This is a genomic window from Flavonifractor sp. An91 (genome assembly GCF_002159225.1).
Taxonomy (GTDB): Bacteria; Bacillota; Clostridia; order Oscillospirales; family Oscillospiraceae; genus Flavonifractor; species Flavonifractor avicola.
Map to the genome: position 1 here is coordinate 1 of NZ_NFHA01000021.1, position 57,671 is coordinate 57,671.

General features: G+C 62.0%; 47 protein-coding genes, 3 tRNA genes and 1 riboswitch (1 of these 51 running past the window's edge). Of the genes, 27 read left to right on the plus strand and 23 right to left on the minus strand.

The features are described 5' to 3' along the window. Positions 1 to 156 precede the first annotated feature (156 nt). From B5G42_RS11895 to B5G42_RS11905, 3 genes are read right to left on the minus strand one after another with little or no spacing between them, the layout of a single operon-like run. Positions 157 to 879: a YjjG family noncanonical pyrimidine nucleotidase gene (locus tag B5G42_RS11895; protein WP_087270688.1), complete on the minus strand. Its 723-nt coding sequence runs from the start codon at positions 877 to 879 to the stop codon at positions 157 to 159. Continuing rightward, a complete protein-coding gene (locus B5G42_RS11900; protein ID WP_087188493.1) occupies positions 876 to 1,352 on the minus strand; it encodes a threonine/serine exporter family protein in 477 nt (158 codons plus the stop codon). Before B5G42_RS11900 ends, B5G42_RS11895 begins: the two co-directional genes overlap by 4 nt. A gap of 1 nt (position 1,353) precedes the next feature. Then, positions 1,354 to 2,127 carry a threonine/serine exporter family protein gene (locus B5G42_RS11905; RefSeq protein WP_206406187.1) on the minus strand — a complete coding sequence of 258 codons (774 nt, stop codon included), beginning with the start codon at positions 2,125 to 2,127 and terminating at the stop codon, positions 1,354 to 1,356. 195 nt (positions 2,128 to 2,322) lie between these two features. On the opposite strand from B5G42_RS11905, the gene B5G42_RS11910 reads away from it, so the two are divergent. From B5G42_RS11910 to B5G42_RS18710, 3 genes are read left to right on the plus strand one after another with little or no spacing between them, the layout of a single operon-like run. Continuing rightward, entirely contained in the window at positions 2,323 to 3,003 is a 681-nt protein-coding gene (locus B5G42_RS11910; RefSeq protein ID WP_087270691.1) for a TetR/AcrR family transcriptional regulator, read from the plus strand. A 3-nt stretch (positions 3,004 to 3,006) separates the two neighbouring features. Further along, positions 3,007 to 3,651 (plus strand): sugar O-acetyltransferase, encoded by a 645-nt coding sequence (locus B5G42_RS11915; protein WP_087270694.1) that lies wholly within the window; start codon positions 3,007 to 3,009, stop codon positions 3,649 to 3,651. Continuing rightward, complete coding sequence (locus B5G42_RS18710; protein ID WP_242961214.1) at positions 3,629 to 4,981, plus strand: DNA cytosine methyltransferase; 1,353 nt, start codon at positions 3,629 to 3,631, stop codon at positions 4,979 to 4,981. Before B5G42_RS11915 ends, B5G42_RS18710 begins: the two co-directional genes overlap by 23 nt. Positions 4,982 to 5,035: 54 nt before the next feature. Here B5G42_RS18710 and B5G42_RS11925 read toward each other — a convergent pair whose 3' ends face one another. The 4 genes from B5G42_RS11925 to B5G42_RS11940 form a co-directional block, all read right to left on the minus strand. Further along, entirely contained in the window at positions 5,036 to 6,850 is a 1,815-nt protein-coding gene (locus B5G42_RS11925) for an LTA synthase family protein (protein ID WP_242961215.1), read from the minus strand. Positions 6,851 to 6,982: 132 nt separating this feature from the next. Beyond that, a complete protein-coding gene (locus B5G42_RS11930; RefSeq protein WP_087270697.1) occupies positions 6,983 to 7,705 on the minus strand; it encodes an amino acid ABC transporter ATP-binding protein in 723 nt (240 codons plus the stop codon). Beyond that, positions 7,692 to 8,414, minus strand: a complete 723-nt coding sequence (locus tag B5G42_RS11935; RefSeq protein ID WP_343212821.1) for an amino acid ABC transporter permease — start codon at positions 8,412 to 8,414, stop codon at positions 7,692 to 7,694. Before B5G42_RS11935 ends, B5G42_RS11930 begins: the two co-directional genes overlap by 14 nt. 146 nt (positions 8,415 to 8,560) lie before the next feature. After that, complete coding sequence (locus tag B5G42_RS11940) at positions 8,561 to 9,454, minus strand: ABC transporter substrate-binding protein (protein WP_087270698.1); 894 nt, start codon at positions 9,452 to 9,454, stop codon at positions 8,561 to 8,563. A 312-nt stretch (positions 9,455 to 9,766) separates the two neighbouring features. Here B5G42_RS11940 and B5G42_RS11945 point away from each other — a divergent pair, with 312 nt between their 5' ends. The 10 genes from B5G42_RS11945 (at position 9,767) to B5G42_RS11990 (ending at position 21,706) form a co-directional block, all read left to right on the plus strand. After that, positions 9,767 to 10,303, plus strand: a complete 537-nt coding sequence (locus B5G42_RS11945) for a DUF1836 domain-containing protein (RefSeq protein ID WP_087188486.1) — start codon at positions 9,767 to 9,769, stop codon at positions 10,301 to 10,303. 41 nt (positions 10,304 to 10,344) lie between these two features. Beyond that, a complete protein-coding gene (locus tag B5G42_RS11950; protein WP_087270701.1) occupies positions 10,345 to 11,217 on the plus strand; it encodes a DegV family protein in 873 nt (290 codons plus the stop codon). Further along, positions 11,217 to 12,161 (plus strand): 50S ribosomal protein L11 methyltransferase, encoded by a 945-nt coding sequence (gene prmA, locus B5G42_RS11955; protein ID WP_087270704.1) that lies wholly within the window; start codon positions 11,217 to 11,219, stop codon positions 12,159 to 12,161. Before B5G42_RS11950 ends, prmA begins: the two co-directional genes overlap by 1 nt. A gap of 303 nt (positions 12,162 to 12,464) precedes the next feature. Then, a complete protein-coding gene (locus tag B5G42_RS11960) occupies positions 12,465 to 13,646 on the plus strand; it encodes a DEAD/DEAH box helicase (RefSeq protein ID WP_087188483.1) in 1,182 nt (393 codons plus the stop codon). Between the two features lie 138 nt (positions 13,647 to 13,784). After that, the gene (locus B5G42_RS11965) at positions 13,785 to 14,663 is read left to right on the plus strand and encodes a GNAT family N-acetyltransferase (RefSeq protein WP_087270707.1); all 879 of its coding nucleotides are present in this window, start codon (positions 13,785 to 13,787) and stop codon (positions 14,661 to 14,663) included. A 450-nt stretch (positions 14,664 to 15,113) separates the two neighbouring features. Continuing rightward, positions 15,114 to 16,055, plus strand: a complete 942-nt coding sequence (locus B5G42_RS11970; RefSeq protein ID WP_087270710.1) for an ABC transporter permease — start codon at positions 15,114 to 15,116, stop codon at positions 16,053 to 16,055. 1 nt (position 16,056) lies between these two features. Then, a complete protein-coding gene (locus B5G42_RS11975; RefSeq protein WP_087270712.1) occupies positions 16,057 to 17,349 on the plus strand; it encodes an ABC transporter permease in 1,293 nt (430 codons plus the stop codon). Between the two features lie 16 nt (positions 17,350 to 17,365). After that, positions 17,366 to 18,439, plus strand: a complete 1,074-nt coding sequence (locus tag B5G42_RS11980; protein WP_087270714.1) for an ABC transporter ATP-binding protein — start codon at positions 17,366 to 17,368, stop codon at positions 18,437 to 18,439. Continuing rightward, positions 18,432 to 19,466 carry an ABC transporter ATP-binding protein gene (locus B5G42_RS11985; protein WP_087270717.1) on the plus strand — a complete coding sequence of 345 codons (1,035 nt, stop codon included), beginning with the start codon at positions 18,432 to 18,434 and terminating at the stop codon, positions 19,464 to 19,466. Before B5G42_RS11980 ends, B5G42_RS11985 begins: the two co-directional genes overlap by 8 nt. Positions 19,467 to 19,972: 506 nt before the next feature. Further along, the gene (locus B5G42_RS11990; protein WP_087270719.1) at positions 19,973 to 21,706 is read left to right on the plus strand and encodes a peptide ABC transporter substrate-binding protein; all 1,734 of its coding nucleotides are present in this window, start codon (positions 19,973 to 19,975) and stop codon (positions 21,704 to 21,706) included. A 350-nt stretch (positions 21,707 to 22,056) separates the two neighbouring features. Here B5G42_RS11990 and B5G42_RS11995 read toward each other — a convergent pair whose 3' ends face one another. From B5G42_RS11995 to B5G42_RS12005, 3 genes are all read right to left on the minus strand, one after another. Then, entirely contained in the window at positions 22,057 to 23,382 is a 1,326-nt protein-coding gene (locus B5G42_RS11995; RefSeq protein ID WP_087270722.1) for a S1C family serine protease, read from the minus strand. Between the two features lie 191 nt (positions 23,383 to 23,573). Further along, positions 23,574 to 24,446, minus strand: coding sequence for a DegV family protein (locus B5G42_RS12000; RefSeq protein ID WP_087270724.1), 873 nt, complete (start codon positions 24,444 to 24,446; stop codon positions 23,574 to 23,576). A 24-nt stretch (positions 24,447 to 24,470) separates the two neighbouring features. Further along, a complete protein-coding gene (locus B5G42_RS12005; RefSeq protein WP_087270727.1) occupies positions 24,471 to 24,938 on the minus strand; it encodes a MarR family winged helix-turn-helix transcriptional regulator in 468 nt (155 codons plus the stop codon). A 195-nt stretch (positions 24,939 to 25,133) separates the two neighbouring features. On the opposite strand from B5G42_RS12005, the gene B5G42_RS12010 reads away from it, so the two are divergent. The 5 genes from B5G42_RS12010 (at position 25,134) to lepB (ending at position 31,415) form a co-directional block, all read left to right on the plus strand. Next, positions 25,134 to 26,294, plus strand: a complete 1,161-nt coding sequence (locus B5G42_RS12010) for a stage II sporulation protein P (RefSeq protein WP_087270730.1) — start codon at positions 25,134 to 25,136, stop codon at positions 26,292 to 26,294. Between the two features lie 120 nt (positions 26,295 to 26,414). Continuing rightward, positions 26,415 to 27,197, plus strand: a complete 783-nt coding sequence (locus tag B5G42_RS12015; RefSeq protein ID WP_087270733.1) for a TIGR00282 family metallophosphoesterase — start codon at positions 26,415 to 26,417, stop codon at positions 27,195 to 27,197. Positions 27,198 to 27,308: 111 nt separating this feature from the next. Beyond that, positions 27,309 to 28,391, plus strand: coding sequence for a metallophosphoesterase family protein (locus B5G42_RS12020; RefSeq protein WP_087270736.1), 1,083 nt, complete (start codon positions 27,309 to 27,311; stop codon positions 28,389 to 28,391). Further along, positions 28,388 to 30,592, plus strand: a complete 2,205-nt coding sequence (locus B5G42_RS18880; RefSeq protein ID WP_087270739.1) for an ATP-binding protein — start codon at positions 28,388 to 28,390, stop codon at positions 30,590 to 30,592. The genes B5G42_RS12020 and B5G42_RS18880 overlap by 4 nt, the downstream gene beginning before the upstream one ends. A gap of 214 nt (positions 30,593 to 30,806) precedes the next feature. Then, on the plus strand, positions 30,807 to 31,415 hold the full coding sequence (lepB, locus tag B5G42_RS12030) for a signal peptidase I (RefSeq protein ID WP_087270741.1): 609 nt from the start codon (positions 30,807 to 30,809) through the stop codon (positions 31,413 to 31,415). Positions 31,416 to 31,621: 206 nt separating this feature from the next. On the opposite strand, the gene B5G42_RS12035 is transcribed toward lepB, so the two are convergent. From B5G42_RS12035 to B5G42_RS12050, 4 genes are read right to left on the minus strand one after another with little or no spacing between them, the layout of a single operon-like run. Further along, entirely contained in the window at positions 31,622 to 32,326 is a 705-nt protein-coding gene (locus B5G42_RS12035; protein WP_087270744.1) for a GNAT family N-acetyltransferase, read from the minus strand. Continuing rightward, positions 32,323 to 33,462, minus strand: a complete 1,140-nt coding sequence (locus B5G42_RS12040; RefSeq protein ID WP_087270747.1) for a sensor histidine kinase — start codon at positions 33,460 to 33,462, stop codon at positions 32,323 to 32,325. Before B5G42_RS12040 ends, B5G42_RS12035 begins: the two co-directional genes overlap by 4 nt. After that, positions 33,459 to 34,523, minus strand: coding sequence for a lysylphosphatidylglycerol synthase transmembrane domain-containing protein (locus B5G42_RS12045; RefSeq protein WP_087270750.1), 1,065 nt, complete (start codon positions 34,521 to 34,523; stop codon positions 33,459 to 33,461). Before B5G42_RS12045 ends, B5G42_RS12040 begins: the two co-directional genes overlap by 4 nt. A 6-nt stretch (positions 34,524 to 34,529) precedes the next feature. Further along, on the minus strand, positions 34,530 to 35,015 hold the full coding sequence (locus B5G42_RS12050) for a SprT-like domain-containing protein (protein WP_087270753.1): 486 nt from the start codon (positions 35,013 to 35,015) through the stop codon (positions 34,530 to 34,532). A 178-nt stretch (positions 35,016 to 35,193) separates the two neighbouring features. Here B5G42_RS12050 and vanR point away from each other — a divergent pair, with 178 nt between their 5' ends. The 6 genes from vanR to pflB all read left to right on the plus strand — a co-directional run bounded on the left by vanR (position 35,194) and on the right by pflB (position 39,624). Continuing rightward, positions 35,194 to 35,886, plus strand: a complete 693-nt coding sequence (gene vanR, locus B5G42_RS12055) for a VanR-ABDEGLN family response regulator transcription factor (protein ID WP_087270755.1) — start codon at positions 35,194 to 35,196, stop codon at positions 35,884 to 35,886. 236 nt (positions 35,887 to 36,122) lie between these two features. Then, positions 36,123 to 36,199, plus strand: a tRNA-Met gene (locus B5G42_RS12060). Positions 36,200 to 36,268: 69 nt separating this feature from the next. Further along, positions 36,269 to 36,343, plus strand: a tRNA-Glu gene (locus B5G42_RS12065). Between the two features lie 4 nt (positions 36,344 to 36,347). Further along, positions 36,348 to 36,423, plus strand: a tRNA-Val gene (locus tag B5G42_RS12070). Positions 36,424 to 36,511: 88 nt separating this feature from the next. Then, a riboswitch (ZMP/ZTP riboswitch) is annotated at positions 36,512 to 36,593 on the plus strand. A gap of 48 nt (positions 36,594 to 36,641) precedes the next feature. Next, a complete protein-coding gene (gene pflA, locus B5G42_RS12075) occupies positions 36,642 to 37,364 on the plus strand; it encodes a pyruvate formate-lyase-activating protein (protein WP_087270758.1) in 723 nt (240 codons plus the stop codon). A 16-nt stretch (positions 37,365 to 37,380) separates the two neighbouring features. Further along, positions 37,381 to 39,624, plus strand: coding sequence for a formate C-acetyltransferase (pflB, locus tag B5G42_RS12080; protein ID WP_087270761.1), 2,244 nt, complete (start codon positions 37,381 to 37,383; stop codon positions 39,622 to 39,624). A gap of 47 nt (positions 39,625 to 39,671) precedes the next feature. On the opposite strand, the gene B5G42_RS12085 is transcribed toward pflB, so the two are convergent. From B5G42_RS12085 to yfbR, 6 genes are all read right to left on the minus strand, one after another. Further along, positions 39,672 to 40,085, minus strand: a complete 414-nt coding sequence (locus B5G42_RS12085) for a hypothetical protein (protein ID WP_087270764.1) — start codon at positions 40,083 to 40,085, stop codon at positions 39,672 to 39,674. A 143-nt stretch (positions 40,086 to 40,228) separates the two neighbouring features. Next, positions 40,229 to 41,563, minus strand: coding sequence for a glucose-6-phosphate isomerase (locus tag B5G42_RS12090; protein WP_087270767.1), 1,335 nt, complete (start codon positions 41,561 to 41,563; stop codon positions 40,229 to 40,231). 110 nt (positions 41,564 to 41,673) lie between these two features. Then, entirely contained in the window at positions 41,674 to 43,635 is a 1,962-nt protein-coding gene (locus B5G42_RS12095; RefSeq protein ID WP_087270770.1) for a molybdopterin-containing oxidoreductase family protein, read from the minus strand. A gap of 101 nt (positions 43,636 to 43,736) precedes the next feature. Continuing rightward, positions 43,737 to 45,095 carry a PFL family protein gene (locus B5G42_RS12100; protein WP_087270773.1) on the minus strand — a complete coding sequence of 453 codons (1,359 nt, stop codon included), beginning with the start codon at positions 45,093 to 45,095 and terminating at the stop codon, positions 43,737 to 43,739. Positions 45,096 to 45,107: 12 nt separating this feature from the next. Continuing rightward, positions 45,108 to 45,377 carry an ACT domain-containing protein gene (locus tag B5G42_RS12105; RefSeq protein ID WP_087188457.1) on the minus strand — a complete coding sequence of 90 codons (270 nt, stop codon included), beginning with the start codon at positions 45,375 to 45,377 and terminating at the stop codon, positions 45,108 to 45,110. A 47-nt stretch (positions 45,378 to 45,424) separates the two neighbouring features. Beyond that, positions 45,425 to 46,012, minus strand: coding sequence for a 5'-deoxynucleotidase (gene yfbR / locus B5G42_RS12110; RefSeq protein WP_087188456.1), 588 nt, complete (start codon positions 46,010 to 46,012; stop codon positions 45,425 to 45,427). 225 nt (positions 46,013 to 46,237) lie between these two features. Between yfbR and B5G42_RS12115 the strand changes: the two genes are divergently transcribed. Next, the gene (locus B5G42_RS12115; protein ID WP_162611098.1) at positions 46,238 to 49,135 is read left to right on the plus strand and encodes a leucine-rich repeat protein; all 2,898 of its coding nucleotides are present in this window, start codon (positions 46,238 to 46,240) and stop codon (positions 49,133 to 49,135) included. 69 nt (positions 49,136 to 49,204) lie between these two features. Here the strand turns inward: B5G42_RS12115 and ppdK are convergent, their stop codons facing one another. Beyond that, complete coding sequence (gene ppdK / locus B5G42_RS12120) at positions 49,205 to 51,844, minus strand: pyruvate, phosphate dikinase (protein WP_087270779.1); 2,640 nt, start codon at positions 51,842 to 51,844, stop codon at positions 49,205 to 49,207. A 264-nt stretch (positions 51,845 to 52,108) separates the two neighbouring features. Between ppdK and B5G42_RS12125 the strand changes: the two genes are divergently transcribed. Together B5G42_RS12125 and B5G42_RS12130 are read left to right on the plus strand one after the other, a co-directional pair. After that, positions 52,109 to 52,489 (plus strand): BlaI/MecI/CopY family transcriptional regulator, encoded by a 381-nt coding sequence (locus B5G42_RS12125; RefSeq protein ID WP_087189520.1) that lies wholly within the window; start codon positions 52,109 to 52,111, stop codon positions 52,487 to 52,489. 1 nt (position 52,490) lies between these two features. Beyond that, positions 52,491 to 55,019: a M56 family metallopeptidase gene (locus B5G42_RS12130; protein ID WP_087270782.1), complete on the plus strand. Its 2,529-nt coding sequence runs from the start codon at positions 52,491 to 52,493 to the stop codon at positions 55,017 to 55,019. A gap of 59 nt (positions 55,020 to 55,078) precedes the next feature. Here the strand turns inward: B5G42_RS12130 and B5G42_RS12135 are convergent, their stop codons facing one another. Both B5G42_RS12135 and rlmB read right to left on the minus strand, forming a co-directional pair. Continuing rightward, the gene (locus B5G42_RS12135; protein WP_087270785.1) at positions 55,079 to 57,277 is read right to left on the minus strand and encodes a hypothetical protein; all 2,199 of its coding nucleotides are present in this window, start codon (positions 57,275 to 57,277) and stop codon (positions 55,079 to 55,081) included. A gap of 35 nt (positions 57,278 to 57,312) precedes the next feature. Then, positions 57,313 to 57,671: the 3' portion of a 23S rRNA (guanosine(2251)-2'-O)-methyltransferase RlmB gene (gene rlmB, locus B5G42_RS12140; protein WP_087270788.1), read on the minus strand. 409 nt of this gene lie beyond the right edge of the window; 359 of the gene's 768 nt are visible here — the last part of the coding sequence; the start codon falls outside the window, past its right edge — the gene reads right to left on this strand; its stop codon occupies positions 57,313 to 57,315.

Below are 57,671 nucleotides of genomic sequence, written 5' to 3' on the forward strand. Positions count from 1 at the left end.
GGGAGGGGATCAGCCCCCTCCGCCGGGGCGCGGCTGAGCACCGGAACGGTCACCAGAACCACCCCCACCGCAATGGCTGCCAGCACCAGGGGCAGACGCCGGCGGGGCGGCGTGGGGGTGTTTTCGGTGAGCTGGGAATAGAGCGAGCGGGACAAATCAAAACACCTCGTTTGAAGTTTCAAAATCAGGGCCCTCCAGCACCAGCGGCAGCAGCTCCTCCAGCCTGGCGATCTCCCAGGTGGGGACGGCGGGGCCGGGATTGGGCAGGCGGCGGGGGTTGTACCAGGCGGTATCCAGCCCCATGGCGGCGGCGCCGCCGATGTCGGAAGTCAGGTTATCCCCCACCATCAGGGCCCGGCTCAGGTGGGTGATGCCCAGGGCGTCCAGCACCGGTCGGAAGAAGGCGGGGCTGGGCTTGGAAGCGCCGATCTCCTCGGAGATAAAGAGATGGGGGATGAGTTCTTTCAGGGGGGAGCGGTCAAACCGGCCCCGCTGGGCCCGGGCCACGCCGTTGGTGAGGATGGCAAGAGTGCAGTGCTCCCCCAGGGCCCGGCAGACCTCCTGGGCGCCGGGGAGGAGAAAGGACTGCTCGCCCAGCCGGTCCAGATAGGTCCGGTTGAGGGCGGCGGGGTCGGCGTCCACCCCCAGGGCGGCGGTGAGCCGGGCAAAGCGCTCCACCACCAGCCACTCCCGGGTGGCCACTCCCCGGTCCAGCATGGCCCACAGGAAACTGTTGATGGACACATAGAGGGCCTCGGTCTCCGGGGGACAGGGGATGGAGAAGGCCTCCAGAGCCAGGCGCAGGGCCTCGTGCTCCGAGCGATCAAAATCGAACAGGGTATTATCTGCGTCCAGCAGGACGAAATCGTAGCGTCTCATGGGTGTTTGCCTCCTGACAGGCCCCGCCGGTGATTCTGGTAGTTGGTGACCAGGCGGGCCAGAGAGGCCACCATCAGCACGCCCACCGCCAGGGCTCCGGCCAGGCCCAGGGTGTGGAGCAGAGACTCCAGGAACAGGGAGGTCTCCCCGCTCATGGCGTGCTCCATGGTATAGTAGATGCCGCCGCCGGGCACCAGGGGAAAGAGGGCCACCAGCAGATAGCTGGTCACCGGGCACCGGCGCAGACGGGCCATGATCTCCGACCAGGCGGAGATGGCCAGGGCGGCGAAAAAGGACTGGATGATGTCGCTGTGAACCAGGGGGGCGGCCAGCAGATAGACCAGCCAGCCCAGGGCCCCGCCGCCGGCGCAGATGAGCATACCGGCGGCTCCGTGGATGTTGAACAGCAGGGAAAAGCCGATGCAGGCCAGGAAGGCGTAGATACAGGGCAGATAGTAGGTAAACTCTTCCATGTCAGCCTCCCATCAGCATTCGGATCAGGCCCAGAGCCAGAGCGGTGCCCAGGGCGATGGCCGCTCCGATGAGCAAGGCCTCGGCGGCCTTGCTGATGCCGGCCACCATGTCGCCGGCCATAATATCCCGCATGGCGTTGGTAAAGGCAATGCCGGGCACCAGGGCCATCAGGGCGCCGATGATGATGCTGTCGGAATTCTGGCCAATGCCGGCGGCAGTAAGGGCCAGGGCCACAAAGGCGGACACCGCCGCGCCGGCGATGGTTTTGAAAAAGAGGTTGGCCCCCAGCTTGGAGGTGAAGGCCATACACAGGCAGATCACCATGCCGCAGAGTCCGCCGCACAGACCGTCCCATACCGAGCCGCCGTAGAACAGGGAGAACATCCCGCAGCCCAGGAAGTGGGCCAGCAGCTGGACGGGCAGGGAGTAGACCTTGTGGGTGCGCTCGATCTCCCGCATACTGTCCAGGGCCTCCTCAAAGGGGGGCGTCTCCCGGCACAGGCGGCGGCACAGATCGTTATACCGCTCCAGCAGGTAGATGTCGGTGCCGTGGTTGGGCATCCGGCGAATCTGGGTCATAGGCTCCCCCTGGGGAGAGGTGAGACTGACAATGATGCAGTTGGGGATGGCAAAGACCTCCCCCCGCTCGGCCCCATAGGCCTGGAGCAGGCGGCTGATGGACTCCTCCACCCGGTAGATCTCCGCTCCGCTGAGCATGAGCCGGAAGCCCATTTCGCTTACGATTTCCAGCAGCTCGTTGTAGTCCGGCTTCAACGGGGAGACCTCCTTTCTGCAATAAAAGCGCGGTGTTCCGGTGGACACCGGTTTACAGCTTATCACATTTCCCCCGGGATATCCATACCTTTCTCAGAAATATTACGCCCCCCTGAAAAAAGGGAAGTATTGAATGTAAAAATAGGATTTGGTACAATAACGGTATCAAGAAAGAGAGGAAAGAGAGGTGGTCTTATGCCGCCCAGGGAAAAGACGCCTGCGGAAAAAGCAGCGGAAAAAGCCCGTATTCTGGACGCCGCCCTGGACATCCTGGCGGCCGACGGCTATAAGGGCCTGACCATGCGCCGCCTGGGGCAGAAAATCGGCGCCTCAGCCACCAAGATCTATCTCTATTTTGTCAACAAGGATGAGGTATATCTGTCGGTGGTGATTGAGGGCTACCGCCAGCTGTGCGACAGTCTGCGGCAGGCCATGGAAACCGTCTCCGGCGGGGAGGCTCAGTTTGACGCCTTCCTGCATACCTATCTGGAGTTTGCGTGGAGCCACCCCACCTTTTACGAGGTGATGGCGCTGAAAAAGGTCCCCATGCAGGCCGATTACGCCGGTACGGAGATGGAGGAGGTGGCCCGGCGGAAGTATGAGACGGGCATGGAGGTTTTTACCCTCACCCGGCAGGTGATGGAGGAATATCTGCGTGAAAAGGGGTACGCCCTCCCGGTATCCCGGGATGCAGCGGCCTTCTCCATCATCGTATTTCTCAACGGGCTGCTCAATACCTACTACAACAAGCTGGCTCACACCGTATTTTCCGACCTGGATCAGCTGCTGGGCGACTGCATCCGGCTGCTGAAAAATTGCTTCCGCAACAGCGCGCTGTCGGAAGGGGACCAATTCCAAGGCAAATCAGGTGAATGAAGCATGACGGAGGAAGAAAAGATCTTTGCGGGGAAGATGTTTGATCCCCGGCGGCAGGAGCTGAAGGACCTGAAGCACAAGGCCCATGAGGCCTGCCGGAAGTACAATTCCATGGACGAGTACGACCCTGACCGGGGGGAAGTGATCCGGGCCATTCTGGGCCGGGCGGGCAAGGCCTGCTACTTCCAGGGCCCTGTCCAGTTTAACTACGGCTGCCATACCTTTATTGGAGAGAACTTTTTCGCCAACTTCAATCTGATGGTGATGGATGATGCCAGGGTATTCATCGGGGACAACGTGTGCTTTGGGCCCAACGTGTCCCTGATGGCCACCAACCACCCCCTGCCCGCCCAGGAGCGCACCGGCCTGGACGGGGAGGGCCGCACCACCATGGCGGAGTTTGCCCGGGAGATCCACATCGGCAGCGGGGTGTGGCTGGCCTGCAACGTGGTGGTGCTGGACGGCGTCACCATCGGAGACGGAGCGGTGATCGGCGCGGGCAGTGTGGTCACCAAGGACATCCCCGCCGGCTGGCTGGCTTACGGCAATCCCTGCCGCCCCATCCGCCCCATTACGGCCGCCGACAGCAAACGGGAGCTGATCCTGGAGGAGGATCTGGACCACTTTGCCTGGAATCTTACAACATAAAAAAGTGCGCCGCATCTGCGGCGCGCTTTTTTCAGAAATTGCACCCTTTCCGTCCAGAGTCCTTGCTGAGAAATATCCCACAATCCCCAATTTCGGCGACATGAACGACATCCCGGATCAGATTGCGCAAGGGAAGATGAGCGCGCCTGATTTGATTTGCGGGGGGACGCCGTGCCAGGCATTTTCCCTGGCTGGATGGCAAAATGGATTGAACGATGATCGTGGGAACCTTACGCTGAAATTTGTGGATATTATTGAGGCCAATGATGCCGTTCGTATGTCGAGAGGACAGGGACGCTGCAAGGTCTTTTGGGAAAATGTCGAAGGAGTATTGGCCGACAAGACCAATGCCTTTGGCTGCTTGGTATCATCCCTTGCCGGTCTGGACCAAGTCCTGTCTGTAAAGGGCGGGAAATGGCCCAATTCAGGCCTGATTCAAGGGAATACCCGTAATGTTGCCTGGCGTGTTTTGGATGCAAAGTTTTTTGGACTTCCCCAGCAAAGACGCCGCCTTTATGTCATAGCCGGCGGCAAGGACTTCCATCCCGAAGATGTTTTGTTTGAGCTCCACGAAAACGAACTGCCGGAATATCCGCAGTTTCCCTTGACATTTGAAAAAGAAGGGCACCATTTTGAAGTGTTTAGGGCATACACAGATTGCTTGTATTCTGCGTATGGAACAAAATGGAATGGCAATGCTGCCGCATATAACGGCTCGTTATTTGTGGTTCAGGATCACCGCATCCGTCGGTTATCTCCCCTTGAAACAGAACGCCTGATGGGATTCCCTGATCATTACACCGATCTTCCGAAAGCAAAAAAGACCAACCGATACCAGAGCACAGGAAATTCTTGGGCTGTACCGGTTGTCCGCTGGATCGGCAATCGCTTGATTCACGAAAACAGGCTTGGAATTAATCTCGATTCCTTCCAATTTGCGTTATGTGCCCGTTCTGTCCGCATTTCCGATACCCAGGTTTTTTATGATTTTGGAAAAGATATTGTTCCTTTGGAGAACGGTATCTCCTTGAATTGTTCTGCAACACCTGAGCACTGCACGTTTGCGGGAATGGACAGCATCGTATCTCCCGATGCGCCCGAAGATATTTATATTTCTCCCGTTGGCTGTTTTGGGATCGTACGCAGAAAAAGAGAACGGAATCTGAAAATCAACGCCCGGCTTGAGGAAGTGCTGCTTTCTATCTCATCTGAGATGTCCCCTGAAGAGATTGAAAAAAGATCCCGTGTGCAGCGCCGGGGACGTTTCAGCACACCAAATGAAGCAAAAGGGGCAGAGGTACAAAAATGTGCTGTCTGTGCAGGGGAATAGGAAACTCATAAAAATAGGGCTGGCACCCAAGGTGCCAGCCCTATTTTTTGACGTTTATGGATCAAAAACGGCGCTTCGCCGTCCGCCCCCTCCAAACAGGTTGTTGTACTGTACCTGCTGGTAGTCCTCAATGAGGGCGGCGTAGTCGTTGGTCTCCAGATGGCTGTGGGCCTGCCCGGCTGTGTCCATGTAGCCCACAAAGGTGAGGGCGGGCAGCTGCTGCTGGAGCTGCCACAGATAGCCGTCGTACACCGTGCCCCCGATACCGGCGTACTGCAGCAGATAGAGGCTCAAAAAGTTCAGGCTGGTAATCTCCGGGCCCTCCTCCGGCAGGGGATAGTTGGCCCAGATCACAAAGGGCGTCTCATATTTGCCCATGTACTGATTCATGTTCATCTGGTCCTGGGTGACGCCGTAGGCCTTGTCCAGGAAGCCCTGCTCCACCGAGGGCTGGTGGTCGCCGAACATGAGGATGATGGTGGGTTCCTCCTGGTTCTGGAAATACTCCACCAGAGTGCGGAAGGCCTGGTCGGTCTTGTTGGCCAGGGTGAGGTACTGCTCGGCCTGGGGATACTTGCCCGGCTGGTCGGTGAGGGTGACCTGGGCGGGATAGTCCTCGGCGGTGTAGCTGCCGTGGTTCTGGATGGTGACGTTGAACAGGAAGAGGGGCTGCCCCTCCTCCTTGTGCTCAAACTCCCAGATGATCTGCTCAAAGTCGGACTGGTCGCTGACATAGCCGTGTTCCATGGTCTGGGCCACGTCCATGTCGTCCACGCACTTGAACTGGTCAAAGCCCAGCTGGGGATAGGCCAGATTGCGCTGCCAGGAGGTGCGCTCACCGGGGTGGAAGGCCAGGGTGTCATACCCCTGGGCCTTCAGCAGGGAGGCCAGAGAGGCGGTGGGCCCCAGCACATACTGCTGGTAGGGAATGCTGCCCGAGGGCAGGAAGGCCATGGTGTTGCCGGTGAGGAACTCAAACTCGCTGGCGCTGGTACCCGCCCCGAATACCGAGGTATAGGTGTGGCCGAAGATGGAATTGTCCAGGGAGCGGATGTAGTCGGTGACGCTCTCGCTGAGCTGCAGGTTGCCGTAGGACTCAAAATCGGCCCAGGACTCGTTCATGATGGCGATGATGTTGGGCTTTTGGACCGACACCGCCGCCGGCTCCAGGGCCTCCACCCCCTCCAGCAGGGTATCCACGTTCTCCGGAGAGTAGCCCTCCGGCTCCTCCACCTCCAGAAACTCGGTGTTGCGGTAAAACACGGCCAGGCAGCCGCCGGTGCGGTAGGCCCCCGCCTGGTCCCACACGTCGGTCTTGACCCCCAGCTTCTCCAGCTTTTCCGAGGGTAGCAGGAACATGAGGCAGGCCAGCCCCGCCGCCAGACAGGCCAGCCGCAGGGGCAGGCGCTTCCGGGTGGTGAGCCGCAGCCGGGCCTTGCGCCGCTCCGGGTGGAGGAATACCACCAGGGCGGCCGCCAGAAAGATGGCGACTCCCATCTGCCAGGTGAGGAACAGGTGGTAGTTGCCCGCCACGCTGGCGGCGGTGCCCAGGGCAGAGAAATCCCAGGGCAGGATGGGGGTGCCCCGGAAGGTATTGACGAAGCAGTTGGCGGCGCCCCAGGACCCGGCGGCGATGTGGATGCCGATGGTGCAGGGGGCGATGCGCCCCACCAGAGCGCACAGCAGCCAGAACAACAGAGCCACGCACAGGGCGTTGGCCACCAGTACGGGGAAGGTCAGAGCAAAAGGATTGGCTCCGTATGTAAACTGCATGAGCCACACGGCGGTAAAGGGGGTCAAAAGCAGAAAGACCGCCTGCCACAGCCGGTCCTTGCGCAGCAGGGAAAGGATTTGTTCACGGTTCATCATAGTATGGTACTCCGGTCATTTGGGAAGATAGTGTGCCATTATAGCGCAAAAAGCCCAGCTTGTCAAAGCCGACCGGTGAAAAAGAAACGGAAAACGTCCCCCGGTACAGTTTGTACCGGGGGACGTGGCAGATTACAGCACCTTGGACAAAAATTCGATGGTACGCTGTTCCTTGGGGTTGGCGAAGAAGGCGTGGGGCTCGTTCTGCTCCAGCACATGGCCGCCGTCCATAAAGAGGACCCGGCTGCCCACTTCCCGGGCAAAGCCCATCTCGTGGGTGACCACCACCATGGTCATGCCCTCGTCGGCCAGCTGCTTCATGACTTCCAGCACCTCGCCCACCATTTCGGGGTCCAGGGCGGAGGTGGGCTCGTCGAACAGCATCACCTTGGGCTTCATGGCCAGAGCCCGGACAATGGCGATACGCTGCTTCTGGCCGCCGGAGAGCTGGGCGGGATAGGCGTCCGCCTTCTCCTCCAGACCCACCCGCTTCAGCAGGGCGGTGGCGGTGTCATCGGCCTCGGCCTGGCTCATCAGCTTGGTGCGGACGGGAGCCAGGGTAATGTTCTTCCGGATGGTCATGTTGGGGAAGAGGTTGAAGTGCTGGAACACCATGCCCATCTGCCGCCGAATCAGGTCGATGTTGGTCTTGGGATCGGTGATGGCGGTGCCCTCAAAGGTGATGGTGCCCTTGGTGGGGGCCTCCAGCAGGTTGAGGCAGCGCAGGAAGGTGGACTTACCCGAGCCGGAGGGCCCGATGATGACCACTTTCTCCCCGGGATAGATGTGCTCGGAGATGTCGTCCAGCACCAGATGGTCCCCGAAGGACTTGGACAGATGTTTAACGTCTATCACTTTGACGCAGCCTCCTTTCCAGAATACCCAGCAGCCAGGTGAAGAGCATGACCATCAGAAGATAGATGATGGCGATGCCCAGATAGGGATACATCACATCGTAGGTCTTGCTGCCGATGGACTTGGCGGCATAGACCAGCTCCTTGCCGCCGATGGCGGAGATCAGAGCAGTATCCTTAAACAGGGTGATAAACTCGTTGCCCAGAGCAGGCAGGATGTTCTTAAAGGCCTGGGGAATGACAATAAAGCGCATGGTGTCCAGATAGTTCAGGCCCAGGGACCGTCCGGCTTCGCTTTGGCCGATATCCACGCTCATCAGGCCGCCGCGGACGATCTCGGCCACATAGGCGCCCGAGTTGATGCCCAGGGTGAGGGTGCCCACCAGGGTGTACTCACGGCTGCTTTTAAAGATGATAAAGCCCATAATCAGCAGCTGGACCATCATGGGGGTGCCGCGGATAATGGTAACATAGATCTTGCAGATCACGTTCAGTACGCCAAGGACGGGGTTGTGCCGTCCCAGACGCTGCTGATCGTGGGTGGTGCGGATCACAGCCACCACCACGCCCAGCACAATACCCAGGATCAGTGCCAAGGCGGTGATCCAGAGGGTGGTCAGCACGCCGTCCAGGTAGAACTGCCAACGGTCCTCCTCAAAGAAGGCCTTGTAAATGCCCACGAAGGCGTCTTGCCACCAGGGCAAGTCCACGCCGTCTTTCAGCTGCTGTCCCAGGGACTCATAGAGTTGCGCCCAGTTCACAGAGATTCTCCTTTCTTACCTTCTGCCAAATACGACCCAAAAAAGGACGGCCCGAAGGCCGCCCTTTTCAGTTGAATACGGATTTGTCGTTTGTCTTAGCCCTCAGCGGGGATATACTTGTCGATGATGGACTGCACGGTGCCGTCCTCAACCAGTTCGATCAGAGCGGCGTTGACGGCGTCCTTCAGAGCGGTGTTGCCCTTGGCAAAGCCGATGGCGTAGTTCTCGTTGGCGAACTCAGTGTCCAGAATCTTCAGACCGGGGTTGGCCTTCACATACTCCTGGGCGGGAGCGTTGTCGATGACTACGCAGTCCACCTGACCATTCATCAGAGCCTGCACGGCAGCGGCGCCGTCGTCATAGGGGATCACGGCGTCCTCACCGTAACCGCCGTTCTCGGGGGTGTCGGAGCAGTAGATGTAGCCGGTGGTGCCCATCTGGCAGCCGATCAGCTTGCCCTCCAGATCATCGATGGTGGCGATGTCGGAGTTCTCGGGAACAATGACGACCTGAATGCCGTTGGCGTAGGTGTCGGAGAAGTCCATGACCTCCAGACGGTCATCGGTCACAGTGACGCCGGCCATGACGATGTCGCTCTTGCCGGTCTGTACAGCCTGCAGAGCGGCGTCAAAGCCCATGTTGTCCACGACCAGCTCCAGGCCCAGCTTCTGGGCGATGGCGTAGGCGATCTCCACGTCGATGCCCTCATAGCCGGTGCCCTCGTAGCCTTCGCCGTCGCCCACCATCTCATAGGGAGGGAACTGAGCGTTGGTGCTCATGATCAGCTTACCGGCCTCCACAGTGGTGAACTCGCCGGTGGTGGAGGTCTCCTCGCCGCCGGCGGGGGTGGTGCTCTCCACGGGGGTGGTCTCGGTGTTGCCGGAGGGGGTCTCGGCGCTGCCGCTGTTGCCGCCGCCGCAGGCGGCCAGCAGAGACAGAGACATGACTGCGGTCAGGCCCATGAGGGCCAGCTTCTTGAAGTTCTTCATGATGTATTCTCTCCTATTCATTGCGTTTCACGCGATCCTCATTGCGTTCCTTGTATTAGGTGTCTCTTATTATACACCGTATGCAAATAAATACAATATTTATTCATTCGTCAAACCCCACAAAAAACCTGGAAGTTTTCAGCCGGTCTCTCTCCGTGCCCGCAGGTGGGTGAAAAGGGTCACATAATGCTGTTATGTGAGAAAACAGGCCTGTTTTCAGCACCTGAAAGGGTTTACTTCCGGGAAAGTGATGTGGTATAATGACAGCGATATGTTTAGATATGGTTTTAAAAACCAGAAAGGAGGCCCACCTTGGAAGAGATCCGCGCATTAAAGGAGCGGCTGGAGGGGGAACGACCGGTAGATTGGGAGGGTTTCCCCGATATCGGGCTGTATATGGACCAGCTCATCAACTATATGCCCCGCCAACTGATCCACTATGGAGAGGGGGAGGCCCTGACCTCCGCCATGGTGAATAATTATATTAAAGATGGGGCCATGCCCCGGGCGGAGGGCAAGCGGTACTCCCGCACCCACCTGGCCTACCTCACAGCCCTGTGCGCCCTCAAGCAGGTGCTGTCGGTGAAGGATGCCGGTCTGCTGTTGGCCGCGGCAGCTCAGGGGCGTGAGCCCAAGGAGCTGTACGAGCAGTTCCGCATGGAACTGGACCGGGCCCTGGACGTGACCGCCGGGTCCCTGGACCCCACCGCCGGGGAGGAGGACCTGCCCGGCCTGGCCCTGGCGCTGGCCCTGCGCAGCTACGCCGACAAGCTGGCCTGTCAGCGTATCCTGGAACTGCTGCGGGCCAAACAGCCCCCCAATGAAAAGGAAAAGAAGAAAAAAGACTGAATACCGCTCAGATTTTAACAACGATGGAGGTTCTCTGAACAATGGGAGAATATGTGATCTTGACCGACTCCTCCGCCGACCTGACCGCCGAGCTGGCGGCCGAGCTGGGGGTGGAAGTGATTCCCCTGTCCTTCACTATGGAGGATAAGACCTACTTCAACTATCCCGACAACCGGGACATCGACCCGGCGGATTTTTATGCCCGCCTGCGGGGGGGCGCCATGGCTACCACCGCCGCCGTCAATGTGGCCGACTATACCGAGGCCATGGAGCCCATTCTGAAGGAGGGCAAGGACGTGCTGGTGCTGGCCTTCTCCTCCGGCCTGTCCGCCACCTGCCATTCTGCCCAGATCGCCGCCGGGGAGCTGATGGAGCAGTATCCCGACCGGAAGGTGTATGTGGTGGATACCCTGTGCGCCTCCCTGGGCCAGGGCCTGCTGGTGTGGTATGCCGCCAACCTGAAAAAGCAGGGCAAGACCATGGAGGAGGTGCGGGACTGGACCGAGGAGCACAAGCTCAACCTGTGCCACTGGTTCACCGTGGACGACCTCCACTTCCTCAAGCGGGGCGGCCGCATCTCCGCCGCCACCGCTGTGCTGGGCACCATGCTGTCCATCAAGCCGGTGATGCACGTGGACAATGAGGGCCACCTCATTAAGGTAGGCACCGCCCGGGGCCGCAATGCCTCTCTCAAGGCCCTGGTGGACCACATGGAGCAGACCGTGCTGGATCTGAAGGGTCAGTCCATCTTCATCAGCCACGGCGATTGCCTGGCCGACGCCCAGAAGGTGGCCGATGATATCCGGGCCCGCTTTGGGGTGGAGGATATCGTCATCAACTATGTGGGTCCCGTCATCGGCGCCCACTCCGGCCCGGGCACCGTGGCCCTCTTCTTTATGGGGAGCGAGCGCTGATGGAGGATATCAAGTGGCTGGAAGTGGTGCTGGACACCACCGAGGAGGAACTGGACGGCCTGTGTGCCCGGCTCACCGCCAACGGCGTCACCGGCTTCGCCATTGAGGATGAAGAGGACTTCAAGACCTTCCTGGAGCAGAACCGTCAGTACTGGGACTATGTGGACGAGGACCTGATGGAGCGGATGAAGGGCGTGTGCCGGGTCAAGTTCTACGTCACCGACGATGCAGACGGCAAGGCCCAGCTGGCGCGCTGGCTGGAGGGCATCGACAAGCCCTACACCACCGCATCCCTGGGGGACAACGACTGGGCTCACTCCTGGCAGAAGTATTATAAGCCCATGACCGTGGGCGGGAAGCTGTGGATCGTTCCCGAGTGGGAGCGGGACCAGACCCCGCCGGAGGGGCGCACCCCGGTGTACCTCAACCCCGGGCTCACCTTTGGAACCGGCAACCACGCCTCCACCCAGCTGTGCCTGATGGGGCTGGAGGAGTATGTGGTACCCGGCCAGCCGGTGCTGGATCTGGGCTGCGGCAGCGGCATCCTGTCCATCGCCGCCATGGCCCTGGGGGCCAGCTCCGCCGTGGCGGTGGATATCGACCCCAAGGCAGTGGACGTGGCCTATGAGAATGCCGGCCTCAACGGCATCGGCAGGGACCGGTACACCGTCCGGGCGGGAGATGTGCTCACCGATCAGGCTCTGGTGAAGGAGCTGGGCGGGCAGCGCTATCCCCTGGTGCTGGCCAACATCGTGGCCGACGTCATTATGCCCCTGTCCGCCAAGGCGGGGGAGTGGATGACCGAGGACGGGGTGTTCCTGTGCTCCGGCATTATCGACACCCGCTCCGCCGAGGTGGAGGCCGCCCTGGAGCGCAACGGCCTGCACATCATCCGCCGCCGGGAGCAGAACGGCTGGGTATCCCTGGCCGCCAAACGGGCGTAATAAGAGGAAAAGGACGCACCGCAGCGCGGTGCGTCCTTTTGTTTTAGGGGTTTTATTGTAGAGAGCCATGATAGTTATAGTAGGCGGGTAAGGGCGGCCTTTATGGCCGCCCGCCGGTTTTCTGCCGGCATGAGTTCCCTCCAGAGTGAAAGGATTGCATTTTTTCCCGGGATATGATACACTTTTTCGGTACGATTTGAGGTCGCGCCCCGGGGAAAGAGGGCGTTGGGTACGAAAGGGAGTTTCGATGCCTGTGGGGACCTTGAATCAGGCAGACTGAAACGGAAAGGAAGTTTTGTACCCATGGAAATCAACGGCGAGCAGGTCAACGAGATCGTCAACTACGCCGACCTGGGCCTGTCCCCTGAGGTCATGAAGGCCATCGACAAGAAGGGCTACGTCCAGGCCACGCCGGTCCAGGCGGGCGCCATTCCCTATTTTATGGAGTGGAAGGACGTGATCGCCAAGGCCCCTACCGGTACCGGCAAGACCTTTGCCTTCGGCATCCCCATGGTGGAGCACATTGATCCGGACAACCAGGATGTGCAGGCCCTGGTGCTGGCACCCACCCGGGAGCTGGCGGTACAGATCCAGGAGGAGCTGCGGGACCTGTGCGAATTTAAGGAAGGGGTACGCACCGTGTGCCTCTACGGCGGCGCCCCCATCGACAAGCAGATCAACACCCTGAAGAAGCGCCCCCAGATCGTGGTGGCCACCCCCGGCCGTCTCATGGACCACATGAAGCGGCGCACCGTCAAGCTGGACAAGGTGGAGACGGTGGTGCTGGACGAGGCCGACCGGATGCTGGATATGGGCTTTGTCCGGGACGTGACCCGTATCCTGGACCAGCTGAAGCACCGGAAGAACCTGGGAATGTTCTCGGCCACCATCAGCCGGGAGGTGATGGACATCTCCTGGGTGTACCAGCGGGACCCCATTGAGATCACCGTCCGCCCGGTGGAGGAGTCCAAGCCCGACATCACCCAGTACCGCATCGACCTGGACGGCCGGGAGAAGAAACTGGACACCATCGTGGCCCTCATCACCCACGGGGAGTACGAGCGGGCCATTGCCTTCTGCAACACCAAGAACATGACCGACCGGCTGGCCGGGCTGCTCCAGATGCGGGGCATTTCCTGCCAGGCCATCCACGGCGATATCCAGCAGCGGGTGCGGGAAAAGACCCTGGACAAGTTTAAAAAGGGCGAGATCAAGGTGCTGGTGGCCACCGACGTGGCCGCCCGTGGCCTGGACATCGACGACGTGGACGCGGTGTTCAACTACGACGTGCCTGACGAGATGGAGAACTACACCCACCGCATCGGCCGTACCGGCCGTGCCAAGCGCCACGGCGTGGCCTACACCTTTGTGGCCACCGTCACCGAGAGCGTCCGCATGGACGACATCATCCGCAACACCAAGGCGGAGGTCCAGCGGCTCAAGTACGATCAGGACGGCTGCCTCATGCTGGTGGAGCAGCAATAAATCGTTGAATGGGCGGCCTTTGGCCGCCCATTTTCCTGCTTCCGGGCCGGTTCGCCGGATTTCCCTTGCCAATTTCCGGAGGCCATGATATCATGTCGGCATACTGGGGCAGAATGATTTGCAGAGAGGAGAGTTCCCATGGTAGAGATCCGTCCCTCCCGGCCCGACGAGGCCCAGGCCCAGAAGGACCTGTGGCGGGCCGCCTTTGGGGAGGACCCCCGCTATATTGACTGGTTCTATGAATGCTGCTGGCGGCCGGAGGACACCCTCCTGCTGCTGGAGGACGGGAAGCTGGCCTCCATGCTGGCCCTGCTGCCTCAGACCATCCACCTGCCCGGCGGCGGCACCGCCTCCGCCTGGTATGTCTATGCCCTGGCCACCGACCCCAACGTGCGCAGCAAGGGGTACGGCAGGCAGCTGCTGCTCTATGTGGATGACTTTTTGAAGGCCCGGGGGGCGGACTGCGTTACCGTGGTGCCCGCCGAGGCCAGCCTGTTCAAATTTTTCGGCATGGTGGGCTATCTCCCCGGCTTTTTTACCCGCAAGGTGGAGCTGCTGCGGAGCATGACCACCCCCCACTTCCAGGAGGATGGGGTGGAGCCCATCGGCCCGGAGGCGTACAACGCCATCCGGGAGGCGGCGCTGGCAGGCCTGCCTTTTGTCTCCTACAGTCAGGAGCTGATCCGCTATCAGGAGGGAATGGGCAAGATCACCGGCGGCGGTCTGTACCGCGTCACCGTGGGAGCGTTCCGAGGCTGTGCCGCCGCCGAATACCTGAACCAGGAGAGCGTCCTTTTTAAGGAATTGCTGCTGCCGCCGGAGCATATGCCCCGTGGTCTGGCGGCCCTGGCCGCCCAGATGCCCGGTCAGCGGTGCTTCGTCCGCACCCCGGCCCAGTGGGACGGGATGCAGGGCAGCTATCTCCAGCCCTTCGGCATGGTCAAGTGGTATGACCGGGAGAAGGGCGCCCTGTGGGGGGAGGAGACCCATGGCTATATGGGCCTGGGCTTTGATTGACCGGCTCCAAAACAGAATACAGCGTTCAAAGATGGGCGCGGACAGACGGGGGATGGTCCCTCATCTGTCCGCGTTTCTTTATCCTGGCATGGGTTTTGCAACCAGACGGTGGGGCAAGATTCAAAGCCGGGGTTTTGCAAGAATTCCGTTAAAATGAATATGCGGGGCAAAATCGTGAATATATATAAGCAAATTTCATCACATTAGCGAGAAAAAGTGTCGAAAAGCAGGCGATACAAGGAAAGAAAGCATCCGATGTCGAAGAATGAAATGGACAATTATGCAGAAAAGTGTCTTTCTGACAAGGACAGCTGCAAGATTTGACGGCGATTCCATCAAATTCAGGCGGCAGAACTCTTGACGGAAGGTGTTAATTACGATAAAATAAACAGACGTTTATTGTGGGGCATTCACGGAAAACGAACAGAGACTGGTATAGGAAGTGAAGAAATGGCAAAATACATTTTGAAAAGAGTGCTGATGGCAGTGATTACCCTGTTCATCGTCATCTGCCTCACTTTTTTCCTCATGAACGCCATTCCGGGCAACCCCTGGCTGTCTGAGAAGACCCCATCTCAGGCCACCATCGATGCTCTGAATGAGAAGTACGGCCTGGATCAGCCGGTCATCGTGCAGCTGGGTAAGTACCTGGGCAACATTCTGCAGGGTGAGTTCGGCGACTCCATCAAGATGCAGAAGGACCGGCCGGTGCTGGACATCATCACCACCATGTTCCCCATCTCGGCCAGGATCGGTATCATCGCCATTGTGTGGGCTATTTTGGTGGGCGTCCCATTGGGCTGTCTGGCCGCATACAAACGAGGTACCTGGGTGGACAGCCTATTGCGCGTAATATGTACCATAGGTATCTCCATGCCGGGCTTCGTGGTGGCTACCATTCTGCTGCAGATCTTTACCGGCGGTATTGAGGGCTTTAAGATATTACCAACGGTATTTGACGGCAGCTGGCAGAGCTATGTGCTGCCCTGCGCCGCCCTGGGCTTCTACCCCATGTGTTATCTGTCCCGGCAGACCCGTACCGCCATGCTGGACTCCATCAACCAGGAGTACATCAAGACTGCCCGGGCCAAGGGCCTGCGCAACAAGAAGATCATCTTCAAGCACGCCCTGCGCAACGCCCTGATCCCCGTCATCACCTATCTGGGCCCCCAGATCGCCTTTACCCTGTGCGGCGGCTTCGTGGTGGAGCAGGTGTTCTCCATCCCCGGTCTGGGCCGCTACTTCGTCCAGTCCATCCAGTCCCGTGACTATCCTATCATCATGGGCACCACCATCTTCCTGGCGGCCTTCATCATTGTGATGAACCTGGTCGTGGACCTGCTGTACAAGCTGGTGGACCCGCGGATCAATCTGAGCAAGGGAGGGAACTGAGTTGGCAGAGAAACGGAAAAAAGTGCTCGGCTCTCTTCAGCCGGATATTGAAGATATCCTGGATTGGAACAAGCTGCCGGAAGATGCCTTTCAGCCGGCCAGTGCAGAAGAGAAAGAGAGTTTTATTCAGGACCGCAAGAGCGTGTCCTATTGGAAGGATGCATGGCGCCGCCTGCGCCGCAACAAGGTAGCCATGGTGGCCATGGTCATCGTGATCCTGCTGGGTCTGTTTGCCTTTGTGGGTCCCCTGGTCGTGCCCTACAGCTACGATGAAGTGATCCCCGGCGCCAACAACCTGCACCCCTGGCACTACTCTCTGGAGGACCAGGAGGAACTGGCGGCGGCGCAGGACCCGGAGAAAGCCATTGAGCTGGCCCGGGCCGAGGCCGAGGCTGAGGGCCGCGAACTCAGCCGCATTGAGGAAGCTCAGATCCGCGCCAAAGTGAAGAGCGGCGGCGACGTGGATGAGCTGCGGGCCGAGCTGGGCATCAAGCCTAAGCTGTTCGGCTACACCAATGACGAGCTGCAGCGCATCGCCAACGGCGAGTCGGTTTTCCCCCATGTGTTCGGCTGCGATATGCAGGGCCGTGACATCATGGTCCGTACCATGATCGGTACCCGTGTGTCCATGATTGTCGGTATCTGCTGTGCCCTCATCGTGCTGGTCATCGGTGCCATCTACGGCTCCATCTCTGGCTACTGCGGCGGCAAGGTGGACGCCGTCATGCAGCGTATCGTGGAGATCATCTACACCATCCCCGAGGTGCTCATCATTCTGCTGCTGGGCGCCACGCTCAAACCCATTTTGGAGGACTTCCAAAACTCGGGCGACGGGTTCTTCCAGAACATGGTCACCATTCTGGGCCCCAACCTGATCGCCATCTTCATCGCCTTCGGTCTGCTGTACTGGGTGACCATGAGCCGCATCATCCGCGGCCAGATCCTCCAGCTCAAGCAGCAGGAGTACGTCACCGCCGCCCGTGCTCTGGGCGCCAAGGGCGGGCGCATCATCAAGCGCCATCTGCTGCCCAACTGCGTGGGCCAGATCGTGACCACCACCTTCCTGCAGATCCCCTCCGCCATCTTCACCGAGTCCTTCCTGTCCTTCCTGGGTATGGGCGTTTCCGCCCCCATGACCAGCCTGGGCTCCATGTGCTCCGATGGTCTGAGCGGCCTGCAGAGCTATCCCTATCGTTTGTTCATCCCCGCCATCATCCTGAGCATCCTGATCCTCTGCCTGAACCTGTTCGGCGACGGCCTGCGTGACGCTCTGGATCCCCGTCTGAAGAAGTAAGAAAGGAGGAGACACCATGGAAGAAAAACAGAAAACCGGCAAGCTGCTGGAAGTGAAGGATCTCCACGTCTCCTTCTTTACCCCCGCCGGCGAAGTCAAGGCTGTGGGCGGCATCAGCTATGACCTGAACTATGACGAAGTCATGGGCATCGTGGGCGAGTCCGGCTCCGGCAAGAGCGTGGAGGCCTACTCCATCATCGGCCTGCTCCAGTCCCCCGGCAAGGTGGTGGGCGGTTCCATCACCCTGGAGGGCGAGGACGTGCTGGCCAAGAGCAAGGAAGAGATGATCGACCTGCGCGGCAACAAGGTGGCCATGATTTTCCAGAACCCCATGACCTGCCTGAACCCCGTGTACACCATCGGCAACCAGCTCATCGAGGCCCTCAAGGCCCACGACAAGAAGGTCTCCAAGGAGGAGGCCGCCAAGCGGGCCATGGAGATGCTGGAGATGGTGGGCATCAACAACGTGGAAAAGCGGATGAAGCAGTATCCCCATGAGCTGTCCGGCGGTATGCGTCAGCGCGTCATGATCGCCATGGGTCTGATCTGCCATCCCCAGCTGCTCATCGCCGATGAGCCCACCACCGCTCTGGACGTGACCATCCAGGCTCAGATCCTGGAGCTCATGAAGGAGCTGCAGAAGAAGACCCACATGGGCATCATCTTCATCACCCATAACCTGGGCGTGGTGGCTGAGATCTGCGACAAGGTCAGCGTCATGTACGCCGGCAAGATGGTGGAGCAGGGCCCCGTGGACGACATCTTCTACAAGCCCGGCCACCCCTACACCATGGGCCTGCTGCGGTCCATGCCCCGTGTGGACGCCGAGAGCTACGAGCGCCTCATCCCCATCGAGGGTACCCCCGTGGATATGCTCAATCCTCCCGAGGGCTGCCCCTTCGCTCCCCGGTGTGAATACGCCATGAAGATCTGCCTGCAGAAGATGCCCCCCTATGTGGAGCTGGGCGACAACCACCGCTCCGCCTGCTGGCTGCGGGTGCAGGAGCAGATGGCCAAGGAGAAGGCCGGCCAGGCGGACGCCAAGCCCGCGCAGGAGACCGAGAACAAGGAGGCGGGCGACCATGAGTGAGAAGAATGATATCCTCGTTCAGGTAGACCACCTGAAGAAATACTTTGGCGTCAAGGGCCTGAAGGGCCCCGGCGTCCAGGCCGTGGAGGATGTGTCCCTGTTCATCAAGCGGGGCGAGACCCTGGGCCTGGTGGGCGAGTCCGGCTGCGGCAAGACCACCCTGGGCCGTACCATCCTCCAGCTCCATCCCCCCACGTCCGGCAAGATCGTCTATGACGGCGAGACCATCTTTGAGGGTGAGGACCCCTGGCAGAAGGACGAGAACGGCCAGCTGATCCACGTCAAGACTCCCAAGCCCAAGGCAGTCAATATGCTGCCCTACCGGCGGAAGATGCAGATCATCTTCCAGGACCCCTCCGCCTCTCTGGACCCCCGTATGACGGTGGGCGAGATCATTGGTGAGGCCCTGGATATCCACAAGCTGTGCCCCAACAAGAAGGACCGCACCGACCGCATCAAGGAGCTGCTTGCCCGGGTGGGTCTGAACACCGAGCACGCCAACCGCTATCCCCATGAGTTCTCCGGCGGCCAGCAGCAGCGCGTGGGCATCGCCCGCGCCCTGGCGGTGCGCCCCGAATTCATCGTGTGTGACGAGCCTATCTCCGCCCTGGACGTGTCCATCCAGTCCCAGGTGGTGAATATGCTGGAGGATATGCAGCAGGATCTGGGCCTGACCTATCTGTTCATCGCCCATGACCTGTCCGTGGTGCGTCACATCTCCAACCGCATCGGCGTGATGTATCTGGGTACCATGGTGGAGCTGGCTGAGAGCTACGAGCTGAACAAGCATCCCATCCACCCCTACACCAAGACCCTGCTGTCCGCGGTGCCGGTGCCCGATCCCGAGGTGAGCCGGACCCGTCAGCGTATCGTGCTCCAGGGCGATATCCCCTCCCCCATGAATCCGCCTACGGGCTGCCGGTTCCATACCCGCTGCCCCTACGCCACCGAGAAGTGCAAGGAGTGCGTGCCTCAGTTCAAGGAGCATTCGCCCGGCCACTACGCCGCCTGTCACCTGCTGGGCTAAGACGGGCGAATGGGCCTGCCGCCGCATTGCGGCGTCCAAGCGTTTTGGGCTGTGCCCAAAACCTTGATGCCGGGCGAATTCACTTCGCCCGAGCAGATGAAAGGAAATGGGGTACCCGCCCGGCCTGGGCCGGGTGGGCAACATTCTCCCGGCCACTACGCCGCCTGTCACCTGCTGGGCTGATTGGGCGAATGGGCCTGCCACCTGCTGGGGTAAGCGAAAGCCGGGCCCGCGCAGTAAGGGCGCTCAAGCGAAAATTGGAAAAAGGCGGCAGATTGCCGCCTTTTTTCGGAACCAGATAGAAATAAACTGGAGAGTTCGTAACAATTTCGAAACATTTTCTTTACACCTGTACCTGACCTGTGGTATAATGTCTTTGCGTTACTTTAACGTGCGAAAGGCCATGGCCTTTCGGCGCCCGCACTGCGGGCGCCGATGACCATCCCCATGTGTATCGCGCCCCAAGGCGTTATTGATACAAAAATGAGAAAGATGGAGGTCCAACCATGAAAAAGAGAAAGCTTGTCTCTCTGCTTCTGTCCGGGGCCCTCGTGTTCGGTCTGCTGGCCGGCTGCGGCGGCGGCACCAGCAACAGCAACGAGACTCCTGACGCTCAGAACAGCGGCACTCCCAGCAGCGAAGCTCCTTCCGGCGACGCTTTTGAGATGACTGTCAACATCGCTTCTGAGCCCCAGTCCATTGATCCCGCTCTGAACAGCGCGGTCGACGGCGCCATCATGATCAGCCATATGTTTGAGGGCCTGATGCGCTGGGAGGATTCCGGCAGCGAGACCGCCGGTTCCGACGGTACCTGCACCAACGCTCAGCTGGGCTACGGCCAGGCTGAGTCCTATGAGAAGACTCCCAACGAGGACGGCACCGTCACCTATACCTTCCACCTGCGCGACGGCATCAAGTGGTCCGACGGTAAGGACGTTACCGCTCAGGACTTCGTGTTCTCCTGGCAGCGCCTGGTCAACCCCGAGACCGCTGCTGACTACAGCTACATGATCGACTGCGTGGTCAACGCCAACGCCATCATGAACGGCGAGAAGGAGCCCAGCGAGCTGGGCGTCAAGGCTGTGGATGACAAGACCTTCGAGGTCACCATCACCTCCGACCTGCCCTACTTCACTGAGATCTGCGCCTTCCCCGCCACCTTCCCCGTGCGTGAGGACATCGTGAGCAACGCTCAGTGGACCTACGATCCCGCTACCTATGTGTCCAACGGCGCTTACAAGATGACCAACCGTGTGACCAACTCCGAGATCGTCATGGAGCCCAACGAGTACTACTACAATGTGGATACCCTGGGTCCCAAGAAGATCACCTTTAAGCTGATGGAAGACAACAACGCCATGCTGAACGGCTTCAAGACCGGCGAGCTGGACTTCATCGAGTCCATGCCCACCGACGAGATCGCCGGCCTGATGGCTTCCGGCGACCTGAAGATCGTGGACTACATCGGCACCTACTATGTTTGCTACCAGACCCAGAAGGCCCCCTTCGACGATCCTCGCGTCCGCAAGGCCTTCACTCTGGCCATTGACCGTACCTACATCGTGAACGAGATCACCCAGACCGGTCAGGTCGAGGCCGGCGGCTTCGTGCCCGCTGGTGTTTACGACGCTGCCGGCGCTACCGGCGACGACTTCCGCACCGTGGGCGGCGACTACTACAAGCCCACCGACGCTGACTACGAGGCCAACTGCGAGGAGGCCCGTGCTCTGCTGGCCGAGGCTGGCTACCCCAACGGCGAGGGCTTCCCTGTTGTTGAGTACCTGTACAACACCGACGACTCCCACAAGGCTGTTGCCGAGGCTCTGCAGAATATGTGGCAGACCCAGCTGGGCGTGACCGTCACCCTGAACAACCAGGAGTGGGCCACCTTCCTGCAGACCCGTAAGGACGGCGATTACTCCATCGCCCGTAACGGCTGGATCGCCGACTACAACGATCCTATGTCCTTCCTGGATATGTGGCTCACCGGCGGCGGCAACAACGACGCTCAGTACTCCAACGAGGAGTATGACGCCAAGATCCAGGCTGCCAAGGCTTCTACCGATCCTGCTGAGCGTATGCAGCTGATGCACGAGGCCGAGGACATCATCATGGGTCAGGATTATGCTCTGTGCCCCCTGTACTTCTACACTCAGAAGTATATGCTGGCCGACGGCATCCAGGGTATGTACTATACTCCTCTGGGCTACTTCTTCTTCGACCACTGCACCCAGGGCTGATTTTCAGCCAAACAAACCGGGCGGAGCCATTTGGCTCCGCCCGGTTTTTGCTGGACTTTACAGCTCTAGCGTAGGGCTTGTGGACGTCCAATGTTTCGCGCTGAGTAGGACGGCGGTTTACCCCCGCCGGCGATCCACGGCAAGGAACGGCGGGCCGGTGAGGACATGGTCCCTGCGGATGAAAAGCGCCGCTCTGTAGGGGCGATGTCCGCACCCGCCCGTTTGCCAGGGGATATCATTACCGCTGCGCTGCAAAACACACGCCCTCACTCCGGTGCGGCCTTACCGATGGAACGAAAACCCCCGGCGCACTGGGATGCCCAGTGCGCCGGGGGTCTTTGCTCAGATGCTTACCAGTTGCCGAAGGGGAAGTTGTAGTAGTAATTGCCGCCCTGCTGGGGTTGGGATTGCTGCTGCTGGCTGTTGTACTCCTCGCTCAGCTGATTCATGGCGTCCTGCCGCTCCTGGTTGTCCTCATCCAGGGTTACATTGACGGTGGAGGTGTTGCCGTCCCGGTAGATGGTGAAGGTGACGGACGCTCCCGCCTTGTAATCCTTCACAGCGCTCTGGAGCTGGGTCTCGGTAGATACCTGGGTGTCACCCACAGCGGTGATGATGTCGCCTACCTGGAGGCCGGCTTTCTGGGCGCAGGAGCCGTCCAGGATGGCCATGATCTCCACGCCGGCAGGCACGCCGTAGCGCTGAACGCTTTCATCCACGGCGTTGATGAGCACGCCCACGTTGGGCTTGCCGGTGACGTAGCCGTTCTCCATAATGGAGGTGACCATGTCCTTCACATCGTTGATGGGAATGGCGAAGCCCAGACCCTCTACAGAGGCCTCGGAGCTGGAGCTGGAGGACAGCTTGGCGGACACAATGCCCACCACCTGGCCGTACTTGTCAAAGAGGGGGCCGCCGGAGTTGCCGGAGTTGATGGCGGTGTCGGTCTGGATCATGTTCATGACGGTGCCGTCGCTCATGGTGACCGAGCGGTCCTTGGCGGAGACGTAGCCGCCGGTGAAGGTGAAGGTCAATTCACCCAGAGGGTTGCCGATGGCGTACACATCCTCGCCCACATTGATGGCGTCCGAGTCGCCCAGTACCACGGGCCGCAGGTTGCCCTGGTCAATCTTCAGCACGGCGATGTCGTTCTCTTCCTCGCCGCCCACCAGGGTGGCGTCATAGCTCTTTCCGTCGGAGAAGAATACGGTGATGTCGCTGACGCCGTTGATGACATGGTAGTTGGTAAGGATGTAGCTGGCGGTGTCATTGGAGCTGATGACGAAACCGGAACCGGACACGGCGTTTTTAACGGTCTGGCCCCACACGTTGGTGGTCACGTTGCCGTTGACGCCCACCACCGACTCCAGGTTGGAGGCGTACACCTCTTCGGCGGAGAGGACGGTCTTGCCGTCCACGTTGGCCAGGGACACGGCGGTGGGACGGGTGCCCTCGTAAATGGTGGTAGAGTTGCTGCCGAAGCGGTTGACAGCCCACACGCCGCCGCCGCCCACCGCGCCGCCGATGATGGCGCAGCACAGGCCGACGGCAATGAACTTACCAAAGCCGCCCTTCTTCTTTTCCTTGGGGGGTACGGCGTCATACACATGAAACTGATTGGTCTCTATGACGGGGTCGCGGTCCTCGGGGGGCCGGTTATAATCACTGTAATACATAAACGGGTCTCTCCTTTACCAGCGGATTTTGCGGTTTCCTTTGAACGAGTCTTAGAATACCCTGTAATTGTGGCGGAACTGTGAAGAAAATGTGCATGATTTTTAAATTGTTCCCATCGATGGCAGGTTTGTGTCAGAAAAGGGCAAATAACAGGAAAAAGGGACGCATTTGCGTCCCTTTTTAAGCGATATCATCCTTTTTCCAGCGCTTTTGTTACGGTAACAGCCCGGGCGCCGGGGCCGATATGGCAGGCCACCGACAGGGACAGCGGGTCCATATGGATGGGATAACCGGGGAAAATGGCCTCCAGCTCTTCCAGCCACTCCTGGGCGTCGGCCCGGTCGCCGGTGTAGGCGGCAGCGATGTGGAGCTGCTCTGGCCCGGAGAGACCGGCGAACTCGGTCTCCATGGTGTTGTGGATGGCATCGATCATGGCCTTTTTGGCGGCCTTCCAGCCCCGGACCTTGGCGAAGGAGTCCAGCTTCTCCCCCTTGATCCGCAGCACCGGCTTGATGCCCAGCACCGCGCCCAGGGCGGCGGCGGCGGGGGTGCAGCGGCCGCCCTTTTTCAGGTACTTCAGGGTGTCCACGGTGATGTAGATATCGGAGTCAAACTTAGTGCGCTCCAGATAGTCGTGGATCTCCTGGGCGGACTTGCCGGCCTGGGCCATTTCCAGGGCGTCCAGCACTGACTGGCGCTGGGTCACCGAGATGCGCTGGTTGTTGACCACAAATACCTTGCCCTCGTAGTCCTGGGCCAGCATCATGGCGGTCTCGCAGGAGCTGCTCAGGCCGCTGGACATGGGGATGTACACGATCTGGTCATAGTCCTGCAGGATCTTATCCCACAGATCGGTGACGTCGCCGGGGGAGGGCTGGGTGGTCTTGACATCGGCGTCCTGGGCCAGACGCTCATAGAACTGCTCCTGAGAAAGGGTGATATCCTCCAGGAAGAGCTCGTCGTTGATATAAAAAGGCATGGGCAGAACAAAAATACCCAGTTCCTTGCCCTGAGCCTGGGTGATGCCGCTGTTGCTGTCGGTGGCAATGGCGATCTTACTCATAACGTACCTCACTTCATCAGATCTTTATGGTTGTGGTTCCGCCGGAGCCTGAGCTCCGCCGCGGAAGAAAGCGGTCAGTTTTTCCATACCCCGCGCCAGGGCGGAGGCCTCCTGATCGGTCAGGGCGGACAGCATCCGGTCGGTCAGACGGCGGTGAAAGGCCCGGTGCCGCTCACTGGCGGCCCGGCCCAGCTGGGTGGGCAGCAGGCGCACCGCCCGCCGGTCCTTCTCGTCCCGGCGGCGGACCAGATAGCCCTTCTTCTCCAGCATACCAACGGCGCAGGTCAGGGTACCCGCCGGCATCTGCCGGGCGGAGGCAATGGCGGTGGAGCGGTTGTCGCCCCCCTCGTCCACGGTGCGGCAGATGGCGTCAATGAGCTGTACCTCCCGCAGGGACAGGTCCCCTGCCGCCAGGGTGGCTTCCTCCCGCTTCAGGATGTCGCCAAAGACGTCGGAAAGAAAATGGTTGATGATTTCGCTGGAATACTCCACTGAGGGCCTCCCTTCTGCGTGGCTTGTTTCGCAACTGAATTATACCGGATTGTAGAAAAATGTCAAGGGAATCCTTTGACAGTCAAAATAATTTCCACCGCCGGTGAGATTTGGGACAAGGCATACCCGGAGGAATGGGCGCATAGGGTAGAAGGGACCGAAAGGATCCCATATTACAGATGAGGATGGTGCGATATGAAAGGGCCGATCTTATGGAAACGACTGTTCCGCCGGAGTGCCGCTTTGTTCCTGGCCACCCTGGCGGTGTGGCTGCTGCTGTTATGCGGCGGCGGGGCGGGGGCGCTCCAAAGCCTGGGGGAGAGCGGGGCCTTTGTGTCCACTGCTCTGGCGGCGGAACTGGGCAAGACAGGGGGCGACACCCTGGACAAACTGGACGGCTGGGACCGGCTGGCGGTGGGCCAGTCCCTGTTGCTGGCAGGCAATCAGGAGGCGGTGGCCCAGCATCTGGGACAAGAGGTGCCGGAGGAAATACAACTGCCGGCGGGACAGCCTGCTCAGGATCACGACGACCTGGTGGAGGAGCCTCAGACTACTACCGCGCCTTCGGATATCATCGCCCGCACCCTGATCCCCACCAGCCCGGAGGGCTATGACGTGGCGGGTGGCCTGTATCTCTATAACCGCACCGGGGAGAGCGTGGATCTGGCGGCGGCGGCCCAGGCGTCTGTGAACATCACCCTGCCCGCCGAGGGACCCCAGATCCTTATCATCCATACCCACACCACCGAGGCATACACCCCAGACGGCACCGACGTGTATACCCCCGACGGCGGGGTGGCCCGCACCCTGGAGGAGGAGGACAATATGCTGCGGGTGGGAGACGAGATGGAGCGGGTGTTCACCGAGATGGGTCTGTCGGTCATTCACGACCGCACCGTCCACGACTATCCCCAGTACAACGGGGCCTATACCCGCTCCGCCCAGACGGTGCAGAAGTATCTGGAGCAGTATCCCTCCATCAAGATTGTGCTGGACGTCCACCGGGACGCCCTGGCGGGGGAGGACGGCACGGTGTACAAGGCGGTGACGGTCATCGACGGGGTGGATACCGCCCAGGTGATGCTGGTCATCGGCCATGGTCAGGACGGCAGCAACCCCCACTGGATGGAGAATCTGGCCCTGGCCTGCAAGCTCCAGAGCAGCATGAACATCCTCTATCCCACCCTGGCCCGGCCCATGACCTTCCGCTCCTCCAGCTATAACCAGGAGCTGTCCACCGGCTCCCTGCTGGTGGAGGTGGGCACCCACGGCAACACCCTCCAGGAGGCCTTGTCCGCCGCCCGGCTCTTCGCCCGCTCCGCCGGTCAGGTGCTGCTGGGCCTGAAGGAGCAATGACAAAAAAGCACGCTCTCGGGCGTGCTTTTTTGCGTCTCCAGCCGGCAAAGAAGAATTGCCCTTTTCCGAAAAATCACATATAATAGAACCACTGCGTAAAAACACAGAGGGAGGCAGACTATGATCTTAAACGTGCTGGCGGTAGGCGATGTGGTGGGGGAGAGCGGCGTGGAGTACCTGAACCGTCACCTCCGCAGCCTGAAGAAGCTCCATGAGGTCCACTTCACTGTGGTCAACGGGGAGAACGCCTCCGGCGTGGGCATTCTGCCCCGGCAGGCCCGGGACATCTTCGACGCCGGGGCCGACGTGATCACTTTGGGCAACCACACCTGGAACCGCATCCAGATCGCCGACTTTCTGGAGGACGACCGCTATACCCTGCGGCCCGCCAACTACACCAACCGGGTGCCCGGCCGGGGCTGGGGGGTGTACGACGGCCCCAAGGGCCTGCGGATCGGCGTGATGAACCTCATCGGCCGGTGCGAGATGGACAGCAACTTTGAAAACCCCTTCACCACCGCCGACAAGGTTTTGAAGCGGATGGAGGGAGTGGACGTGGTGCTGGTGGACTTCCACGCCGAGGCCACCAGCGAGAAGGGCGCCATGGGCTACTACCTGGACGGACGAGTCCAGGCCCTGTGGGGTACCCACACCCATGTGCCCACAGCCGACACCCAGGTGCTTCCCAAGGGGCTGGGCTTCGTCACCGACCTGGGCATGACCGGCCCCGCCCGCAGCGTGCTGGGCATCCGGCCCGACCAGGCCATCAACCGCTTCCTGGGGGGACTGCCCCGGCGGTTTGAGCAGGCGGACGGGCCCTGCAAGCTGGAGAGCGTCCTCTTCTCCATCGACACCGACGCACGCAAGTGCGTGGGTGTGGAGCGACTGGATGTTCGTGACTGATCGCCCCTGTGACCTTCCCCCCTCAGGGGGGAAGGTGGCCGGCCTCAGGCCGGACGGATGAGGGGGTGTCTGTACACCCTTTGGAATCCTGTTGGAAAGGAACACAAAACCATGTTAACCATCATTCACGGGGCGGACTTTCATCTGGACGCCCCCTTTGCCGCCCTGCCCCCCGACAAGGCCAGGCAGCGGCGGGAGGAGCAGCGGCAGCTGCTGGACCGGCTGGCCGATCTGGCCCAGGAGGTGAGGGCCGACCTGGTGCTCCTCTCCGGCGATCTGCTGGACTCCAGCCAGACCTACCAGGAGACGGTGGAGGCCCTCTCCCGCACCCTGGGCCAGATCCAGGCCCCGGTGTTCATCGCCCCGGGCAACCACGACTGCTACGGTCCCCGGTCGGTGTACGCCAACACCGCCTGGCCTGACAACGTACATATCTTCTCCACCGTGTCGGTGGAGTCGGTGGCCCTGCCGGAGCTGGGCTGCACCGTCCACGGGGCGGCCTTCACCACCCCCCAGGCCGACCGCTCTCCCCTCATGGGCTTTACCGCCCCCAGAGACGGGGGCATCCACCTGATGGCCCTCCACGGCGACGTGGACGGCAAGGGCCGCTATGGCCCCATCGACCCCGCCGACATCGCCGCCAGCGGCCTGACCTACCTGGCCCTGGGCCATATCCACGCCTGCTCCGGCTTGCAGAAGGCGGGGGATACCTGGTGGGCCTACCCCGGCTGCCCCGAGGGCCGGGGCTTTGACGAGACGGGGGACAAGGGCGTGCTGGTGGTCACCGTGGGGGACGACCCCAGCGATGTCACCGCCCGGTTCGTACCCCTGGCCGGCCGGCGGTATGAGATCGTGGAGGCCGACGTCACCGGGGCGGATACCGCCGCTCAGGTGCTGGAGGAGGTGCTGCCGGCGGAGCCCTGCGGCGACTGTTGCCGTATCCTGCTCACCGGCCAGCGGTCCTTTGGGCCGCCCGACCTGGCGGCTCTCACCGCCCAGGCCCAACCATACTACTACAGCGTCACCATCCGGGACCACACCAGACAGATGCGGGACCTGTGGGAGCGGGCGGGGGAGGACTCCCTCACCGGCCTGGTCCTGCGCCAGCTGAAGGCCCAGGGCGGGCCGGAGGCTGAACTGGCCGCCAGGTTTGCGTTGGCGGCGCTGGAAAACGGGGAGGACCCCTGCCCATGAAAATCATTCGTATGAAAGCCACCTTCGGCGGCCTGGACCACCGGGAGCTGGAGCTGAAGGAGGGGCTGAATATCATCGAGGCCCCCAACGAGGGGGGCAAGTCCACCTGGTCGGCCTTCCTGCGGGCCATGCTCTACGGCATCAATACTAAGGAGCGGGACAAGCAGGGCTACATCGCCGAAAAGAACCGCTACCAGCCCTGGAACGGCGGAGCCATGGAGGGCGTGGTGGAGCTGGAGTGGAAGGGAGAGCAGATCACCCTTCGCCGTGGCCCCAAGGGCAACACCCCCTTCGGCAAGTTTGAGGCGGTGTATACCGACACCGGAGAGCCGGTGGGCTTCCTTACCGCCGACAATGTGGGAGAGACCCTCATCGGCGCGCCCAGAGAGGTCTTTGAGCGCTCCGCCTTTGTGGGCCAGGGCGGGGCGGCTATTGACGGCGCACCCGCCCTGGAGGCCCGTATCGCCGCCCTGGCCTCCAGTGGGGAGGAGGACGTGTCCTACTCCCAGGTGGAACGCCGCCTGCGGGACTGGCTCAACCGCCGCAAGCACAACAAGACCGGACTCATCCCCAAGCTGGAGGAGGAGCTGGCCGGCAACGACGAGATCGCGGGCCGTCAGGCCAAGGCCTTCCGGCTGGCCCAGGAGGCCCGCCGGGAGATGGACAAGCTCCAGACCGAGCACAAGCGCCTCCAGGCCGAGCGGGACGCCCACCTGGCCCGGGCTATGGCTGCCCGCCGTCAGCGGTGGGAGGAGGCCCAGAGCGCTCTGGAGACGGCCAGGGGACAGGTGGACACCATCGAAGCGGAACTTAACCGCTATGGCACGCCTCCCGACAAGGCCACTCTGCAAAAGGCCCAGGGGGAGCTGAACCAGCTCAACGCCCTCCACACCAGCCGCAAGCAGGCGGAGGAGCGGTTGGAGCAGGCCAAGGCCCAGGAGGCGGAAGCTGCCGCCGCCGCGGTGGACCCCCTGTTCCCCGACATGACCCCCGACCAGGCCTGGGAGCAGGCCAGCGAGGACGCCCAGGCGGCGGGGGAGGTGCCCCGCTGCGGCGGACTGTATGCCGGGGGCGCCGTTGCCCTGGCGCTGGCCGCCGGGTCGCTGGTGCTGGCCTTTACCGGCGTGCTGCCTGCCCTGTGGATGGGCGGCGCTGCCTGCGGCGTGCTGGCCGTGGCGGGCGTGAGCCTGTTTGTGTCCGCCGCCCTGCGGAAAAAGCGGGCCGGGACTCTGGCGGCGGAGCTGCTGGAGCGCTATGAGGCGGAGGACCCCCAGGATATCCTCACCCGGGCCAGCGCCTACCGGGAGGCCTGTGTGGTGGCCGGACAGGCCGCCAAACAGCGGGAGGAGGCCCAGCAGGCTCTGGACGCCCTGCTGGCCCAGGACGAGAGCACCCGCAAGGCCCTGCTGGAGCTGGTCCACCCCTTTGCCCCCACGGTGAAGGATACCTTTGGCGTGTCGGCGGCCATTTCCCGTGCCCTCCAGCTGGAGGAGCGGCTGGCCACCGCCCAGGTGAAGCTGGAGGGGGCGGAAAAGCTGGCCGCCAGCCTGCCCCGGCCCGAGCCGGTGGCGGCCGACCCCGGGGTGGAGCCCCGGTTTGACCCAGCCGGGACGGCGGCCCGGCTCAACGCGGCGGAGGGGGAGCTGTCCCGGCTCCGCAGCGGCCTGGCCATGGCCCAGGGCGAGCTGAACACCCTGGGCGATCCGGCGGAGCTGGAGCTGCGTCAGGAGGAGGCCCGGGAGGAGCTGGAGCGGCGGCAGACCGAGTACGCCGCGCTGGAGATTGCCCTCAAGGCCCTGGACGCCGCCCACGCCGGCCTTCAGGCCCGGTTCTCCCCCGCCCTCAACCATCTGGCGGGGGACTATCTGGCCAAGCTCACCGGCGGCAAGTACGACAAGGTGTCCCTCACCCGGCAGTTTGAGGCTCTGGCCGAGGAGGCCGGCGGCCTCCAGCCCCGGCGGGCCCTGGCCCTGTCCCAGGGAACGGCGGACCAGCTCTATCTGGCGGTGCGGTTGGCGGCCTGCAAGCTGGTGCTGCCTCAGGAGGAACCCTGTCCCCTGGTGCTGGACGATGCCCTGGCCAACTTCGACGACAGCCGCATGGCCCTGGCGCTGGAGTGCCTGGAGGAGCTGGGGGAGGAGCGGCAGATCCTGCTCTTCACCTGCCACAGCCGGGAAAGAGCCTGGCAGGAGGGCCGCTGACGCGAATTTCCCTTGCAATCGGGGGAAATTGCTACTATAATCAATCTATCAAAAATCGCTCCGGCTAAAGGATTCGGAGGGAAAGATAGTGTGAAAGAAAACCGTCAGGGTTGTCTTTCGCGTCCAGTCAAACACTTTTTGAACCTTCAAAAAGTGCTGAGCTTGCCGAAAAGACCTTTTCGGCAAGCTCTATAATGTGGCATATTCCAAGCATATGGAGCTGATGGCATTGGCAAAAGAAAAGACCCAGGAGCAGGAGCTGGAGGGGAAGGACGCCCTGAAGGTGGACCTCTACTTCTGGTTACAGGCCCTGGTGATGGTGCTGGTGGCCCTGATTCTCATCTTCACCTTTGTGGGGCGCATCATCGGCGTGGTGGGCTCCTCCATGTATCCCACCCTCCACGACGGGGACCTGCTGCTGTTACAGAGCATCGGTTATACCCCCAAGCAGGGAGACGTAGTGGTGCTCACCAAGGAATTTGACGCCTCCGAGGGCCCCATCGTCAAGCGGGTCATCGCCACCGGCGGTCAGCACGTGGTCATCGACTACGACGCGGGCACCGTTACCGTGGACGGCGAGGTGCTGGACGAGCCCTATATCAATCCGGAGGAGGTCATGCGCCAGCCCGGCGGGGAGACCCTCACCGACGTGGTGGTGCCCGAGGGTTCCATCTTCGTCATGGGCGACAACCGCAACCACTCCTCCGACAGCCGGGATGTGACCCTGGGCACGGTGGACGAGCGGTATGTGCTGGGCCGGGCCCTGTGGGTGATCCTGCCCTTCCAGGATTTCGGGCCCATCGCCCACGGCACGGAGGCATAAATGCAGAAAAAGGGCCTGTTGCAAAATAGCTGTTTTGCACAAACCTGTCATTGCGAGCCAGTGCGCACACTGGCGTGGCAATCCGTTTCCCCGGCAAAAGGGGCGGATTCCCACGAAAAACGGCCGCCCACCGGGCGGCCGTTTTTCTCGGAATGACGGGTCTTTGTACGAGCTGCGCATTTTGCAACAGGCTCTTTTTGCATCTGTCAGAACAGCCAGAACAGCAGCTCCTCCGACAGGGTCATGCCCACCTTGCGCTGGAGGGCCAGGGAGGGGGCGTTGTCCGCCCACACCTGCCCGTAGGGGTATATCCCTCGCTCCAGACAGGAGGCGGTCATGGCCAGCAGCAGGGCCTCTCCAATGCCCCGGCGGCGATACTCCGGCAGCACCTCCAGCATCCCCATGGAGCCCTCGATGTGGGTGGCGATAAACCCGGCGGGCTGCCCGTCCACAAAGGCCCCCAGCATCCCCCGGTCGATGGCGTCCTCCATGTAGGAAACTCCGCCGAAGGAGTGGCTGTAGTGCTCCTCCGTCCACACCGCCCAGCTGCGGTCCAGCCACCGGAGCTCTCCATCAAAAGAGGGGACTACCGGCGGCTGGGGGGCCAGCCAGGCCGACTGGCGGCAGATCTGTTCGGTCTGAAAGCCGAAGTGGGCGGCCAGTTTATCCTTGTACCACATCTGATGGCCGGTGAGGATGACACACCCATCCAGCATGGGGAGCATCTCATCCAGGGCGGCGGGGGTTTCCGCGTCCAGGAACCACACCTCGCTGGGGGGATCGTAGAGCAGCACCCCGTCGGGTCCTGCCCGGCGGATCTGGGCGGTTCCCCGGCGGAGCACCTCCAGCATATCGATGTACAAAAGCCGGTTGCCCGACAGCCGGGCCAGGGCGGTCTCTTTCTGTGTCATGTCTTTCCTCCTCGGTACAGCGGCAGGGAGATGATGAAGCTGGTCAGCTTGCCGTTGCTTTCGCAGCGGATGGAGCCGCCGTGGAGCTCCACGATCTCCTTGGCGATGGCCAGACCCAGCCCCGCCCCGCCGGTGCGGGTGGAGCGGGCGGCGTCCAGCCGGTAGAATTTCTCAAAGATGTTGGCCAGCTCCCCCTCGGGGATCTCCAGCCCTTCGTCCTGAATGGTGATCTCTGTGTAGGAGCCCATGGCCCTGGCCACCACATCCACCGTGCCCCCGGGGATGGAGTAGCTCACCGCGTTGCGCAGCACGTTGTCGAATACCCGGGCCAGCTTGTCCGGGTCCCCCCGCACCACCAGGTGGGGCTGGATGTCGGCCACGCAGGTCAGGTTCTTTTCGGCAAAGAGGGGGTAGAATTCGTCGGCCAGCTGCTCCAGCAGCATGGACAGCTGGATGGGCACCTTCTCCCCCGCTCCGCTGTCCAGATCCATTTTGGTGATGTCGAAAAATTCCCCCAGCAGCTCCTCCAGCCGCAGGGCCTTGTCCAGAGCGATGCCGGTAAATTTGGCCCGCTGCTCCGGAGCCAGGCCGGGGTCATCGTGGAGCAGGGTCAGATAGCCTACCACGGATGTAAGGGGAGTCTTGAGGTCGTGGGCCAGAAAGGCCACCAGATCTCCCCGGCGCTGCTCCGCCTCCTGGGCGGCCCGCTCCCGGGCGGCCAGCTGGCGGCGGATGGCGTTCAGGTCGTCCTGGATGGGGGAGAGCTCCCGGGGAAGGACCACCGGGTCCTCCCGCTCCTCCACCAGGCGGCGGGTGGCCGCCCGGATGTCCTCCAGCCAGTGGGTGAACCGGCCCATGGCCAGGTAGAAGGCGACAAGCATCAGCACCATAATACAGATGGTGAGGATCTCCTGCTTGTTGTCCCGGATCAGGATCTGATAGAGGTGGGCGGCATCCTCCGGGCTCTGGCCGAAGAGGGTCTGGGCCGCCCACAGGAAGAACCGGGCGAAGGGGTCCTGAAGCACCCCGTCCACCACCACCTCCAGCAGGAAGATGCCGGCGGCTCCGGCGATGAGGGTGCCCACAATGACCACCAGCAGCATTTTCAGTTTGAGGCGGGTGTATTTTCCCTTCATGCGGGCCCCTCCTTTTCCTGGGCGTGGCGGCGGGCGGCGGAGCGCTTGGCGAACCGGCCCACCGACCAGGCGCCGCCCAGCAGCAGCACCTCCAGGAAGGAGGCGAACCGCCACAGCACCATACCTACTGCCAGATGTTCCCCGAAGATGGGGCCCATGAACAGATAGAAGCTGCCCTCCGCGCCGCCGGCGTTGCCGGGCAGCATGATGATGCGGGAGAGCACCATCACCAGACACTGTACCATCACCAGCTCCCAAAAGGAGAAGCCGGTGAGTCCCAGCCCCCGATAGAGGAAGAAGGGGATGGAGAACAGGGCGGTAAGCTCCACGAACATCCCGGCGTACAGCCAGACCAGCAGCCGTTTGTTGCCCTGGAAAGCCCTCAGCTGCCGGCAGAACTCATCCACCTTGTTCATGCCCTTGTCCACCATGCCCTCCTTGGCCATCACCTTCCAGTGCCGGGACAGGAAGGTGAGGATGCGGCGGATGAGCCGCTGGATGGGGGCGGGACGGATGGCGGTAAAGACCGCCAGGCCGCACAGGAAGAGGTAGAGGGCAATGAGCACTCCGGCGCCGGCCACGGCGGCTCCCAGGCTGGCCTTTCGCCAGATCAGCTCATAGGCCAGGGCGGCCACGGCATAGCCGGTGTACACCATGGTGTTGGCCACCGCCTTCCAGGTGTAGATGGAGGCGGTGTAGGTGGCGGACATCCCGGCGTCGTACATCAGCTTGAGCTGGATGGGAGCACCGGCGGGGCCCAGCTTGTAGTAAAATTCCCCGATATAGGCCGCGTCAAAGCAGCCGGTCAGCTTCATGGGGCAGCCGGCGGCCTTGCCCATGCCGTAGAACAGGATGGCGTCCACGCTCTCGCTGAAGGGGATGCACAGGGCGGCCAGCAGCAGCCAGCCGGGCTGTACCTGGGCCACCAGAGTTTGCAGGTCCATGGTGTGCTTTACATGGATGATGAGAGCAATGAGAATGATACCGCCGATGCTCAGGCCCGCGATGGAAAAGATGCGGTTGAACAGGGCGGCCTTACTGTGCTTTTTCGTAGTTTTCACTCCATTCTAATACGCCCGGCGCAGAGTGCCGCCGCAGGCGCAGCGGTAGCGCTCCGGGTGGGCCACCAGGGGGGAGCGGCGGGCGCGGGGGAACTGCCGGCCGCACTTGGTACACACCACCAGATGGCGGATGGGACGGATATCCTCCACCCCCAGCTGGTCACAGGTGCCGGTGCGGGAGATGGTATAGCCGTAGGCGGCGTTCATCTGCCCGGCGTAGGCCTTCCACCGGACGCCGTGGTCCCGGCAGCCGGGGCAGGTGTGGAGCACCTCGTGGGCCAGGGTCTGGAGGCAGGCCTCCTCCGGGGCCTCCAGCAGCCGCTGGGCCAGCTCAATGCGGTAAGTGCCGTCGGCCTGCCGGATGCAGCAGCCGAACCGGGTCACCGCCCGGCGGTTGAGGCGTACCTGGGGGAGGATATGGGGAGAGACCGGGATGCCCAGGGCCTTGGCCTGGGCGACCACCCGGGCCAGCAATGTATCTGCGTCGTGCATGGAACAGCCCTCTCTCTGGAAGAATCAGAATTGTAGGCTTATATTGTACCACCAATGGAGGCAAAAGTCACCACCGGCGCTCCGGCCAGGCCCATCTTATGATTTTATTACATTTTTTCCGCCGGCTTGACGAAAATACGGCCGGACCGGTATAATCGTGACAGAAGGAGGGATGGCTATGGAGGCCAACATTCTGGTGGTGGACGACGAGCCCGAGATCGCCGATCTGGTGGAGGTATATTTGCAGAGTGAGGGCTGCACCGTCTACAAGTGCAACACCGGTACCCAGGCCCTGGCGGTGGTGAACAGCCGGTCGGTGGACCTGGCCATCCTGGACGTGATGCTCCCCGATATCAGCGGCTTTACCCTGTGCGGAGAGATCCGCAAGGACCACCATTTCCCGGTGCTTATGCTCACCGCCAAAGCGGAGGACATGGACAAGATCACCGGGCTGACCATTGGGGCGGACGACTATATCACCAAGCCCTTCAACCCCCTGGAGCTGATGGCCCGGGTAAAGGCCCAGCTGCGCCGGTATACCCGCTACAACGAGGCGGACAAGGGGGACAGCCGGGATATTCTGGATTTCAACGGCCTGGTCATCAACCGGGCCACCCATGAGTGCACCTTGTACGACAAGGAGCTTAACCTCACCCCCATCGAGTTTGACATCCTGTGGATGCTGGCGGAGAACCGGGGGCAGGTCATCTCGGCCGAGCGGCTCTTTGAGAGCGTGTGGGGGGAGAAGTACCTGGACCGGAACAACACCGTCATGGTCCATATCCGCCGCCTGCGGGAGAAAATGGGCGAGCCATCCCGGAATCCCAGATTCATTAAAACGGTATGGGGCGTGGGATACAAGATTGACTGAATCCTCCGTCCCCTCGGAGAGCGGAGGGGGGCCCGCGGGGGGAACTGGTTCCCGCCCGCGAGCGCGGCTTGGCGCTCTGCGCCGGACTTCCCGCAGGAAGTCCCCGCGCTTGTGTAGGCTACAAGATCGACTAAAAACCCCCGTCTGAAATTTTTTGAAAAAATTGCGAAAAAGCTGTTGACAAAATGGGACACTTCGGATATACTATCTCTTGCCCTGTTCGTCCGGGTGCAAATGGCGGCATAGCTCAGGTGGCTAGAGCATACGGTTCATACCCGTAGTGTCCCCGGTTCAAATCCAGGTGCCGCTACCAGACCCAAAAGACGGCACGTGCCGTCTTTTGGGGTCCCTTTTCCGAGCGTTCGGCCCGCTTGGGCAACATGGCCCGTTGGTCAAGTGGTTAAGACACCGCCCTTTCACGGCGGTAACACGAGTTCGAGTCTCGTACGGGTCACCAATATGGAGGCGTAGCTCAGCCGGTAGAGCACTTGCTTCACACGCAAGGGGTCACAGATTCGAGTTCTGTCGTCTCCACCACCAAAAAAGACATCCGTTTGGATGTCTTTTTTGTTTTGTTTGCAGAAGTCCGTCCGCTTGACAAAGCGGGGATGCTCATGCTATAAAAATAATATCATATGACTGACGGATAATGTGGAGCCTACCACATGGAGTATGATAGTAAAAAGCCGACCGTCTGGGCGAGAGAAGCCCGGACTGTCGGCTTTTCTTCATGCAAAAAGGAGGTATGGTTCCCTATGACACAGGGGAGGGTCCACTCCCTGGAATCCATGGGGCTGGTGGACGGCCCCGGCATCCGCACGGTGGTCTTTCTGCAGGGCTGCGCCCTGCGCTGCCGCTACTGCCACAACCCGGACACCTGGGCGGCGGAAGGAGCGGCAGAGACCGTCACACCCCGGCAGCTGGTGGAGCGGCTGGTCCGCTTCAAGCCCTACTACGGCAGCACCGGCGGGGTCACCTTCTCCGGCGGGGAGCCCCTGCTCCAGCCGGAGTTTCTGGCCCAGTGCCTGGCGCTGTGCCACGAGGCGGGCATCCACACCTGCCTGGACACGGCGGGGAGCGGCCTGGGGGAATACGGGGCCATCCTGGCCCACACCGACCTGATCCTGCTGGACGTGAAGCACTATGACCCGGAGGGCTGGCGGCAGGTCACCGGCAGTTCCATGGCGGCCTTTGACCGCTTCCTGGAGCAGGCCCAGCAGGCTGCCGTCCCCCTCTGGGTCCGCCATGTGGTGGTGCCCGGCCTCACCGACGGGGAGCCCCACCTTGCCGGGCTGGAGGCCTATCTGAAGGGGCTGAAGCACATCCAGCGGGTGGAGCTGCTGCCCTACCACACCCTGGGCGTCCACAAATACGCGTCCCTGGGTCTGCCCTATCCTTTGGAGGGGGTGCCCCCCATGGACGGGGCGGCCCTGGAGCAATGGAACAAACGCCTGAACCGCACCTGCGTTCAGGCCTGAGAAAAGGAGTCGTCATATGAGCATTGATGTAAATTGCACCGCCTGGCAGGGGTTTCGCACCGGCGAGTGGCGGCATTTGGTGAACGTCCGTAATTTTATTCAGAAGAATTACACTCCGTATTTGGGAAATGGGGATTTTCTGGCCCCTGTTTCCACAAAAACGGCGGCAGTGTGGAAAAAAGCCGAGGCCCTCATCATCGAGGAGGTGAAGAAGGGGATCATTGATGTGGAGACAAACGCCGTCTCCGGCATCGACAACTTCGCCCCCGGCTACATTGATCAGGAGAACGAGGTCATCGTGGGCCTCCAGACCGACGCCCCCCTCAAGCGCATCGTCAACCCCTTCGGCGGCATCCGCAACGCCACCTCCGCCCTGGAGCAGTACGGCTACCAGCTCAACCCGGAGATCGAGCGCCACTTCCGCCTCTACCGCAAGACCCACAACGAAGGCGTGTTTGACGCCTACCCCAAGCGCACCCGCCTGGCCCGAACGGCGGGCCTGCTCACCGGCCTGCCCGACGCCTACGGCCGGGGCCGCATCGTGGGCGACTACCGCCGGGTGCCCCTGTACGGCACCGACTTCCTCATCGAGGAGAAGCAGGCCGACCTGGACCGCATCGACGGCCCCATGACCGACGAGCGCATCCGCCTGCGGGAGGAGGTCCAGATGCAGATCCGTGCCCTGGAGCAAATGGCCTCCATGGCCGCCAAGTACGGCTGCGACATCACCCGCCCGGCGGAGAACGCCCACGAGGCGGTGCAGAACCTGTATCTGGCCTATCTGGCGGGCATCAAGGAGAACAACGGCGCCGCCACCTCTCTGGGCCGGGTGTCCACCTTCCTGGACATCTACATCCAGCGGGACCTGGACAACGGCGTGCTGGACGAGCAGGGGGCCCAGGAGCTTATCGACCAGTTCGTCATCAAGCTGCGGCTGGTGCGCCACCTGCGTACCCCGGAGTACAACGAGCTCTTCGGCGGCGACCCCACCTGGGTCACCGAGTCCATCGGCGGCATGGGGGTGGACGGCCGCACCCTGGTGACCAAGAACTCCTTCCGGATGCTCCATACCCTCACCAACCTGGGCACCGCCCCCGAGCCCAACCTGACGGTGCTGTGGAGCCCCCATCTGCCCCAGGGCTTCAAGGACTACTGCGCCAAAATGAGCATCGACACCGACTCCATCCAGTATGAGAGCGACGAGCTTATGCGGCCCATGTACGGCGACGACTACTGCATCGCCTGCTGTGTCTCCGCCATGGCGGTGGGCAAGCAGATGCAGTTCTTCGGGGCCCGGGCCAACCTGGCCAAGAGCCTGCTGTACGCCATCAACGGCGGCGTGGACGAGAAGAAGGGCATCAAAGTGGTGCCCGATATCCAGCTGGACACCGACGAGGTGCTGGACTATCCCAAGGTGCTGGGCAACTATAAAAAGGTGCTGTCTTATGTGGCGGAGCTCTATGTGGATACCATCAACATCATCCACTATATGCACGACAAGTACGCCTACGAAAGCAGCCAGATGGCCCTCCACGACACCCTGGTGGAGCGGCTGGCCGCCTTCGGCGTGGCGGGGCTGTCCATTGCCGCCGACTCCCTGTCCGCCATCAAGTTCGCCAAGGTGCGCCCCATCCGCAATGAGAACGGCATCGCCGTGGACTTTGCGGTGGAGGGGGACTTTCCCAAGTACGGCAACGACGACGACCGGGTGGACGACATCGCCGTGGAGCTGGTGTCCTATTTCTCCGCCGAACTGAAAAAGCACCCCCTGTACCGGAACGCCATCCATACCCTGTCCGCGCTCACCATCACCTCCAACGTGATGTACGGCAAAAAGACGGGTGCCACCCCCGACGGCCGGAAGGCGGGGGAGCCCTTTGCCCCCGGCGCCAACCCTATGCACGGCCGGGACAAGAGCGGCGCTCTGGCCTCCCTCAACTCGGTGGCCAAGATCCCCTACCGGGCGGTGTGCCAGGACGGCGTGTCCAACACCTTCTCCATCGTGCCCTCCGCCCTGGGCAAGAGCCAGGGGGAGCGGGTGGACAACCTGGTGCATATTCTGGACGGCTATTTCCTCCAGGGAGCCCACCACCTGAACGTCAACGTCATGAACCGGCAGCTGCTGGTGGACGCCATGGAGCATCCCGAACAGTACCCCACCCTTACCATCCGGGTGTCGGGCTACGCGGTGAACTTCTCCCGACTGAGCCGGGAGCAGCAGCTGGAGGTCATCAAGCGCACCTTCCACGAGCAGATGTAACAGGATATAAAAAAACCGCCCTGCCGAAGCAGGGCGGTTTTTGTTGCTTAGAAGTACTTCTTGATGCCTTCGGTAGCCAGAGACTCGTCGGCGCTGATGGTGACGGTGAACTTGATGTTGTTCTTCTCGGAGAAGCTGTTCAGCCAGTCCAGGAACTCCTCCACCGCGTGATCGGTGGCGTCGGCGGACACGATCTTGGTCAGGCTGTCGATGAACACATGGGTAATATCGTAGTTGCCGGCATAGAGGCCGCTGATGAAGCCCTTCATAAAATCGAAGTTGCAGACATCAAAGTGGCTGGCCTCAACCAGGCGAATCTTATAGTGAATGTCATAGGTCAGCTTGGGGCCGCGCTCAATGCAAACGACGTTGCCATTCTCGCTGTGAACAGCGGAGTTAATGAGCTCGATCATCTGCTTGGTCTTACCGGTGCCCTTGACCCCCATGATCACTCTCACCATAGTTATCACTCCTTCTTAGTCCGCCGGGACCACCCCGGCCTGGTGCATTTATGTTACCATTTTTACCGTGGGATTGCAACTGATTTGCTCAAGTTCACAAAAAATTCCCACAGGCCACCCCTGGGTGACCGTCAGGTTTACTGTTAGCCCAGCCGGGCCTCCAGCTCCGCCTTTTTATCTTCGTAACCAGGCTTACCCAGCAGGGCGTACATATTGTTTTTATACGCCTCCACGCCGGGCTGGTTGAAGGGGTTGATGTCCATCAGGTAGCCGGTAAGGCCGCAGACGTACTCAAAGAAGTAGATCAGCGCGCCCACGCTCTTGGCGCAGCGGCCGGGAGCGGTGACCATCAGGTTGGGCACGCCGCCGTCCACATGGGCCAGCAGGGTGCCCCGCATGGCCTGCTCAGCCACGAAGGACAGGTCCTTGCCCGCCAGGAAGTTGAGTCCGTCCACGTTGTCGGGATCGTGGGGGATGGTGATGGCGGGGCCGTTACTATTCTCAAAACGCACCACGGTCTCCAGCATGAGGCGCTCGCCCTGCTGGATGTACTGGCCCATGGAGTGCAGGTCGGCGGTGAACTCCACGCTGGCGGGGAACAGGCCCTTGCCGTCCTTGCCCTCGCTCTCGCCGAAGAGCTGCTTCCACCACTCGCCGAAGAACCGGAAGGAGGGCTCGTAGCCCACCAGGATCTCCACCTTTTTGCCGGCAGTATACAGGGCGTGGCGGGCGGCAGCGTGCTGCCAGGCGGGGTTGGCCTCGCCGGGCACAGCCAGGGTCTCCATCTCCTCCCGGGCGCCCTCCATCAGGGCAGCAATGTCCACACCGGCGCAGGCGATGGGCAGCAGGCCCACGGCGGTGAGCACGCTGTAGCGGCCGCCGATGGCGTCGGGCACCACGAACTCCTCGTAGCCCTCGGCGTCGGCCAGGCCCTTCAGAGCGCCCTTGTGGGCGTCGGTGGTGGCATAAATGCGCTTGCGGGCCTCCTCCTTGCCGTACTTCTCCTCCAGCAGATTCTTGAAGATACGGAAGGCCACGGCGGGCTCGGTGGTGGTGCCGGACTTGGAGATCACGTTGATGGACCAGTCCTTATCCTTGATGAGGTCCATCACCTCCAGCATGGCGTCGGTGGACAGGCCGTTGCCGGCGAAGTAGATGGCGGGGCCGTCCTTGTGGGTCAGGTTGAAATTGGGAGAGTTGACCAGTTCCACCACGGCCCGGGCGCCCAGATAGGAGCCGCCGATGCCGATGACCACCAGGGCCTGGGAGGTAGCGCGGATGCGCTCCGCCGCCGCCTGGATGCGGGCAAACTCTTCTTTATCATAGTCCCGGGGCAGGTGGACCCAGCCGGTAAAGCCGCCGCCGGCGCCGCTGCCGGTCTCCAGCTTCTGCCGGGCGCTCTCCAGCGCCTCCAGACGGCTGGTGAGCCAAGTGTCGGGCAGGAAAGAACGGGCGTTGGAGGTGTCGATTTGAATCATGGTGACGTCACTCCTTTTATGTTTCACAAAGCCAGAATCGGCTGATGCCTTTATCATACACCCGGGGACCGGCTTTGACCAGAGGAAAAAGCCAATTCCCGGAAAAACCTTTAGGCCTTACGGACCCAGATGGTGTTGTCGTTCATGGTGGTGGCCTCGCCCCAGTCGGACAGGCGGTCGTGGGTCAGGCAGTTGACGGTGTTCTCGCCGGGATAGACGCCCTCGGCCACCACCGTCATGGGAGCCACCGCCCGGTCCAGAGCCAGGGTGCAGGTCATCTCGCCCAGCTTGTTATAGCACACCACCTGCTCCCCCTGGACCAGGCCCAGACGGGCGGCGTCCTCGCTGTTCATACGCACCGTCATTTCCCCCCGCAGGTCCCGCAGGGTGGAGGACTCATTGAAGGAGGAGTTGAGGGTGTGGACCGCCGGGGCGCAGATCAGGTGGAAGGGGTCGGAGCCGCCGTGGGGCGGGAACCAGCCGATGATAGGATCGTCCAGATGGACCTTGCCATCCTCGGTCTGAATGGGCAGGGGGAAGGGGGATTCCAGCACCACCGGCTCCCCGGCAAGTACCTTGTCCTTCTCCTCCTGGGAGAGGGCCCAGCTGTCCTCCACCATCTGGCGGCACAGCTCCTCCGCGGTGCGGCCCTGGAAGGGATCGTCCAGACCCATGGCGGCGGAGAGCAGGGTAAACACCTCAAGGTTGCTCTTGACCTCACCGGGGGCGGGAACCACCGCCGGGGCGTACTGGATCTGCCGGTACCCGTAGGGGGTGTACAGGTCGGTCTGTTCCACCATGTAGGGGGCGGGCAGGATGATGTCGGCGTATTTGGCGGTGTCGGTCATGTACCGCTCATGGACCACGGTAAACAGGTCCTCCCGGGCCAGGCCCCGGCGGACGGCGTTCTGGTCGGAGGTCACTGTGGCCGGGTTGGCGTGGTAGACGTACAGGCTGTGGATGGGGGTGGAGAGTCCCTTGCCCTCCAGGGCCCGGCCCAGCTGGTTGATGTTGATCATCTGGGTGTTCGGCCCGGCCAGGTCGGGACGCTTGACGGTGGACTTATCCACCAGATCGGGGGAGGAGCACACGCCATAGGTGCCGCCGCCCTTCTTGGCCCAGGCGCCCACAGCGGCGGGCAGAGCGGTGATGGCCCGGGTGGCCTCGCCGCCGTTGCCCGAGCGGGAGAAGCCGCTGCCCAGCACGATGCAGGGGGCCTTGGCTCTGCCGTAGGCCCGGGCCAGATCCCGGATCACATCGGGGGCCTGACCGATGAGACACTGGGTCTCCTCCGGGTCCCACACATCCAGAGTAGCCCGAAACTCCTCCCAACCAGCGGCGTGCTCAGCCAGCCATGCCTCGTCGGTGAGGCCCTCCTGGTCCAGCACCTGGAGCATGGACAGGGCCAGGGCGCCGTCGCTGCCCGGCTGGATCAGGATGGTCTGGTCGGCCAGCTCGGCGGAAGCGTTTTCGTATACATCAATAAGGATGATTTTGGCCCCGTTGGCCTTGGCCTTCCGCAGGATGGGGGCCAGGTGGGCCCGGGTAGCGGGGATATTGGTGGACCACAGCAGGATCAGGTCACTGTGCTCCACATCCCAGGGGGCCAGGTCGCAGGAGCCCCCCATCACCTTCTGCCAGCCGGTGGACTTGGCGGTGCTGCACAGGGTGCGCTTGAGGCGGCTGGCGCCCAGGGCGTGGAAGAAGCCCTCTCCGCAGTTGCGGTGGACCACGCCCATGGTGCCGGCGTAGGAGTAGGGCAGAATGGTCTCCGCTCCGTACTGGGCGATCAGGTCCTTCCAGCGGGATGTGATTTCTCCGATGGCCTGGTCCCAGGAGATGGGCTCAAACTCCCCGGCCCCCTTGGCGCCGGTGCGGCGGAGGGGAGTGAGGATACGCTCAGGGCTGTTGATGGCCTCCGGCAGATTGCGCATTTTGGCGCACACCCAGCCGTCGGTGAAGGGGTTGGCCGGATCACCGGTGATGGAGGTGACGGTATTGCCCTCGGTCTCTACCAGCAGAGAGCAGCCCTCAGGGCAATCATAGGGACAGGCAGAACGACAAGTGGACATGATGATAACCTCCTTTTGAAAAAGGCCGCCCGTGGGCGGCCTTTTGCGAGCAAAACAGGAATCATTTGCGTAGGGGCCGACGCCCACATCGGCCCGGTACCTTAGTTTTTGAGGCTCTGCATGGGAGCGGGGATACGGCCGCCCCGGGCCACAAAGGCCTCAGCGCTCTCGGAGTGGACGGGCATAACGGGGGCGGAGCCCAGCAGGCCGCCAAACTCCACGGTGTCGCCCACCACCTTGCCGGGGGCGGGGATAATGCGGACGGCGGTGGTCTTGGAGTTGACCATGCCGATGGCGGCCTCGTCGGCGATGATGGCGGAGATGGTGGCGGCGGAGGTGTCGCCGGGGACCGCGATCATGTCCAGACCCACGGAGCACACGCAGGTCATGGCCTCCAGCTTGTCCAGGTGGAGGGTGCCGGCACGGGCGGCGGCGATCATGCCCTCGTCCTCACTGACGGGGATAAAGGCGCCGGACAGGCCGCCCACATGGGAGGAGGCCATGACGCCGCCCTTCTTCACCGCGTCGTTCAGGAGGGCCAGGGCGGCGGTGGTGCCGTGGGTGCCGCAGGTCTCCAGGCCCATCTCCTCCAGGATGCGGGCCACCGAGTCGCCGATGGCGGGGGTGGGGGCCAGGGACAGGTCCACAATGCCGAAGGGCACCCCCAGACGGCGGCTGGCCTCCTGGGCCACCAGCTGACCCATACGGGTCACCCGGAAGGCGGTCTTTTTGATGGTCTCGGCCACCACGTCAAAGGGCTGGCCCTTCACGTCCTTCAGGGCGTGGTGCACCACGCCGGGGCCGGACACGCCCACGTTGATGATGCAGTCGGGCTCGCCCACACCGTGGAAGGCGCCGGCCATGAAGGGGTTGTCCTCCACGGCGTTGCAGAACACCACCAGCTTGGCGCAGCCGAAGCCCCCCTTGTCGGCGGTGAGCTCGGCGCACTCCTTGATGGTGCGGCCCATGACGCCCACGGCGTTCATGTTAATGCCTGCCTTGGTGGAGCCCACATTGACGCTGGCGCACACCAGGTCGGTGCGGGCCAGGGCCTCAGGGATGGCGGCGATGAGCTTCCGGTCGGCCTTGGTGGCACCCTTCTGCACCAGGGCGGAGAAGCCGCCGATGAAGTTGACGCCCACCGCTTTGGCGGCGCTGTCCAGGGCCACGGCAAAGGGCACGTAGCTGTTGGTCTCGGAGGCGCCGGCCACCAGGGCCATGGGAGTCACCGAAATGCGCTTGTTGACGATGGGAATACCGAACTCCCGCTCAATGGCCTCGCCGGTGGCCACCAGATGCTCGGCCTGGCGGGTGATCTTGTCGTAGATCTTGCGGCAGGCGGCGTTGGGGTCGGAGTCGGCGCAGTCCAGCAGAGAGATGCCCATGGTAATGGTACGCACATCCAGATGCTGCTGGTCAATCATGTGGATGGTGTCAAAAATTTCGTTGGTATTGATCATGTCGGCTCACCCTCAAATGCGATGCATGGCGTTGAAGATGTCCTCCCGCTGGGCGCGGATGGACAGGTCACGGTCCTTGCCCTCCTGCTCCATCAGGGCGGCCAGATCGGCAAAGGGCATATCGCAGTTGCCGGCGTCCACCAGCATGACCATGGTGAAGTAGTCCTGGAGGATGGTCTGGCTGATATCCAGAATATTGACGTTGTGCTGGGCCAGCAGGGCGCAAACGGCGGACATGATGCCCACACGGTCCTTGCCCAGAACGGTGACAATGGCTCTCATACTTGATAACTCCTTTATTTCTTCTGTCTCTATGAAAACGGCGCCGGTCATTCCCGGCCCATCTCATCCAAAGTCATGCCGAAGGCGGGGAGGAAATGCTCCAGAAAGTAGTCCACCTCGGGCAGGTTATAGCCTTTCAGCGCATCCAGCGTCTGACGGGCGGCCTGCTGGAACTCGCTGTTGCCCGCCTTCAGCTCCTCCAGGCACTTGATGTGGGCGGACAGCTTGTCCGCGGCCTTCACCAGGGCCTTGGTATCCGGGTCATAGTCCTCCCGCAGCAGGGGGGAGAAGGCGGGGCGCAGCTGCTCCGGCAGCATGGCCAGCAGCTTGCCGGCGGAAAACTCCTCCACCTTTTTGTAGGCATCCCGGATCTCCGGGTCGTAGTACTTGATGGGGGTGGGCAGGTCGCCGGTGAGGATCTCAGGGGCGTCGTGGTACAGGGCGGCCATGGCGGCCAGCCCGGGATCGGCCTCTCTCCCGAACACATCCCGCCGGATCACCGCCAGGGCGTGGGCGAGCACCGCCACCATGTGGGAGTGCTCCTGAATATTCTCCTGGAAGGTATTGCGCATGAGCCCCCAGCGGTTGATATACCGCATCCGGGACAAATAGGCAAAAAAAGGATGTTGATCCACAAAAAATGCCTCCCATCCGTCGAAACAAGTTATTTTACCATAAAAGTAGGGCGGTGTAAACGGCAGGCGGTTAAACTTCCTGTCCCAAAACAGGAACAAGGGCCGGAAAAAATGAACAGGAAAAATGATGCAAAATTTCCCGTTACAGGGCGAGTTGTGCTATACTGGTATCACATAGAGCCGCACTGCCGACTTGGTGCGGATGCAGGAGAAGGAGGAACACACATGGCTAGCAGGAAACGACGGTTTGTGAGCATTTTGGCAGCCCTGGCGCTGTTGCTGGGCTTGCTGCCCGCTGCCTCTGCCTCAGCGGAGGACGGCGGCTCCTACAGTTCTTCGATTCAGTGGAGTTTCAGCGGGGATACGCTGAAGCTCACCGGTACCGGGCCCATGCTGTACGGTACCACCACACCGTGGGACAAGTATAAGTCGGACATCCGCCGGGTGGAGGTGGGCTATGGCATCACCACCCTGTGCAACAATGCCTTTGCCGGCTGTACCAGACTGACGGATGTGGACCTGCCCGGCTCTCTCCAGAACATCGGCGACAACGCCTTTGCCGACTGTACAGCCCTGACCTCCATCGAATTTCCCAAATCCCTGGAGTTGATCGGCAACGGGGCCTTCCGCAGCAGCGGCCTGACCTCGGTGGAGTTCCCCGGCTCGGTGGACTTCCTCTATAGCGAGGCCTTTGCCTACTGCGACGGACTGACGGAGGTGGAGCTGCCCGACACCATCCATACCATCAATGGCCAGGTGTTTTACGGCTGCGCCAACCTGACCACCGTTGATCTGCCCGCCATCTCGGTGATGGGAGAGTATGTCTTTGGGGAATGCCCCAAGCTGAAAACCGTGTACTGGCCGGAGTATATGAGCGCCAGCTACAACTATTTTAACGGCTGCAACCCTCTGACGGTCTATTATGAGGGCAGCCGTGAGGAGTGGGAAGGCATCGCCCAATGGAAGGGACAGCTGGTGCCCGCGGGGTCCACCATCTACTACGGCAGCGGAGGCTCGGGCACCGAGACCCCCACTCCGGCGCCCACGGTGACGCCCAAGCCCACGGCGACGCCTGCTCCGACACCGGCTCCGACGCCTACCCCCACGCCCACACCGGCGCAGACGGGCCAGGCCATGGAGGACGGGAAGTATCCCATCCGTTTCCGCTCTGAGGTGGTGTATGGGTCTCTGACCTATGAGTTCTATTACAGCGAGGACTTTTTCAGCCATCCGGCCACAGAGTACGACCATGACCTGGCCAAGATGACCCTGGGAATGGTGATGGCGGGCTTCTCCACCTCCTCCAGCGACAGGGAATATAATACCGACGGGGACGTGGGCCGGGAGGACCATATCCGCCGGGCCTACGAGACGCTGGGCTTTGACGGGGCGGCCTTTTACAACTACGACGTGGCCCTGGACTGCACCGACAACAAGGTTGCCTTCTCCTTTGCCCGCAAGACACTGGAGGAAAACGGGCGGACCTATACCATCATCCCGGTGATCGTCCGTGGCGGCGGCTACGGCGCCGAGTGGGCCAGCAACTTCTATGTCAACGACGACTCGGCCCACGCCGGTTTCCGCCGTGCGGCCGAGGGGGTGTACGATGCCCTGGAGGAGTATGTGGAGGAAGCAGAGGCCGGCGGCGCCCAGCTGGGTACCATCAAGCTGTGGATCGGCGGCTTCAGCCGGGGCGCGGCGGTGGCCAACCTGCTGGCGGCCAAGGTGTGCAATGACTTCTCCCGGGTGGATGAGAGCAATGTGTACGCCTACACCTTCGCCACCCCCCACGCGGTGACCGGCATGGAGGAGGGCGGCGTCAGCTGGGACTATAACAACAACTATACCGCCGCGCTCATCCCAAAGCAGGAGTATGAGGAGAGCTGCATCCACAATATCATTTACAGCGGCGACGTGGTGCCCCGGGTGCCCCTGAACGACTGGGGCTACCAGCGAAACGGCAATGATCTGTTCCTGCCTGTAACCCGGGTCTCGTCGGAGGTTGGGGGTCTGGGCGCCGCCTATATGGAAATCACCAGGCAGAATATCAACTTTAAGGAGCTGGCCGGTTCGGGCAAGATTCTGGAACTGGAGAATGCCCTGGCCTCCATCGCCAAGGACGCCGCTTACTACGAAAAGCACTATCAGGATGCCGTCATGGACATCTTCCAGTATCTCTACATGGTGCCCAACCGCTCGGTGGTCAGCGAGTCAAAGGATAATCTGGACCAGATCGCCCAGCAGATTGCCTCCCTGGATCACATCTCCATCAGCGCGGAGGAGGTGTCCTCCAAATGGGAGGGGGCTCAGTTGATTTCTGATCTGGTGCGCTCCGCCGCAGGGGTGGAGATTCCGGTGCCGCTAATTATCATTGGTCAGATTCACGGGCTGGCCCCCGATGTACTGGGGGTGCTGTTCCAGTGCGCTGTGGGGGTATTCCCGGACAACCTGTTGTCGGATAATTTTTCCGAAGTGGCCATGGGCCATCATCCGGAGGTCTATCTGGCATTGATGGAGTACTACGACTACCAGGACGAAAACGACTATTCCATGCGGCCGGTCACCAACACCGAGACCAACAACTGGCTGGATTCGCTGATGCCCGACGTGGCCAGAGGCAGCTACTACAACAGCGCCGTCACCTGGGCGGTGAGCAACGGCGTCACCACCGGCACCACGGCCACCACCTTCTCTCCCGACCGGGCCTGTACCCGGGCCGAGGTAGTCACCTTCCTGTGGCGGGCCTACGGCTCTCCCATGGTGGAGGACGACGGTGTGCCCTTCCGGGATGTAAGCTCTGACGCCTTCTACTATGATGCGGTGCGCTGGGCGGTGGAGAGCGGCATTACCAGCGGGTCCTCGGCCACCACCTTCTCCCCCAATGCCGTGTGCACCCGGGCCCAGGTGGTTACCTTCCTGTGGCGGGCCCACGCCGACCAGCCCAAGCTCTCCGGCAGTACCGTGTTCCGGGATGTGAAGAGCAGCGACTACTACTGGTATCCGGTGCGGTGGGCCGCGTCCAACAATGTCACCACCGGTACCTCCTCCACCACCTTCTCCCCCAACCTGCCCTGTACCCGGGCCCAGGTGGTCACCTTCCTCTACCGGGACCAGAGGCTGTAATAAACTTTGAATGGCAAACAGAGGCCGGCTGCAAAGCAGCCGGCCTCTGTTGTGTAATTTGCAAGGGTGTTACCGGGGGTTCTTGATGGCGGCCTGAGCAGCGGCCAGACGGGCGATGGGCACACGGAAGGGGGAGCAGGACACATAGTCCAGGCCCACCTTGTGGCAGAACTCCACAGAGGTGGGGTCGCCGCCGTGCTCGCCGCAGATGCCCATATGGATGTCGGGACGGGTCTGATGGCCCAGCTGGACGGCCATGGCCACCAGCTTGCCCACGCCGTTCTGATCCAGGTGGGCGAAGGGATCGGACTCGTAGATCTTCTTGTCGTAGTAGTAACTCAGGAACTTGCCGGCGTCGTCCCGGGAGAAGCCGAAGGTCATCTGAGTCAGGTCGTTGGTACCGAAGGAGAAGAACTGAGCCTCCTTGGCGATCTCGTCGGCGGTGAGGGCGGCACGGGGGATCTCGATCATGGTGCCAACCTCATACTTCATGTCGATACCGGCGGCGGCGATGATGGCGTCGGCGGTCTTGACCACCACGTCCTTGACGTACTTGAGCTCCTTGACCTCGCCCACCAGGGGGATCATGATCTCAGGCACCATGGTCCAGTCGGGATGCTTCTTCTGGACATTGATGGCGGCATTGATGACGGCGGTGGTCTGCATGGCGGCGATCTCGGGATAGGAGACGGCCAGACGGCAGCCGCGGTGACCCATCATGGGGTTGAACTCATGCAGGGAGTCGATGACGTTGTGGAGCTTCTCCAGAGGGATGTTCATCTCCTTGGAAATCTCCACGATGTCCTCCTCCTTGGTGGGGAGGAACTCATGCAGCGGGGGATCCAGGAAGCGGATGACCACGGGATGACCCTGCATGGCCTCATAGATGCCCTCGAAGTCGCCCTGCTGATAGGGCATGATCTTGGCCAGAGCCTTCTCCCGGTCGGCCACGTTGTCGGAGACGATCATCTCACGGATGGCCTTGATGCGCTCGCCCTCGAAGAACATATGCTCGGTGCGGCACAGGCCGATGCCCTGAGCGCCGAAGGCGTAGCCCTGAGCGGCGTCGCGGGGGTTGTCGGCGTTGGTGTACACCTTGAGCTGACGGTACTTGTCGGCCCAGCCCATCAGGCGGCCAAAGTAGCCGGAGCCGGGATCGGCGGGCACGGTGGGGATGGCCTCGCCGTAGATATTGCCGGTGGAGCCGTCCAGGCTGATCCAGTCGCCCTCATGGTAGTCCTTGCCGGCCAGGGAGAACTTCTTGTCCTCGTAGTCCACCACGATGTCGCCGCAGCCGGACACGCAGCAGGTGCCCATACCGCGGGCCACCACGGCGGCGTGGGAGGTCATGCCGCCGCGGACGGTGAGGATACCCTGGGAGACCTGCATACCCTCGATGTCCTCGGGGGAGGTCTCAAGACGGACCAGGATGACCTTCTCGCCGCGGGCGTGCCACTCTTTGGAATCCTCGGCGGTAAAGACCACACGGCCGCAGGCGGCGCCGGGAGAGGCGGCCAGGCCCTTGCCCACTGCCTGGGCCTTCTTCAGGGCCTCGGGGTCAAAGGTGGGGTGCAGCAGGGCGTCCAGCTGCTTGGGATCGACGCGGCACACGGCCTCCTTCTCGTCGATCATGCCCTCATCCACCAGATCCACAGCCACCTTCAGGGCGGCGGCGGCGGTGCGCTTGCCGTTGCGGGTCTGGAGCATATAGAGCTTGCCGTTCTCAATGGTAAACTCCATATCCTGCATATCCTTGTAGTGCTGCTCCAGGCGGTTGGCGATGTCGGCGAACTGCTCGTAGACCGCGGGCATCTCCTCGTGGAGCTTGGAGATGGGAGAGGGGGTACGTACGCCGGCCACCACGTCCTCGCCCTGGGCGTTGATGAGGTATTCGCCGAAGAGGGCCTTCTCACCGGTGGCGGGGTTGCGGGTGAAGGCCACGCCGGTACCGGAGTTGTCGCCGGAGTTGCCGAACACCATGGACTGCACGTTGACGGCAGTGCCCCAGTCGTAGGGGATCTCGTTCATGCGGCGGTACACATTGGCGCGGGGGTTGTCCCAGGAGCGGAACACGGCCTTGACGGCTTCCATCAGCTGGACCTTGGGGTCCTGGGGGAAGTCCTCGCCCTTTTCCTTCTTATAGAACTCCTTGAAGAGAACCACCAGGTGCTTCATGTCGTCGGTGTCCAGCTCCACGTCCTGCTTGACGCCCTTCTTGGCCTTGACCTCGTCGATGATCTCTTCAAAGCGCTTCTTGGACAGCTCCATGACCACGTCGGAGAACATCTGAATGAACCGGCGGTAGGAGTCATAGGCGAAACGGGGGTTATTGGTGAACTTGGCCAGGCCTTCCACCACCACGTCGTTGAGGCCCAGGTTGAGGATGGTGTCCATCATACCGGGCATGGAGGCCCGGGCGCCGGAGCGGACGGAGACCAGCAGGGGGTTCTCGGGATCGGCAAACTTCTTGCCGCAGATCTCCTCCATCTTGCCCAGGTACTCGTAGATCTGGGCCTGAATGTCCTCGTTGATCTGACGACCGTCATTATAGTACTGGGTGCAGGCCTCGGTGGTCACGGTAAAGCCCTGAGGCACCGGCATACCCAGATTGGTCATTTCGGCCAGATTGGCGCCCTTGCCTCCCAGCAGCTCACGCATAGAGCCGTTGCCTTCGGAGAACAAGTAGACGTACTTGTGAGAATTGCCCATTTTCACATTCCTCCTAAGTTTGCCCCGCCTGGGGCGGGACGGTTCACTGGGTCATATTATACCATTTTGACAAACAAATGCAAGGGCCGGGTGGTGTTATGTGCCAATTTTCACCAAACCGTACAGTATGAAAATAATTTTCATATTTTGGGGGCTCCGGCATGATCTGTCATGAAATTGTAACCCGATTGGGCTTGACAAAAAGAGGTTACAGTTGTACCCTAAAGCTGAAAGGTACAACTGTAACCGGAAGGAGGAGACGCCATGGGCGCCGCAGAAGAGAAAATCACCGAGGCGGAGCTGGAGGTGATGGAGGTGCTGTGGGACGCCGGGGAGCCGGTGACACTGAGCCAGATCAGGGAGGCCCTGGCAGACAGGAACGGGGAGACGGTCAAGACCCTGCTGCGGCGGCTGTGCGCCAAGGGTGCGGCGGCCCAGGAGAAGCGGCAGGTCTACTATTACCGGCCTCTGGTGAGCCGGGAGGAGCTGGGCTGCTACCGCACCCGCAAGCTCATTGACAAGCTGTACGCCGGGTCGGCCCGGCAGATGGTGGCCGCCCTGGTGGAGCACGATCAGCTGTCCGGGGATGACATCGCGGAGTTAAAAGCCCTGCTGGACAGCCTGGACGGAGAAGGAGGGAGCTGACGTGACACCCTTTCTGTATACCCTGCTGAAGCTGAGCCTGCTGGGGTCGCTGCTCACCGGCCTGCTGCTGTTGGTTCGGCCCCTCATCAAAAGCAAGGCGGCGGTTTACTATCTGTGGCTGCTGGTGCTGGTGCGCCTGGTTTTGCCGGTGGGGGTGACCCTTCCGCTGCCTGCCCTGCCGGAGCAGGGAACCTACCAGGCCCACACCCAGACGGAGGTTTCCCTCAGCGGTCAGACCGACCCGGTCCAGATCCAGGGCCAGGCAGGGGAACCCACAGGCCCAGCCGCGCCTGAAGATCCCGGCGCACCGGAGCAGCCTGCCGCTCCGGCGGCAGACTGGAAGGGCGTGCTCACCGCCCCTGAACTATGGTTCGGCCTATGGGCCGCAGGGGCAGGCCTGTGGCTGGGGCGGTATGTGTGGGGCTACCGGCGCTTTGCCGCCCTGGTGCGCGTCTCCGCCCGGCCTGCCGGGCAAGGAGCCCGGAATGTGCTGGCCGCCCTGGACCCGGGCGGGCGCACTGTGGTGCTGGAGTGTATCCATGTCCACACTCCCATGCTGCTGGGGGCGATCCATCCCGCCATTGTGCTGCCTGTGGGGGTGGAAAACGACCGGCTGGCGGATATCCTGTCCCACGAGCTGACCCATGCCCGGCGGCACGATCTGCTCTATAAATGGCTGGCGGCGGCGGTGACCAGCCTCCACTGGTTCAATCCCCTGATGGTGGTGGTGCGGCGGGAAATCTCCCGCTCCTGCGAGCTCTCCTGTGACGAGGCGGTGACCAGAACCATGGACGGCCCCGCCCGGAAGCACTACGGGGAGACTCTGCTGGTGCTGGCCGCCCGGCCCCCCAGAGGCATGGGGGTGCTGGCCACCACCCTGTGCGAGGAAAAGGCCCGGCTGAAAGAAAGGCTGGTGTCCATCATGAAAGGAAAGCGGCAGGGACCGGCCGCCCTGGCGGCCACCCTGGCTCTGGCCATTGTTTTGACCGGCTGCGCCGCCATCAGCGGGGCGGCCCCCAGCCCCAGCTCCAGCCCGGAGCCTACCCCCGACCTGAGCGCACTGCTGGAGAACCCGGTGTTGTACGACCTGGACTACGACCTCCAGCTGGCCATTCCCAGCGACCTGGACGGCAAGCTGCTGGTGGAGCTGCCCGAGGAGGGAGAGGACTTCCTGGTATCCATAAATGCCAAACGAGACTACGAGCTGCCGGAGACCGGCTATGACATGGGATGGATCTGCGACCTGGTCCGGTGGGACCAGGTCCAGTATGAGCAATATCTCAGCTCCGATGGCAGCGGGGTAGAGCCCATTGCCCGCAAAGATGGGTACTATTATCTGTGGGTCAGACCCACCGATGTGCAGTTTATTTCTCCAGACGGTGAGTATGAGCAACAGGATGAGGAATATGCCCTCTGGGATGAACTCAACCGCCGCATCCCGGAAGAGGTAGCGGGGGACTTCCGTGCCCGCAACGGCCTGGAAGCTTACGACGACAGTATGTACTTCCACGACGGCTATGTGTGGGAGAGTGACCACCGCTACGTCTACTTCCGCACGGAAAACTGGGGCGAGTCCATTACCCTGCTCCTCTCCCAGCCCATCAAACAGGGGGAGGGCGGCATCTGGTGCGTGGAGGGCTGGGTGGACAACAACTACGGTACCCGCTATCTGGTGCTCCCCCGGGATACCGGCACCACGGCGGCGGACTACTATACCCAGCTCCAGCAGCAGGCGGACGGAGGCCGTGAAGCCGGTCTGCTGGATCCCCTCTCCGCCGCCAAGGAATGGCTGAGCGAGCAGGGCTACAACGTGGGCGCCGGCTATGTGGAGCTGGTGGAGGGGGACCCGGCCTGGAATATCTACAGCCGGGAGATGGAGCCCATCCTGGCCGGCAGCAGCCCCGCCCGGACCCTGACCTATGAAAACGGACAGGAGACGGATGTGGAGACCTACGGCGTCATTGACAGCAGCATCCAGCTGTGGGTGCGGGTGTGGGTGAAGGCCCAGGCCCCTGCCGCCCTCAACGGCAAGGCGGTGACCTGCACCGATCAAAACGGAGACAGTCTCATCTTCCTGGAGGAGGGCGGACTGGTGGGCATCGTCCGGGACGGGGAGACCAGATGGTATGCCTATGCCTACGACTACGACGCCCCCAGCCCCTATGAGACCATGTACAGCGCCTGCCAGGACTGGCTGGCCATGAAAAATCCGCCGCCCTCCCACAATTACTCCTCGGAGGAGTATGACCGGGCCTATGAGACGGTGGTACAGAGCTTTGAGACCGGGATGGCGGGGTGTACCCTGGAAAGTTCGTACTATGATCCCCAGCAGTCCTATGAGGTGGCGGCGGACTATCTCCACACCGACGACCCGGAGCGGATCAACAATGTAATCGTCTTCTTTGTAAGCTTTACCACCGACGGCAACCAGCCGGTGCTGGACCCCAACACCACCTACACCGACTATCAGTTCATCCTCCAGCGGGAGGATAAAGATTCCCCCTGGGTAGTCATCGACGGAGGATATTGAGAAAAGGCAACCAACGAGACAAAAAGATCCCCTGCCATCTGGCAGGGGATCTTTTCGTCTTAATATTTGTTGACCATTCCCGAGATCAGGGGGGTGGGCACCAGCCACATGATGAGGAACACCAGCAGGTTGGAGGCCGACAGGGAGGCGTAGGCTCCCACAAAGGTGAGGTAGAAGGCCAGAATCAGGCCCACCACCGCCCCCAGGCTGGCCAGCACCGCCGAGGTGCGGACGGCCCGGCGGAGCCGGGCGGCGCCTACCACCGCCTCGGAGTAGGGCCCGATGCCCTCCCGGCAGAGGACGGCGGTGAGAATGTCGCTGTGGAGCTGGTCCTCGTCGGACAGCTCTACCCGCCGCTCTGCGGCAGGGTATTCCATCCGGTCCACCGGCAGCTTGAATCGCTGGCGGAGCATGGCGGGGGTCAGGTTGAAGTCCCGGGTGGCCATCACCGGGGACACCCGGTTGCGGATCAGGCTGGTGAGGGCCGGGTCCACGGTGCCGTGGAGGGTGTAGTTCAGGGCGAAGATGCCCGCCAACTCCCCGTCGATGGCACAGAATACGGCGTTCTTCACATGAAGCCCCGGAGGCAGGGCAATCTCCATCAGCCGCATGAAGTCGGCGGAGCCCACCAGTACCTGTTCGTTGCGGATGACGCCGGACAGGCCGCCCTCATAACAGAAGAAGTTGGATACCCGGCGGTAAATGGCCCCCTGGGCCCGGAGCAGGTCGTGGAAGGGCTTGTCCAGGCCGCAGCCCGATTCCCGGATGAGGGTGGCGGTATCGGCCACCACCTTTTCTGCCGGGAAGTCGCCGAAGATCTTGATGCCGTTGAGGGAGACACAGCCCGGGGGGAACAGGTCGGAGTCGGTGACCAGGATGCCGCTGCCGCCGGTGGCGGTGACGCCGTCCCAACCGGCGATGGCGGCCCCCGATTTGCTCAGCCGCTGGCACAGGGTAAGCCAGGGCTGCCCGAAGCACAGGGCCCCCGACAGGGAGGCGGAGGCGGTGAGGGTGGCGGACAGGCACCACAGCAGCCGCTCCGGCGCGCCCCGGCCAATGGAGGCCACGATGCTCAGCAGCATACTGGCGATAAACAGCAGGGGGCAGATCCGCCGGAAAATACGCTGGGCGCCGTCGCTGGCCTGCATCTGCCGGCCAAAGCCAACCGGATCGCCCGACCACTTGGCGTAGGTGTCCCGGCCGTTCCACTTGCCCTCATCCAGGGTGACCAGATAGGGGTGGGAGGCGGCCGCCGCCGTCTTACAGGCCAGCCGCAGACCCCGGCGCTTTCGGTAGGTGCCCCGCAGCAGCAGGGAGATGCCCAGCACAATGGCGGCGCAGTAGGGCATCTGGCCCTCCCGGGGGTCCAGCTTGAACATGGTAAGGGCGTCGGCCAGGGTGGCGGCGGAGGCAAAGAGCAGCAGGGTGTCCATGCCGAACTCCAGCCGCAGCAGGCCGAACAGACCCCGGAAGAGGACATCCAGCCCCAGCAGCATGGCCAGCACCTGGACCCCGGCCAGGGCCAGCACCCGCAGCTCAGGCGTAAGGGCCTGGGGATGGGGAAAGACCTCCAGGGTCAGATAGAGGGCGGGCAGGAACAGCAGGAGGACCAGGGTGGCCCTCAGCCGCATCCCCTTGAGACCCTTGCCGTACCGTTTGGCCAGATCCGCCGGGGGCAGATCGGGGGCGGGAGGCGGCTCCTTCCGGGGCTTGCGCTCCCGGCGGCGGGAGGAGGGCTCCTCCTCCTCGTCGGTGCCGGGGATAAATTCCTCCGCCCGGCGTACCGCCGTGTCGTCCTCCATGCCCTCCTCTTCAAACATATGCTCGGCGTAGTCGTCCGCCTTTTTCAACAGTCGGTTGATGCCCTGGGTAAGGGGGCTTTCCTCCGGCCCCGCGGCCTCCTCCGGAAAGTCCAGCACATTGTCCTCCACCGGAGGGGCTTTGGACGGTTTTTGCGGGGTGGGTTCCGGCTTGGGCGGGGGGGCCTTCTCCACCGGCGGCTGCCGGGTGGCGGCGGCCTTGGGCTCCTTCTGAGCCTGCTCCTGACCGCCGTCGGGGAAGGTGAGCACCCGCCCCGGCTTTTTGGAGGGGGAGGAGGGACGCTGGCTTTTGGGTACTACCGGGAAGGGTATGGTATCCTCCTCATCCGGCTTTTTCTTTTTCTGCCCGCCGCCGAATTCCGCCAGAATGGATTCCAGGGAGAACTCGTCCCCGCCGGGCAGATCCTCATTCAGTTCGTCATCCCGGTCTTTTGCCATGGGAACGTGCTCCTTTTTTTGAAGATCAGTGGTTGTCAGCCCATCCGCTGCCGCACGGCCTCATACAGCAGAATGGCGGCGGCGGCGCTGGCGTTGAGGGAGTTGAGCTTGCCCTTCATGGGGATACGGACCAGGAAGTCGCAGGTCTCAGATACCAGACGGCCCATGCCGTCCCCCTCGCTGCCGATGACAATGGCGGCGGGGCCCTTCAGGTCGGCGTCGTAGAGCAGCCGGTCCCCGTCGGCAGCGGTGCCGAACACCCATACCCCTTCGTCCTTCAGCTCCTTGAGCAGGGCGGGCAGGTTGGGCACCCGGGCCACCGGAATATGGCTCACCGCGCCGGCGGAGGTCTTGGCCACCACCGCCGTCAGGCCCGCCGAACGGCGCTTGGGGA

What these genes read in the sequence shown, in the direction of transcription:
- B5G42_RS11895 (WP_087270688.1), bottom strand. Translation starts at nt 879, where the DNA reads ATGAGACGCTACGATTTCGTCCTGCTGGACGCAGATAATACCCTGTTC.
- B5G42_RS11900 (WP_087188493.1), bottom strand. Translation starts at nt 1,352, where the DNA reads ATGGAAGAGTTTACCTACTATCTGCCCTGTATCTACGCCTTCCTGGCC.
- B5G42_RS11910 (WP_087270691.1), top strand. Translation starts at nt 2,323, where the DNA reads ATGCCGCCCAGGGAAAAGACGCCTGCGGAAAAAGCAGCGGAAAAAGCC.
- B5G42_RS11915 (WP_087270694.1), top strand. Translation starts at nt 3,007, where the DNA reads ATGACGGAGGAAGAAAAGATCTTTGCGGGGAAGATGTTTGATCCCCGG.
- B5G42_RS11925 (WP_242961215.1), bottom strand. Translation starts at nt 6,850, where the DNA reads ATGATGAACCGTGAACAAATCCTTTCCCTGCTGCGCAAGGACCGGCTG.
- B5G42_RS11940 (WP_087270698.1), bottom strand. Translation starts at nt 9,454, where the DNA reads ATGAAGAACTTCAAGAAGCTGGCCCTCATGGGCCTGACCGCAGTCATG.
- B5G42_RS11950 (WP_087270701.1), top strand. Translation starts at nt 10,345, where the DNA reads ATGGGAGAATATGTGATCTTGACCGACTCCTCCGCCGACCTGACCGCC.
- prmA (WP_087270704.1), top strand. Translation starts at nt 11,217, where the DNA reads ATGGAGGATATCAAGTGGCTGGAAGTGGTGCTGGACACCACCGAGGAG.
- B5G42_RS11960 (WP_087188483.1), top strand. Translation starts at nt 12,465, where the DNA reads ATGGAAATCAACGGCGAGCAGGTCAACGAGATCGTCAACTACGCCGAC.
- B5G42_RS11965 (WP_087270707.1), top strand. Translation starts at nt 13,785, where the DNA reads ATGGTAGAGATCCGTCCCTCCCGGCCCGACGAGGCCCAGGCCCAGAAG.
- B5G42_RS11970 (WP_087270710.1), top strand. Translation starts at nt 15,114, where the DNA reads ATGGCAAAATACATTTTGAAAAGAGTGCTGATGGCAGTGATTACCCTG.
- B5G42_RS11980 (WP_087270714.1), top strand. Translation starts at nt 17,366, where the DNA reads ATGGAAGAAAAACAGAAAACCGGCAAGCTGCTGGAAGTGAAGGATCTC.
- B5G42_RS11985 (WP_087270717.1), top strand. Translation starts at nt 18,432, where the DNA reads ATGAGTGAGAAGAATGATATCCTCGTTCAGGTAGACCACCTGAAGAAA.
- B5G42_RS11990 (WP_087270719.1), top strand. Translation starts at nt 19,973, where the DNA reads ATGAAAAAGAGAAAGCTTGTCTCTCTGCTTCTGTCCGGGGCCCTCGTG.
- B5G42_RS11995 (WP_087270722.1), bottom strand. Translation starts at nt 23,382, where the DNA reads ATGTATTACAGTGATTATAACCGGCCCCCCGAGGACCGCGACCCCGTC.
- B5G42_RS12000 (WP_087270724.1), bottom strand. Translation starts at nt 24,446, where the DNA reads ATGAGTAAGATCGCCATTGCCACCGACAGCAACAGCGGCATCACCCAG.
- B5G42_RS12010 (WP_087270730.1), top strand. Translation starts at nt 25,134, where the DNA reads ATGAAAGGGCCGATCTTATGGAAACGACTGTTCCGCCGGAGTGCCGCT.
- B5G42_RS12015 (WP_087270733.1), top strand. Translation starts at nt 26,415, where the DNA reads ATGATCTTAAACGTGCTGGCGGTAGGCGATGTGGTGGGGGAGAGCGGC.
- B5G42_RS12020 (WP_087270736.1), top strand. Translation starts at nt 27,309, where the DNA reads ATGTTAACCATCATTCACGGGGCGGACTTTCATCTGGACGCCCCCTTT.
- B5G42_RS18880 (WP_087270739.1), top strand. Translation starts at nt 28,388, where the DNA reads ATGAAAATCATTCGTATGAAAGCCACCTTCGGCGGCCTGGACCACCGG.
- lepB (WP_087270741.1), top strand. Translation starts at nt 30,807, where the DNA reads ATGGAGCTGATGGCATTGGCAAAAGAAAAGACCCAGGAGCAGGAGCTG.
- B5G42_RS12035 (WP_087270744.1), bottom strand. Translation starts at nt 32,326, where the DNA reads ATGACACAGAAAGAGACCGCCCTGGCCCGGCTGTCGGGCAACCGGCTT.
- B5G42_RS12040 (WP_087270747.1), bottom strand. Translation starts at nt 33,462, where the DNA reads ATGAAGGGAAAATACACCCGCCTCAAACTGAAAATGCTGCTGGTGGTC.
- B5G42_RS12050 (WP_087270753.1), bottom strand. Translation starts at nt 35,015, where the DNA reads ATGCACGACGCAGATACATTGCTGGCCCGGGTGGTCGCCCAGGCCAAG.
- vanR (WP_087270755.1), top strand. Translation starts at nt 35,194, where the DNA reads ATGGAGGCCAACATTCTGGTGGTGGACGACGAGCCCGAGATCGCCGAT.
- pflA (WP_087270758.1), top strand. Translation starts at nt 36,642, where the DNA reads ATGACACAGGGGAGGGTCCACTCCCTGGAATCCATGGGGCTGGTGGAC.
- pflB (WP_087270761.1), top strand. Translation starts at nt 37,381, where the DNA reads ATGAGCATTGATGTAAATTGCACCGCCTGGCAGGGGTTTCGCACCGGC.
- B5G42_RS12085 (WP_087270764.1), bottom strand. Translation starts at nt 40,085, where the DNA reads ATGGTGAGAGTGATCATGGGGGTCAAGGGCACCGGTAAGACCAAGCAG.
- B5G42_RS12090 (WP_087270767.1), bottom strand. Translation starts at nt 41,563, where the DNA reads ATGATTCAAATCGACACCTCCAACGCCCGTTCTTTCCTGCCCGACACT.
- B5G42_RS12095 (WP_087270770.1), bottom strand. Translation starts at nt 43,635, where the DNA reads ATGTCCACTTGTCGTTCTGCCTGTCCCTATGATTGCCCTGAGGGCTGC.
- B5G42_RS12100 (WP_087270773.1), bottom strand. Translation starts at nt 45,095, where the DNA reads ATGATCAATACCAACGAAATTTTTGACACCATCCACATGATTGACCAG.
- B5G42_RS12105 (WP_087188457.1), bottom strand. Translation starts at nt 45,377, where the DNA reads ATGAGAGCCATTGTCACCGTTCTGGGCAAGGACCGTGTGGGCATCATG.
- B5G42_RS12115 (WP_162611098.1), top strand. Translation starts at nt 46,238, where the DNA reads ATGGCTAGCAGGAAACGACGGTTTGTGAGCATTTTGGCAGCCCTGGCG.
- ppdK (WP_087270779.1), bottom strand. Translation starts at nt 51,844, where the DNA reads ATGGGCAATTCTCACAAGTACGTCTACTTGTTCTCCGAAGGCAACGGC.
- B5G42_RS12125 (WP_087189520.1), top strand. Translation starts at nt 52,109, where the DNA reads ATGGGCGCCGCAGAAGAGAAAATCACCGAGGCGGAGCTGGAGGTGATG.
- B5G42_RS12135 (WP_087270785.1), bottom strand. Translation starts at nt 57,277, where the DNA reads ATGGCAAAAGACCGGGATGACGAACTGAATGAGGATCTGCCCGGCGGG.